General features: G+C 61.0%; 59 protein-coding genes, 1 tRNA gene and 1 other RNA gene (2 of these 61 only partly in view). 33 read left to right on the forward strand and 28 right to left on the reverse strand.

The window, feature by feature from the left end:
• From B4F27_RS14310 to B4F27_RS14340, 7 genes are all read right to left on the reverse strand, one after another.
• Positions 1–704, reverse strand: partial view of an AAA family ATPase gene (locus B4F27_RS14310; protein ID WP_286759956.1) — the 5' portion only. The gene continues 475 nt to the left of window position 1, outside the view; only the first 704 of its 1,179 coding nucleotides appear in the window; its start codon is at positions 702–704; its stop codon lies off the left edge, out of view.
• Entirely contained in the window at positions 704–1,144 is a 441-nt protein-coding gene (locus tag B4F27_RS14315) for a hypothetical protein (protein ID WP_286759957.1), read from the reverse strand. Before B4F27_RS14315 ends, B4F27_RS14310 begins: the two co-directional genes overlap by 1 nt.
• Before the next feature lie 100 nt (positions 1,145–1,244).
• Positions 1,245–1,583 carry a hypothetical protein gene (locus B4F27_RS14320; RefSeq protein ID WP_286759958.1) on the reverse strand — a complete coding sequence of 113 codons (339 nt, stop codon included), beginning with the start codon at positions 1,581–1,583 and terminating at the stop codon, positions 1,245–1,247.
• 107 nt (positions 1,584–1,690) lie between these two features.
• Entirely contained in the window at positions 1,691–1,870 is a 180-nt protein-coding gene (locus B4F27_RS14325) for a helix-turn-helix transcriptional regulator (RefSeq protein WP_260011024.1), read from the reverse strand.
• A 494-nt stretch (positions 1,871–2,364) separates the two neighbouring features.
• Positions 2,365–2,568 (reverse strand): helix-turn-helix transcriptional regulator, encoded by a 204-nt coding sequence (locus B4F27_RS14330; RefSeq protein WP_286759959.1) that lies wholly within the window; start codon positions 2,566–2,568, stop codon positions 2,365–2,367.
• A gap of 73 nt (positions 2,569–2,641) precedes the next feature.
• A complete protein-coding gene (locus B4F27_RS14335; protein WP_286759960.1) occupies positions 2,642–3,829 on the reverse strand; it encodes a tyrosine-type recombinase/integrase in 1,188 nt (395 codons plus the stop codon).
• Between the two features lie 242 nt (positions 3,830–4,071).
• A complete protein-coding gene (locus B4F27_RS14340) occupies positions 4,072–4,419 on the reverse strand; it encodes a hypothetical protein (RefSeq protein ID WP_051577584.1) in 348 nt (115 codons plus the stop codon).
• Between the two features lie 173 nt (positions 4,420–4,592).
• Between B4F27_RS14340 and B4F27_RS14345 the strand changes: the two genes are divergently transcribed.
• Positions 4,593–5,828 carry a GAF domain-containing sensor histidine kinase gene (locus B4F27_RS14345; RefSeq protein ID WP_286759961.1) on the forward strand — a complete coding sequence of 412 codons (1,236 nt, stop codon included), beginning with the start codon at positions 4,593–4,595 and terminating at the stop codon, positions 5,826–5,828.
• Between the two features lie 100 nt (positions 5,829–5,928).
• On the opposite strand, the gene metG is transcribed toward B4F27_RS14345, so the two are convergent.
• Entirely contained in the window at positions 5,929–7,641 is a 1,713-nt protein-coding gene (gene metG, locus B4F27_RS14350) for a methionine--tRNA ligase (protein ID WP_286759962.1), read from the reverse strand.
• A 55-nt stretch (positions 7,642–7,696) separates the two neighbouring features.
• Entirely contained in the window at positions 7,697–8,926 is a 1,230-nt protein-coding gene (locus B4F27_RS14355; RefSeq protein ID WP_005849273.1) for an MFS transporter, read from the reverse strand.
• Between the two features lie 166 nt (positions 8,927–9,092).
• On the opposite strand from B4F27_RS14355, the gene B4F27_RS14360 reads away from it, so the two are divergent.
• From B4F27_RS14360 to B4F27_RS14380, 5 genes are read left to right on the forward strand one after another with little or no spacing between them, the layout of a single operon-like run.
• Positions 9,093–10,133 carry an aldo/keto reductase gene (locus B4F27_RS14360; RefSeq protein ID WP_074634588.1) on the forward strand — a complete coding sequence of 347 codons (1,041 nt, stop codon included), beginning with the start codon at positions 9,093–9,095 and terminating at the stop codon, positions 10,131–10,133.
• A 42-nt stretch (positions 10,134–10,175) separates the two neighbouring features.
• Positions 10,176–11,084: a 3-keto-5-aminohexanoate cleavage protein gene (locus B4F27_RS14365; RefSeq protein WP_074634587.1), complete on the forward strand. Its 909-nt coding sequence runs from the start codon at positions 10,176–10,178 to the stop codon at positions 11,082–11,084.
• Positions 11,081–11,584, forward strand: coding sequence for a lipocalin family protein (locus B4F27_RS14370; RefSeq protein WP_286759963.1), 504 nt, complete (start codon positions 11,081–11,083; stop codon positions 11,582–11,584). Before B4F27_RS14365 ends, B4F27_RS14370 begins: the two co-directional genes overlap by 4 nt.
• Entirely contained in the window at positions 11,581–13,056 is a 1,476-nt protein-coding gene (locus B4F27_RS14375) for a carnitine 3-dehydrogenase (protein ID WP_286759964.1), read from the forward strand. The genes B4F27_RS14370 and B4F27_RS14375 overlap by 4 nt, the downstream gene beginning before the upstream one ends.
• A 15-nt stretch (positions 13,057–13,071) precedes the next feature.
• The gene (locus B4F27_RS14380) at positions 13,072–13,989 is read left to right on the forward strand and encodes a DMT family transporter (protein WP_286759965.1); all 918 of its coding nucleotides are present in this window, start codon (positions 13,072–13,074) and stop codon (positions 13,987–13,989) included.
• On the opposite strand, the gene B4F27_RS14385 is transcribed toward B4F27_RS14380, so the two are convergent.
• Complete coding sequence (locus B4F27_RS14385; RefSeq protein ID WP_009825059.1) at positions 13,986–14,681, reverse strand: NUDIX hydrolase; 696 nt, start codon at positions 14,679–14,681, stop codon at positions 13,986–13,988. The genes B4F27_RS14380 and B4F27_RS14385 overlap by 4 nt on opposite strands.
• Positions 14,682–14,729: 48 nt before the next feature.
• The gene (locus tag B4F27_RS14390; RefSeq protein WP_286759968.1) at positions 14,730–15,134 is read right to left on the reverse strand and encodes a DUF983 domain-containing protein; all 405 of its coding nucleotides are present in this window, start codon (positions 15,132–15,134) and stop codon (positions 14,730–14,732) included.
• 213 nt (positions 15,135–15,347) lie between these two features.
• Here B4F27_RS14390 and B4F27_RS14395 point away from each other — a divergent pair, with 213 nt between their 5' ends.
• The 5 genes from B4F27_RS14395 to B4F27_RS14415 all read left to right on the forward strand — a co-directional run bounded on the left by B4F27_RS14395 (position 15,348) and on the right by B4F27_RS14415 (position 18,123).
• The gene (locus B4F27_RS14395) at positions 15,348–15,995 is read left to right on the forward strand and encodes an EF-hand domain-containing protein (RefSeq protein ID WP_286759969.1); all 648 of its coding nucleotides are present in this window, start codon (positions 15,348–15,350) and stop codon (positions 15,993–15,995) included.
• A 55-nt stretch (positions 15,996–16,050) separates the two neighbouring features.
• On the forward strand, positions 16,051–16,653 hold the full coding sequence (locus B4F27_RS14400) for an RNA polymerase sigma factor (protein WP_414717705.1): 603 nt from the start codon (positions 16,051–16,053) through the stop codon (positions 16,651–16,653).
• The gene (locus B4F27_RS14405; protein ID WP_235183798.1) at positions 16,640–17,002 is read left to right on the forward strand and encodes a hypothetical protein; all 363 of its coding nucleotides are present in this window, start codon (positions 16,640–16,642) and stop codon (positions 17,000–17,002) included. Before B4F27_RS14400 ends, B4F27_RS14405 begins: the two co-directional genes overlap by 14 nt.
• Before the next feature lie 3 nt (positions 17,003–17,005).
• Positions 17,006–17,515 carry a periplasmic heavy metal sensor gene (locus B4F27_RS14410; protein ID WP_286759970.1) on the forward strand — a complete coding sequence of 170 codons (510 nt, stop codon included), beginning with the start codon at positions 17,006–17,008 and terminating at the stop codon, positions 17,513–17,515.
• A 113-nt stretch (positions 17,516–17,628) separates the two neighbouring features.
• Entirely contained in the window at positions 17,629–18,123 is a 495-nt protein-coding gene (locus B4F27_RS14415; RefSeq protein ID WP_005849249.1) for a hypothetical protein, read from the forward strand.
• A gap of 59 nt (positions 18,124–18,182) precedes the next feature.
• Here the strand turns inward: B4F27_RS14415 and B4F27_RS14420 are convergent, their stop codons facing one another.
• From B4F27_RS14420 to B4F27_RS14430, 3 genes are read right to left on the reverse strand one after another with little or no spacing between them, the layout of a single operon-like run.
• Entirely contained in the window at positions 18,183–18,743 is a 561-nt protein-coding gene (locus tag B4F27_RS14420; RefSeq protein WP_286759971.1) for a TadE/TadG family type IV pilus assembly protein, read from the reverse strand.
• On the reverse strand, positions 18,743–19,282 hold the full coding sequence (locus B4F27_RS14425; RefSeq protein ID WP_005849245.1) for a TadE/TadG family type IV pilus assembly protein: 540 nt from the start codon (positions 19,280–19,282) through the stop codon (positions 18,743–18,745). The genes B4F27_RS14420 and B4F27_RS14425 overlap by 1 nt, the downstream gene beginning before the upstream one ends.
• A complete protein-coding gene (locus tag B4F27_RS14430) occupies positions 19,279–20,721 on the reverse strand; it encodes a TadE/TadG family type IV pilus assembly protein (RefSeq protein WP_286759972.1) in 1,443 nt (480 codons plus the stop codon). Before B4F27_RS14430 ends, B4F27_RS14425 begins: the two co-directional genes overlap by 4 nt.
• 344 nt (positions 20,722–21,065) lie before the next feature.
• Here B4F27_RS14430 and B4F27_RS14435 point away from each other — a divergent pair, with 344 nt between their 5' ends.
• From B4F27_RS14435 to B4F27_RS14465, 7 genes are all read left to right on the forward strand, one after another.
• Positions 21,066–22,496, forward strand: a complete 1,431-nt coding sequence (locus tag B4F27_RS14435; protein ID WP_286759973.1) for a Glu/Leu/Phe/Val family dehydrogenase — start codon at positions 21,066–21,068, stop codon at positions 22,494–22,496.
• Positions 22,497–22,751: 255 nt separating this feature from the next.
• The gene (locus B4F27_RS14440; protein WP_005849241.1) at positions 22,752–23,060 is read left to right on the forward strand and encodes a hypothetical protein; all 309 of its coding nucleotides are present in this window, start codon (positions 22,752–22,754) and stop codon (positions 23,058–23,060) included.
• A gap of 171 nt (positions 23,061–23,231) precedes the next feature.
• The gene (gene dnaG, locus B4F27_RS14445; protein WP_286759974.1) at positions 23,232–25,205 is read left to right on the forward strand and encodes a DNA primase; all 1,974 of its coding nucleotides are present in this window, start codon (positions 23,232–23,234) and stop codon (positions 25,203–25,205) included.
• A 134-nt stretch (positions 25,206–25,339) separates the two neighbouring features.
• On the forward strand, positions 25,340–27,322 hold the full coding sequence (rpoD, locus tag B4F27_RS14450) for an RNA polymerase sigma factor RpoD (RefSeq protein ID WP_005849238.1): 1,983 nt from the start codon (positions 25,340–25,342) through the stop codon (positions 27,320–27,322).
• 141 nt (positions 27,323–27,463) lie between these two features.
• A complete protein-coding gene (locus tag B4F27_RS14455; RefSeq protein ID WP_243250485.1) occupies positions 27,464–27,874 on the forward strand; it encodes a hypothetical protein in 411 nt (136 codons plus the stop codon).
• A gap of 17 nt (positions 27,875–27,891) precedes the next feature.
• Complete coding sequence (locus B4F27_RS14460; RefSeq protein WP_074634574.1) at positions 27,892–28,290, forward strand: hypothetical protein; 399 nt, start codon at positions 27,892–27,894, stop codon at positions 28,288–28,290.
• A gap of 34 nt (positions 28,291–28,324) precedes the next feature.
• Positions 28,325–28,738, forward strand: coding sequence for a secondary thiamine-phosphate synthase enzyme YjbQ (locus B4F27_RS14465; RefSeq protein WP_074634573.1), 414 nt, complete (start codon positions 28,325–28,327; stop codon positions 28,736–28,738).
• Positions 28,739–28,740: 2 nt separating this feature from the next.
• Here B4F27_RS14465 and B4F27_RS14470 read toward each other — a convergent pair whose 3' ends face one another.
• On the reverse strand, positions 28,741–29,412 hold the full coding sequence (locus B4F27_RS14470) for an SDR family oxidoreductase (RefSeq protein ID WP_286759975.1): 672 nt from the start codon (positions 29,410–29,412) through the stop codon (positions 28,741–28,743).
• 193 nt (positions 29,413–29,605) lie between these two features.
• Between B4F27_RS14470 and nrdR the strand changes: the two genes are divergently transcribed.
• Both nrdR and ribD read left to right on the forward strand, forming a co-directional pair.
• Entirely contained in the window at positions 29,606–30,073 is a 468-nt protein-coding gene (nrdR, locus tag B4F27_RS14475; protein ID WP_005849229.1) for a transcriptional regulator NrdR, read from the forward strand.
• A 2-nt stretch (positions 30,074–30,075) separates the two neighbouring features.
• The gene (ribD, locus tag B4F27_RS14480) at positions 30,076–31,179 is read left to right on the forward strand and encodes a bifunctional diaminohydroxyphosphoribosylaminopyrimidine deaminase/5-amino-6-(5-phosphoribosylamino)uracil reductase RibD (protein WP_286759976.1); all 1,104 of its coding nucleotides are present in this window, start codon (positions 30,076–30,078) and stop codon (positions 31,177–31,179) included.
• Positions 31,180–31,260: 81 nt separating this feature from the next.
• On the opposite strand, the gene B4F27_RS14485 is transcribed toward ribD, so the two are convergent.
• The 3 genes from B4F27_RS14485 to B4F27_RS14495 all read right to left on the reverse strand — a co-directional run bounded on the left by B4F27_RS14485 (position 31,261) and on the right by B4F27_RS14495 (position 35,852).
• Complete coding sequence (locus tag B4F27_RS14485; protein WP_286759977.1) at positions 31,261–33,297, reverse strand: capsular polysaccharide biosynthesis protein; 2,037 nt, start codon at positions 33,295–33,297, stop codon at positions 31,261–31,263.
• A 9-nt stretch (positions 33,298–33,306) separates the two neighbouring features.
• Positions 33,307–34,392: a polysaccharide biosynthesis/export family protein gene (locus B4F27_RS14490; RefSeq protein ID WP_005849224.1), complete on the reverse strand. Its 1,086-nt coding sequence runs from the start codon at positions 34,390–34,392 to the stop codon at positions 33,307–33,309.
• Positions 34,393–34,559: 167 nt separating this feature from the next.
• Entirely contained in the window at positions 34,560–35,852 is a 1,293-nt protein-coding gene (locus B4F27_RS14495) for a capsule biosynthesis protein (protein ID WP_037953819.1), read from the reverse strand.
• Between the two features lie 135 nt (positions 35,853–35,987).
• Between B4F27_RS14495 and B4F27_RS14500 the strand changes: the two genes are divergently transcribed.
• The 5 genes from B4F27_RS14500 to nusB all read left to right on the forward strand — a co-directional run bounded on the left by B4F27_RS14500 (position 35,988) and on the right by nusB (position 39,432).
• Positions 35,988–36,575, forward strand: a complete 588-nt coding sequence (locus tag B4F27_RS14500) for a riboflavin synthase (RefSeq protein WP_286759978.1) — start codon at positions 35,988–35,990, stop codon at positions 36,573–36,575.
• Positions 36,572–37,141, forward strand: coding sequence for a hypothetical protein (locus tag B4F27_RS14505; protein ID WP_286759979.1), 570 nt, complete (start codon positions 36,572–36,574; stop codon positions 37,139–37,141). Before B4F27_RS14500 ends, B4F27_RS14505 begins: the two co-directional genes overlap by 4 nt.
• Before the next feature lie 136 nt (positions 37,142–37,277).
• Entirely contained in the window at positions 37,278–38,402 is a 1,125-nt protein-coding gene (gene ribB, locus B4F27_RS14510) for a 3,4-dihydroxy-2-butanone-4-phosphate synthase (protein WP_005849217.1), read from the forward strand.
• 5 nt (positions 38,403–38,407) lie between these two features.
• Positions 38,408–38,956, forward strand: a complete 549-nt coding sequence (locus tag B4F27_RS14515) for a 6,7-dimethyl-8-ribityllumazine synthase (RefSeq protein ID WP_009825038.1) — start codon at positions 38,408–38,410, stop codon at positions 38,954–38,956.
• Complete coding sequence (nusB, locus tag B4F27_RS14520) at positions 38,953–39,432, forward strand: transcription antitermination factor NusB (protein ID WP_005849213.1); 480 nt, start codon at positions 38,953–38,955, stop codon at positions 39,430–39,432. The genes B4F27_RS14515 and nusB overlap by 4 nt, the downstream gene beginning before the upstream one ends.
• A 90-nt stretch (positions 39,433–39,522) precedes the next feature.
• On the opposite strand, the gene ssrS is transcribed toward nusB, so the two are convergent.
• The 3 genes from ssrS to B4F27_RS14530 form a co-directional block, all read right to left on the reverse strand.
• Positions 39,523–39,676: non-coding RNA, 6S RNA (ssrS, locus tag B4F27_RS17665), on the reverse strand.
• A 47-nt stretch (positions 39,677–39,723) separates the two neighbouring features.
• A complete protein-coding gene (locus tag B4F27_RS14525; RefSeq protein WP_074634566.1) occupies positions 39,724–40,491 on the reverse strand; it encodes a hypothetical protein in 768 nt (255 codons plus the stop codon).
• Entirely contained in the window at positions 40,488–41,816 is a 1,329-nt protein-coding gene (locus tag B4F27_RS14530) for a hypothetical protein (protein WP_286759980.1), read from the reverse strand. The genes B4F27_RS14525 and B4F27_RS14530 overlap by 4 nt, the downstream gene beginning before the upstream one ends.
• 93 nt (positions 41,817–41,909) lie before the next feature.
• Here B4F27_RS14530 and B4F27_RS14535 point away from each other — a divergent pair, with 93 nt between their 5' ends.
• Positions 41,910–42,377, forward strand: a complete 468-nt coding sequence (locus B4F27_RS14535) for an MmcB family DNA repair protein (protein ID WP_286759981.1) — start codon at positions 41,910–41,912, stop codon at positions 42,375–42,377.
• Positions 42,378–42,468: 91 nt separating this feature from the next.
• Here B4F27_RS14535 and B4F27_RS14540 read toward each other — a convergent pair whose 3' ends face one another.
• The gene (locus tag B4F27_RS14540; RefSeq protein WP_005849205.1) at positions 42,469–42,669 is read right to left on the reverse strand and encodes a DUF6324 family protein; all 201 of its coding nucleotides are present in this window, start codon (positions 42,667–42,669) and stop codon (positions 42,469–42,471) included.
• A 148-nt stretch (positions 42,670–42,817) separates the two neighbouring features.
• On the opposite strand from B4F27_RS14540, the gene B4F27_RS14545 reads away from it, so the two are divergent.
• Positions 42,818–42,894, forward strand: a tRNA-His gene (locus B4F27_RS14545).
• Positions 42,895–42,987: 93 nt separating this feature from the next.
• Here B4F27_RS14545 and B4F27_RS14550 read toward each other — a convergent pair.
• On the reverse strand, positions 42,988–43,272 hold the full coding sequence (locus B4F27_RS14550; RefSeq protein WP_132997378.1) for a DUF6476 family protein: 285 nt from the start codon (positions 43,270–43,272) through the stop codon (positions 42,988–42,990).
• Between B4F27_RS14550 and B4F27_RS14555 the strand changes: the two genes are divergently transcribed.
• The 4 genes from B4F27_RS14555 to B4F27_RS14570 all read left to right on the forward strand — a co-directional run bounded on the left by B4F27_RS14555 (position 43,271) and on the right by B4F27_RS14570 (position 46,785).
• On the forward strand, positions 43,271–44,305 hold the full coding sequence (locus tag B4F27_RS14555) for an RluA family pseudouridine synthase (RefSeq protein ID WP_286759982.1): 1,035 nt from the start codon (positions 43,271–43,273) through the stop codon (positions 44,303–44,305). The genes B4F27_RS14550 and B4F27_RS14555 overlap by 2 nt on opposite strands.
• Positions 44,306–44,471: 166 nt before the next feature.
• The gene (gene rpoH / locus B4F27_RS14560; RefSeq protein WP_005849199.1) at positions 44,472–45,368 is read left to right on the forward strand and encodes an RNA polymerase sigma factor RpoH; all 897 of its coding nucleotides are present in this window, start codon (positions 44,472–44,474) and stop codon (positions 45,366–45,368) included.
• Between the two features lie 129 nt (positions 45,369–45,497).
• Positions 45,498–46,463, forward strand: a complete 966-nt coding sequence (locus B4F27_RS14565) for a Gfo/Idh/MocA family protein (protein ID WP_286759983.1) — start codon at positions 45,498–45,500, stop codon at positions 46,461–46,463.
• A gap of 52 nt (positions 46,464–46,515) precedes the next feature.
• Complete coding sequence (locus tag B4F27_RS14570) at positions 46,516–46,785, forward strand: DksA/TraR family C4-type zinc finger protein (protein ID WP_005849195.1); 270 nt, start codon at positions 46,516–46,518, stop codon at positions 46,783–46,785.
• Positions 46,786–46,887: 102 nt separating this feature from the next.
• Here the strand turns inward: B4F27_RS14570 and B4F27_RS14575 are convergent, their stop codons facing one another.
• The 5 genes from B4F27_RS14575 to B4F27_RS14595 all read right to left on the reverse strand — a co-directional run bounded on the left by B4F27_RS14575 (position 46,888) and on the right by B4F27_RS14595 (position 52,746).
• The gene (locus tag B4F27_RS14575) at positions 46,888–48,708 is read right to left on the reverse strand and encodes a M3 family oligoendopeptidase (RefSeq protein WP_005849193.1); all 1,821 of its coding nucleotides are present in this window, start codon (positions 48,706–48,708) and stop codon (positions 46,888–46,890) included.
• Between the two features lie 72 nt (positions 48,709–48,780).
• Positions 48,781–50,379: an ATP-dependent DNA ligase gene (locus tag B4F27_RS14580; RefSeq protein ID WP_286759984.1), complete on the reverse strand. Its 1,599-nt coding sequence runs from the start codon at positions 50,377–50,379 to the stop codon at positions 48,781–48,783.
• The gene (locus tag B4F27_RS14585; protein ID WP_286759985.1) at positions 50,376–51,395 is read right to left on the reverse strand and encodes a ligase-associated DNA damage response exonuclease; all 1,020 of its coding nucleotides are present in this window, start codon (positions 51,393–51,395) and stop codon (positions 50,376–50,378) included. Before B4F27_RS14585 ends, B4F27_RS14580 begins: the two co-directional genes overlap by 4 nt.
• A 114-nt stretch (positions 51,396–51,509) precedes the next feature.
• Positions 51,510–52,454: an alpha/beta fold hydrolase gene (locus B4F27_RS14590; RefSeq protein ID WP_286759986.1), complete on the reverse strand. Its 945-nt coding sequence runs from the start codon at positions 52,452–52,454 to the stop codon at positions 51,510–51,512.
• Position 52,455: 1 nt separating this feature from the next.
• Entirely contained in the window at positions 52,456–52,746 is a 291-nt protein-coding gene (locus tag B4F27_RS14595; RefSeq protein WP_037944601.1) for an SCP2 sterol-binding domain-containing protein, read from the reverse strand.
• A gap of 75 nt (positions 52,747–52,821) precedes the next feature.
• On the opposite strand from B4F27_RS14595, the gene B4F27_RS14600 reads away from it, so the two are divergent.
• On the forward strand, positions 52,822–53,388 hold the full coding sequence (locus B4F27_RS14600; protein ID WP_278425674.1) for a tetratricopeptide repeat protein: 567 nt from the start codon (positions 52,822–52,824) through the stop codon (positions 53,386–53,388).
• 18 nt (positions 53,389–53,406) lie between these two features.
• Positions 53,407–54,849, forward strand: the 5' end (the start) of a protein-coding gene (locus B4F27_RS14605; protein WP_074634560.1) for a helicase-related protein. 1,485 nt of this gene lie beyond the right edge of the window; 1,443 of the gene's 2,928 nt are visible here — the first part of the coding sequence; the start codon lies at positions 53,407–53,409; its stop codon lies beyond the right edge, outside the window.

A 54,849-nucleotide genomic window follows, 5' to 3' on the forward strand; every position in this document is an offset into this window, starting at 1 on the left:
CGCGCAGCAGCTAAGAGTGCCGAACCGCCCCTGCTGTCCTCAGTGGTAGCCTCTATACCGTTGGTCTTGCGGGTATGGTGAACCAGTTCAATGGCGCAGTTGCACCGATCCGCAAGCCGCGCCCATTCCTTGGCAATGAGGTCGATGGCGACGTTGTCATTCTCGCCCGCCTGATGGGATGAGACGAAAGGGTCAATAATCATTACGTCAATCTGGCGTTCAGCAATCTCCCGCGCCAGTTCGTCAATCTCAGGCTTCACGATCACAACGCCGTCACGGGTCTGCACAGCGGTGCAAAGTTCACGTTCTCGCCCAGTATCAACGAACAGACGACCCTCCACTTCGCCCGGTTGGACGTTGTGATGCTGCATGGCCGCTGTGATGCGCAGGTTCATCTCGTCGCGAGGATCTTCGAGGTTGTAGAGCCACACGTTTAATCCCGTGGCGGTCCACTCACCAAGTAGGTCGCGCTCAGAAACCATTGCCAGCCCTTCCACAATGGTCAGAGATGACTTTCCCACACCACCGGGGGCAACAGTCACTGCAACCTGTTTGCGTAAAAGGTTCTTCCCATAGACCCACGGGCGGCGCGGCAGACAGTTCGGGTCCTGCCATTTAAAAGCAGTTGGCAAGCGGTGGGTGCCGGTCGGATGCTCCGCTCGGTGCTGATCCAAATGCACTGCCATACTGGAGAAATCGCGCATCAAGCCGCTTGCCTCCCCTGTACGAAGTCGAGGAAGGCAGATTGGCGCTCGAATGTCATCGCCTTGAAGCTGGCGAGGCAATACGCCTCCCGCTCGTCCGCGTCCGCCATATCAGCCCAGAATGCGGCTTCGTCCATCTGGTTGAACAGGGGTGCGATGGGTTGACCTGCTGCCGTGGGTATCGGACCTCCAAGCACAGCCTCAGCGACAAGCTGTGACTGCTGTGGCGGCAATGCCTTCAACGCGACGTAAGCCAAAGCTGAGCGCTCAGTCGTGCTGAGTCGGGCGCGCAGGATGGTGGCGAGTCCTAGCCACGCGTCGAGATCATCCAGCAGCAAGCAGTATCCCAGAGACCGGGATACGCTATCGATACGGTGGGCGGTGCGGTTGACCGAGGCACTATGGCCCCGGTCGTTCGCGGGCATCTGCAACCCGTTCATTACACGCCCTCCCCGTAGTGCAAGCCAGCCACGAGGCGAGCTTGGGCTGCGGTCAAGCCATAGAGGCGCTGTAGGCGGGCAACTTGGATTTTAAGGGCCATCAGCATACACCCTCCTTGCTGACTGAACCCAAAAATTGGACCTTGCCTTGAAGGGTGTAGTACTTGCGACCGTTCGACAGTGTTTTCGTCTCTGCGTGGAGGCAATTGTCCTCTTTCAGCCGAAAGACGATATCGCCAATGCGCACGGTCGAGGCGCAATACAATTCGCCAGCAATTAGCGCGTCCACAACCTGGCGCTTTCGCTTATCCAGCACGACCTCAGCGGCTCTCCCGTCGGTATCAGTCACCCTATATCGGGCGCGCCCACGGGCTTCGGGCAGATCAGCTGCCGAGAGAATCCAGCGTGGTTTTGGCTCGGAGTTAAATTGGTTGGTCATTGCCGTTTTCCTTTCTTGTTGAAAGGACGGGCCAAACGCGCTATCTCTTGTTCACCGCTGAAAAGAAATTTCGCCCCGGCTCGTCCTCGTACGGCTGGGGTCTTCTCTTAGGCGGCTTGCTGTTGTGCTGTGGCGATAGCGTCATCGACAGCGCTCTCGACCCAATAGAGACGACTACCGAGCTTAAGCGGCTTGGGAAGGCGCTCGTTTTCGACATCGCGATAGATGGTAGTGCGTCCGCGACCACCAAGCTTTTCTTGCAGCTGCGACATGGTGAGATATTTCATCGTGTGACCTCGCTCGTTAAGTTGCGAGATCATTGAAACACAGCGGTGCACCTCAGGTCGTTTGCGTAAAAACCTATTGGAATTTTTCGCAAAGAACGCTTGAAAGCCAGTCATCACTGATCTCAAGCTTAGTTTTCCCGCGAGATACGGATTGCTCTAGGGTATTACCGGAGTGCGCGGGGAATACGTGTCGCTCCACAATTCCCAACTCAGCAAGCTGTACCATGACGTCAATCCATTCACGGTTAGACAGCGCCTTCGCAAAATCCAAAATTTTTGCGAAACGCCAGATTGTAAAGGCCCGAAAGCAATCTATTCCACCGTAATTTCCCTTGCTCGGTCTACCCACGCTAGGCGGGGCAAGACGTCGCTTCGCTAGAATATTTTGCTCATGAGCATACCCGAGAAGGATTAGGAACTTAGCCCTATCGCACGTTCCTGCTCCTATCGTTACCGACCTGAACGCAGCGCGGGCAAGTTCCTCAAAATTATTCTCACTCAACTGCATTATCGGCTCCTAATCCACCGCACCGCCCCTCGATCCAGCAATCCACGGCGCTCTGTCGCCAGCCAATGGCGCGAACGCCCAGCTTAGTGGCCTGCGGGAAATCATCCCGGCTCATCATGCGGTAAATCGTGGACCTGCTAAGACCAGTCACCTCCTGTACGTCCCGGCAGCGTAGAATTTTATCAGTCATCGTTATCTCTTTGTTAAATGAATGATGCCATTCGTAGCAGTAAATAGTTTCAACAAGATTTAAGGTACGGGAATCAGGCAATTTTAATCACCTCGCTGGCGTTTCTGCCTGTGACGTGATCCGCCCAGCGCGTCATTAAAGGACGGCGACGTTCTAATAGGTCTGTTCGACGGTAGGAGCGCTCGACCTTGTTGCCGACCACGTGAGCCAGTGACGTTTCGACAACAACTTCCGGCATGTCGGTCGTCTCCACGCACCACGTTTTGAAGCTGGACCGGAAACCATGAGGGCGGGCCAGCAACTCTCTCCGCTCCATGTGACGGCTCATCGTTGCGTCCGAGATTACACCCTTACGAACGCTTGGAAATAGGAAGCCTTCCCGCGATAGGGGCTTAGCCAACTCAATGACCTGTAAGGCTTCGTCAGAAAGAGGCACCCGGAAATCGGTAACCAGCCCGTGCTGTCCTTTCATGTTAGCCGCAGGGATAGTCCATACGTTCGCCTCAATTTGATCTAGGTGGCAAAAGCGTACTGGATACGAACGCACGGCAGTTAGGATCAGCAACCGCAGGGCAAGGTGTGTGGGCGTCTGCTCGGGCAGGCTCGCGTAGAAGGCTGGCACCTCAGGCCAAGGCATGTAGGGGATGTTCTTCGCTTTGTGGCGGGTCTTGCCTAACAGCGCGCTCGCTTTCATGGTTGCTTGCAAATCCACGTTGAGACCCATCGCCGCCGCATGTTTCAGAGTGATGTTCAGTCGGTTCATTGCTTTTTGAGCAGTGTCGGCTTTCTCATGCCAGATAGGGGCGAGAGCATTTTTAATATCCTGCTGGTCAATTTCCTCGACGGGAACCTTGCCAATTTTGGGCAGCACATGCAGTTCGAGTGGCGAGAACCAACGACCGGCTTTCCCATCAGCCTTAAGCTGTGACTTGCGGGCCTCGAACGCTTCAAGCGCGACAGCCTCTAGCGTGTGATCCTTTTTGGCGGCAAGCCGACGCTGCTTGTCGCGAACCTTGATCGGGTCTTTGCCGTCACGGACCACTGCGCGCCACTTCTCTGTTGTTTCTCGCGCCTCTTTCAGGCTGACAGTTTGAAGATTCCCAATTCCCATCTCACGCCGCCGCCCGTGGATGGTGACGCGTAGCACCCATTGAGCGCCCCCGTCCTCACGTTTGACGAGCCACAGCCCGCCCCCGTCCGAATACTTGCCCGGAGGGGCTGTTCTGACCTTGACCGACGAAAGCTTATGAAGTGCTGGCAATTTCTATCCCCCTCGCAATCCACCCCTATATCTAGCATGACATGGGGTCGAATGAAACAGGATGATACAATCAAGGTTAATAAAAACAGAAGGTTGGCAAAAAAATGGTACAGGATGACGCTAGATGATACGTCAGTTCAATGCCCACCGCCCGCACCACATATTGATGCTTTATCAGCTACGCAGTGTAATCAGGTTGGTTTCCGTCCCTTTCACGGCGGGGCGATGGTCTCATGAATGCACTAGTTGATAATCAAGCTTTGCTGACTGTTGCCGACAACAGGACGTCTCAGTTGGGGGTCACCGGCGTTTAAGCAGCGAAATGTGAAGTCGTGATGCCCAATAGCATCACCCGCCCAGTCATCTTTGACGGAGGAGTGGCTTTGCATAGCAACCATTTGTTGACCTCGGCTTGTACAAAATGCGCTAGCCTCCGAAACAGCAGTTCTTTTCGCTGCAATCACTCCACCAAGTTCACTGCTGGTCGCAATGCTGTAGGTGTCCGGCCCCATAGGCAGTACGCCAGTCGATTGCTCGCAAGCCCCGAGCGCGATCATAGCACAAATCATGCCGCCAATTTTGATTCTCATTCTATTTCCTTTAGTAGTTATCCCTTCACGGTAGTGTGTCTACGATTAAGTTCCAGGGGAAAGTCGCGGCTTGTGACGTGCCCGAAAAGCCTAGCGCGGCCGGTTATCATGGCATTGTCGTTGCTCTTGGCTGTGCATATGGTAGCGGATGCGAAACAAATGGGGGATATCGGGTGGACGACGAAACAAATATGCGCGCGATCATTCAGGATCATGAGGCCTATCTGGCCGGTGCGCATGATTTCCAGTCAGATATCGAAATGCTCGCGGCAAGCGAAACTGTGGGGACGTTGCTGGAAACGGTAATGCTGGCGACGGATATGCGCTTTGCTGCTGTGGCGCGGGTGACGACCGATCGCTGGGTTGCCTGTCGCACGGTGGACGAGGTGAACTTTGGCTTGTCCGAAGGCGACGAGATCGGGATCGACCAGACCTTCTGCCAGTCGGTGCGCGAGACCTCCGAGAAGGTGATGTTCAACGATGTCGCCACGGATGACGTCTATCGCAACCATCCGATTGCCGCGCAATTCGGCATCGTCAGCTATGCCTCCATCCCGATCTTCCGGAGCAACGGGTCGTTCTTTGGCACCCTCTGCGCCATCGATACCGAACCGCGCGACGTCAAACATCCCCGCGTTGTGGCCATGCTCGAGATGTTTGCCGATATCATCGGGCGCAGTCTGGAGACCGAAGAGCGGCTTGAGGCGCAGGAGCGATTGGTAGAGCACGAACGCCAGATGGCCGCCGTGCAAGAGGAGTTCGTCGCCGTCTTGGGCCATGACCTCCGCAATTCGGTCGCGGCGCTGAACGCAGGTGTGCGCCAGCTCGACAAGGAGCCGCTGTCAGACAAGGCGCGGAAAATTCTGCCGCTGATGGGGAGTTCTATCCACCGGATGAGCGAGCTTATCGACAATATCATGCTGCACGCAAAATCGCGGTTGGGCGGCGGTATCCGCATCTCGGCCACGCCGGACGCGGGGCTGGAGGATGCGTTGAACCACGTGGTCGAAGAGGTGCGCGCCTCAGCACCCGATCACAAGATCACCGTCGATCTGGACTTTGACCGCCCCGTCAGCTGCGATGCCGCGCGCGTGGCGCAGGCGGTGTCGAATCTGTTATCGAACGCCGTGCGCTATGCCGATAACGGCAGCGAGGTCACGGTGCGCGGGCGCGTCAGCGAGGCGGAGGCCGTGATTTCCGTTGCCAACCGCGGCACGCCGATCCCCGAAAGCCTGAAGCAGAAACTGTTCCAACCCTACCAACGTGGCGACCAGACCAAGGGCGAGGGGCTGGGGCTTGGCTTGCATATCGCATCCTCCATCGCGGTGGCGCATAGCGGTCAGATCGATGTGACCTGCGATGACGGTCTTACCACATTTGAGTTCCGTTTGCCGTTGCTGGCGGCCTGAACGCCGTTCAGGGTTCTCTGGTGGGACTAAATCAAAGGCCAGCGCGGTGCGCTGGCCTTTGATCGTTTTCGGTGTGGTCAGACGGCGGAGCCTTGGCAGATCAGCTGCGCCCGCCTGCGAATTTTTCGGCCCATTCGTCGCGCTGGTCGTCGGTGATTTTCGCGAACAGCACCTCTGGCACCTCGAAGGTGTGACCGGGGGCCAGTTGGGCCAAGGCGGCAGGCACATCATCCGGCCATGCGGCGTTTTCAACCTTCATACTGTCAAGCATGCTGGCGGCGGCCGTCGGGATGAATGGCGCAGACAAGACCGCGTAAAGCGGGATCAGGTTCAGCGCCAAACGCACCTGCGCCGCGGCTTTGTCGGGGTCTGTCTTGAAGGTGGTCCAAGGGGCCTGTGCTTGCAGGTATTCGTTCCCCGCAGCCCAGATCGCCCGCAGCTCGGCGGCGGATTTGCGGACCTCCATCGCCTCCATCGCGGTTTGATAGCGGGCAACCCGTTCGGTTAGTTCGGCGATCAGCGCGTGTTCTTCAGGCCCGTACTCGCCAGCCGCTGGCACGTCTTCGCTGAACTTCGAGCGGCAGAATTTGGTGATGCGGCTGATAAAGTTGCCCAAGACATCCGCCAGATCCTTGTTCACGGAGGACTGGAAATTCTCCCACGTGAACTCCGCATCCGAGGTTTCGGGCGCATGGGACAGCAGCCACCAACGCCAGTAGTCCGCCGGCAGGATTTCGAGCGCCTGATCCATGAACACCCCACGCCCGCGCGAGGTCGAGAATTGGCCGCCGTCATAGTTGAGGTAGTTGAACGACTTGATGTAATCCACCAGCTTCCACGGCTCTTGCGAGCCCATGATCGTCGCAGGGAAGCTGAGCGTGTGGAAGGGGACGTTGTCCTTGCCCATGAACTGGGTATAGCGCACGTCGTCGGCCCCTTTGTCGGTACGCCACCAGCTTTCCCAATCCGATCCTTTGCCCGCATCGACCCATTCCTGCGCGCAGGCGATGTATTCGATAGGCGCGTCGAACCAGACATAGAAGACCTTGCCCTCCATCCCCGGCCAAGCTTCGTCGCCGCGTTTGACGGGGACACCCCAATCAAGATCGCGCGTGATACCACGGTCCTGCAGCCCGTCACCGTCATGCAGCCATTTCTTTGCAATAGAGGTGGTCAGCACGGGCCAGTCGGCCTTGCTGTTGATCCATTCGTCCAGCTTGTCCTTCATCTGCGATTGACGCAGGAACAGATGCTTGGTCGCGCGCATCTCGAGGTCGGTGGCACCGGAAACGGTTGATCGCGGGTTGATCAGGTCTTCGGGGTCTAGCTGTTTGGTACAGTTGTCACATTGGTCGCCGCGGGCATCCTCGAACCCGCAGTTGGGGCAGGTGCCTTCGACATAGCGGTCGGGCAGGAACCGCCCGTCGGTCTCGGAGTAGATCTGGCGCTGTTCCACTTCCTCAATCAGGCCCTGATCATAAAGCGCTGCGGCAAAATGTTGGGTCAGCGCCTTGTTCTGCGCACTGGAGGACCGGCCAAAGTGATCGAAGGACAGGCCAAACCCTTCCGCGATGCGGGCCTGAACCTCGTGCATCTCGGCGCAGTATTCCGCCACCGGTTTACCTGCTTTGGCAGCAGCCAGTTCAGCGGGCGTGCCATGTTCATCCGTCGCGCAGAGAAACAACACCTCGTGGCCGCGCCCGCGCTGATAGCGGGCGTATAGATCGGCGGGCAGCTGGCTGCCCACAAGGTTGCCCAGATGTTTGATCCCGTTGATGTACGGAATGGCGGAGGTGATAAGGTGGCGCGTCATGACTTGGACCCCGAAACTGCTTTTGCACGTCTCTAGCGCAGCGGCGGGGCAAGGGCTAGGGGGCGTCGCGTTCGCGGCTGCGACGCATCAGGCGGCCGATGGTAAAGGATGTGCGCGGCGCATAGACATAGGGGGTGCGTTTTGTAGCCGTAGGGCGGGCGCGCATCCGCGTCAGCCCAAAAAGCACCAGCACCCCGTGCCCGACCGAGATCATGGTAAACAGCGCCGCGGGGCCAAAGCCTTCGATCAGCACCGAGGCGATGTAGGGGGCAAAGATCGCCCCGACCGCGAACCAGAACATCAGCGCCGCCGAAAGCTCTACCCGTTCCGAGCTGCTGGCAAAGTCATGGGCGTGGGACGCCGCGACGGAATAGATCGGAAAGGTCGTGAGGCCAAAGAAGGTCGCGGCAAGGAAGATCGCCTGCGTGCCCATGCCCGCCGACATCACGGTGACCGCGCAGCTAAGCATTGATGCAGCCGACAGCCAGATCAGCACCCAGCGGCGGTCGAATTTATCGGCCAGCCAGCCGACGGGGAACTGCGCCAAAGCGCCCCCCAGCACGAAAGCCGACAGGAACCACGCGATCTGACCGGCGGTCAGCCCGACTTCTTGCCCATAGATCGGCCCGACCATCCGGAAAGACGCGCTGGACAGGGCCGCGACAACCACGGCGGCGACGGCCAGCGGGGATCGATCAATCGCGAGCTTGGGGCGCAGCCGCCCTTTTTCGGGGGTTTCGGGTTGGGGCAGGCGGGTCAGCACCAGCGGGATCAGCGCGGCACAGCACAGGATCGCCAACAGGTTGTAGGACACATAGGACGCGGGCGCGAGCACGCCGATGATCATCTGCGCTGCCAGTGACCCGCTGGTATCAACCACACGGTAGGCCCCCATGGTGCGGCCCCGCGTCTCGTTCGTGACCTTCGCCTGCAACCATGCTTCGACCACCGTATAGCATCCGGCGACGCAGAACCCCGACGCGACCCGCATGAGCGCCCAGGCATAGGGGTCCAGCACCATCATATGCGACAGCAGCCCGATCGCGCCCGCAGCGGTAAAGGCGGCGAAGGCGCGGCTGTGCCCGACAGTGCCCAAAAGGCGCGGCGCGCCCCAGCAGCCCAGAAAAAAGCCGACGAAATGCGCCGAGCCCAAAAGGCCGATCTGCTGGTTTGTGAACCCCAGTTGCGTGCCCGACAACACGTCCAACGGCCCCACACCGCCTGACGACAGTTGCAGCAGAATGACGGAAAGAAACAGGGCGGCGAAGGAAATGAGAAGGCGCATATCGTGGTACTCTGTGCCCATTTTCAGGCAAGACCAATGGCCAAAGCGACAGTCACGCGAAAATTTTTACCCTTCGGCTTTTGCACGGCGTGGCTGCCCGGAAAATGCGCTTGCGGTGACGTGGCGGAACAGAAAGGGTAGGCGCAAATCTAAACGAGGAATTCCAATGCAAAAGAACACGCTGGGTCACACAGGTATCGAAGTGACTGATTTCTGTCTGGGCTCAATGACTTGGGGCACGCAAAACACCCCCGAGGAAGGCCATGCGCAGATTGAACGCGCCCTTGATGCGGGGATCAACTTTATCGACACCGCCGAGATGTATCCGGTTAACCCGATCAAGGCGGAAACCATTGGCCGCACAGAAGAGATCATCGGCCAGTGGATCGCCAAGACCGGACGGCGCGACGACTTTGTGCTGGCGACGAAGCACTCAGGCGCGGGGGCTCCGGTGCGTGACGGCGCGGGGATTTCGCCCGATACGATCCGCAGCACGCTTGAAGGATCGCTGAAGCGGCTCAACACCGATTATGTGGACCTCTACCAGTTCCACTGGCCCAATCGCGGCAGCTACATGTTCCGCAAGAACTGGGAGTATGACCCCTCGTCGCAGAACCGTGCCGAGACGATGGCGCATATGGAAGACTGCCTTGGCGCGCTGCAAGACGAGGTGACCCGCGGCACCATCCGCGCTTTCGGGTTGAGCAACGAAAGCGCTTGGGGGCTGACCCAATGGGTGAATGCCGCCGAACGCACGGGCGGCCCTCGTGCCGTTTCGGTCCAGAACGAATATTCGCTGCTGGCGCGCATCGCCGATACCGACGTGGCCGAAACATGCCACAACGAAGATATCGGGATGCTGTCGTATTCTCCGCTGGCGGCGGGGTTACTGACCGGCAAATACCAGAACGGCGCGCTGCCCGAAGGATCTCGCATGGCGATCAACGGGGATCTGGGCGGGCGCAAGACGGACCGCGTGTTCGATGCGGTAGATGCCTATTTGCAGATCGCGCAGAAACACGGGCTGGATCCGGTGCAGATGTCCTTGGCCTTCACGCGCCAGCGGCCCTTCATGACCTCGGTGATCTTTGGCGCGACCTCGCTTGACCAGCTCGAGGTGATCCTCGGCGGGATCGACCTGCATCTGGATGACGAGGTGATGGCAGATCTGGATGCCGCGCATAAAGCGCATCCGATGCCGTTCTGACCCTTCAAACGCCACGCCGGCCCTGAACCCAAGGAGTTTTTGATGCCTCTCACCATGAACAAGGACGTATTCATCACCTGCGCGGTCACGGGGTCGGGGGGCAGTCAGGACCGCAGCCCCCATGTGCCACGGTCGCCCGCACAGATCGCCGACAGCGCGATTGCGGCGGCCAAGGCGGGGGCTGCGGTGGTCCATTGCCACGTACGCGACCCCGAGACAGGCGCGCCGAGCCGTCGGCTTGATCTGTACCGCGAGGTGACGCAGCGCATCCGCGAGGCAGAGGTGGACGTGATCCTGAACCTCACAGCGGGGATGGGCGGCGACATCGTCTTTGGCTCGACCGAGCAGCCGCTGCCCCCTGTGGCCGGGACCGATATGATCGGCGCGGCGGAACGGGTGCAGCATATCAAGGAATGCCTGCCCGAGATTTGCACCCTTGATTGCGGCACAATGAACTTTGCCGAAGCCGATTACGTGATGACCAACACGCCTGGTATGCTGTCCGCCATGGGCCGGATGATGACCGAGCTTGGCGTGAAGCCCGAGATCGAGGCCTTTGATACGGGCCATCTGTGGTACGCCAAACAGCTGGTCAAGGACGGGGTGCTGGATAGCCCTGCTTTGGTGCAGCTGTGCATGGGCGTGCCCTGGGGCGCCCCCGATGATCTGAACACCTTTATGGCGATGGTGAACAACGTGCCGGACGATTGGACCTTCAGCGCCTTCGGGCTGGGGCGTCACCAGATGGCCTATGTCGCCGCCAGCGTTTTGGCGGGGGGCAATGTGCGCGTGGGGCTCGAGGATAACCTCTGGCTCGACAAGGGCGTTCTGGCGGAAAACTGGCAGCTGGTCGAACGCGCCGGAACGATCATCGAGAATATGGGCGCACGGGTCATCGGCCCGGCGCAGGTGCGCGAACAGCTTGGCCTGACCAAACGGGCCGCCGCATGAAGCGCGCGCTGCTGGCTCTGGCGCTGGCGCTTCTGGCCGGATGCGCGGCTCGGGCCCCTGATACCGTGCAGGGCCTGCGGGATAGCAAAGCGCTGATTGGCGCGACCAGCCGCTATGACGCGGCGCGATTCAAAGGGGCGTGGCTGGTCCGCGACAGCTTTGGCGACGGCGTGGCGCAGGTGGCCTTGGTCGAGACGACGCAGGGCCCCGCGTTCCAGCTGTGCTCACAGGTCGGCTGCGGCGGCGGCGGGACGCTGTGGTTGGCGCAGCAGCAGGGGCAGGGGCGCTATGCGCTGTCGCGCCCCGATGGCAGCACGCGCACGCTTTGGGTGCTTTGGGTCGACGAAGGGTTCCGCACCGCGGTGGTCGGCAATCCCGCTGGCGACTTTGGCTGGATCCTTGACCGCAGCGCCAGCGGCGGCGCGGACCGGATCGCGGCGGCGCGCGAGATATTGGACTTTAACGGCTATGACACGGACCAGCTGAGGATACGACAATGACCAAAATCGCAGCAATCATCGGCGGTGGTGTAATCGGCGGCGGATGGGCCGCGCGTTTTGCGCTGAATGGCTGGCAGGTACAGGTGTTCGACCCCGACCCGCAGGCCGAACGCAAGATCGCCGAGGTGCTGGCAAACGCCCGCCGCTCCATGCCCGGTCTGACCGATGTCGCCCTGCCCGCCGAAGGGGGGCTCCGGTTTTGCTCCAGCATCGCCGAGGCGGTGGAGGGGGCCGTGTGGATACAGGAAAGCGTGCCCGAGCGGCTTGAGGTCAAACACAGCACGCTCGCCGAGATTCAGGCCGCCTGTGATGCACAGGCGGTGATCGGATCGTCGACATCGGGTTTCAAACCGTCAGAACTGCGCGCGCGCAGCACGCGCCCCGATCAGATCATGGTCGCCCATCCCTTCAACCCCGTCTACCTTTTGCCGCTGGTTGAACTGGTCCCGGCCGAGGGGCAGGACGGCCCGCTGGTAGACCGCGCCAAGGCACTGCTGACGGGGCTTGGGATGTTCCCGCTGCATCTGCGCAAAGAGATCGACGCCCATGTGGCCGACCGTCTGCTCGAAGCTGTCTGGCGCGAGTCGCTCTGGCTGGTCAAGGACGGCATCGCCACCACGGAAGAGATCGACGACGCCATCCGCTATGGCTTTGGCATCCGGTGGGCGCAGATGGGCCTGTTCGAGACGTATCGCGTTGCCGGTGGCGAAGCGGGGATGAAGCATTTCATGTCGCAGTTCGGTCCGGCATTGAAATGGCCCTGGACCAAGCTGATGGATGTGCCCGATTTTGACGAGACCCTTGTTGATCTGATCGCGGGGCAATCGGACGCGCAGTCGGGGGCCTATGGCATCCGCGACCTTGAACGCATCCGCGACAATAATCTGGTCGCGATGATGCGGGCGCTGAAGCAGCAGGATTGGGGCGCAGGACGGTTGATGAAACAGCACGAGGCGGCCTTGCGCGCAGGCACCGTGCTTGAGGCGCGAGCGGCGGATATCGACGATCCGTCCCGGCCGGTGCCCACCGTCCATCGTGCCGTGCCGCTGGATTGGACCGATTACAATGGCCACATGACCGAGGCGAAATACCTTCAGGCCTTTGCCGATGCGACCGACCGTTTCATGGAGCTGATCGGCTGCGACGCGGCGTATATTGCCTCGGGCGGGAGCTTTTTCACTGCTGAGACCCATATCCGCCACGTGGACGAAGTGCATGCAGGCGCGGTGATCGACATACGCACCCGCGTGCTGCTGGGAGCGGGTAAGAAAATGCATCTGTGGCACGAGATGTACGAAGGCGACCGGCTGCTCGCCACGGGGGAACACTTCTTGCTGCATGTCAGCCTTGAAACCCGCAAACCCTCTGATCCGTCTGCGGAGATCGCGGCGGCGTTGACGCGCTTTGCCCAAGCCCATGCGGCCTTGCCGATGCCCGAGGGCGTGGGCCGCTTTGTGGGCGCGCCACGGTGATCGGGGTCCGCGCCCATGGCTGACACGCTGCCGGACCTGTGGATCCTCGTGACGCTGGCCGCGGCGGTCTTTCAGACCGGGCGGTTCATGCTGCAAAAATACCTCGCCACGGCGACCCTGTCGGCGGCGGGGGCGACGTTCTCGCGGTTTCTGTATTCCGCGCCCTTTATTCTACTGGGGCTCGCGGCCTATCTGGCGTTCAGCGCGACACCGCTGCCGCCGCTTGGGCCGGGGTTCTGGGCGCATGGGTTGGTTGGAGGTATGGCGCAGATCCTTGCGACGGTCTGTGTGGTGCTACTGTTCAAACAGCGCAACTTTGCCGTGGGCATCACCTTCAAGAAGACCGAAGTCATCCTGACGGTGCTGGTGGGTTGGATCATTCTGGGCGAGGGCGTCAGCGTCACGGGTTTCGCCGCGATTGCCCTTGGCGTGGTCGGGTTGTTGCTGCTGTCCGGCGGGGCAGAGGCCAAGGGCTTTCACTTGCGCGACCTGCGCAATCGCGCGGCGGGGCTGGGGATCGCGTCAGGCGCTCTTTTCGCGGTGTCAGCCGTGTCCTACCGCGGGGCGTCGCTGGCGGTGCAGACCGATCTGCCGGTGCTGCGCGCAGGCGTGACCCTTGCGGCGGTGGTGACGATGCAATCGCTGATCATGGCGGTGTATCTGCGGTTGCGCGAACCGGGGCAGATCCGCGATGTCTGGCGCGCGCGCCGGGTCGCGCTCTGGATCGGGCTAACCTCGATGGGCGGATCGCTGTGCTGGTTCATCGCCTTCACCTTGCAGAACGCGGCCTATGTCAAAGCCCTTGGTCAGGTAGAGCTGATCCTGAGCGTCGCGGCGTCCACCTTGTTCTTCCGCGAGAAAATCAGCCCCCGTGAGGCGGCAGGCATGGCGGTGCTGATCGCGTCGATCCTGATGCTGGTGATGGTCGCCTAGCTTGGCATCGGGCGCCCGCGCAAACGCAGGAACAGGCTTTCTTCGTCGTTATTCTTGAAGAACGGAACCGAGGCGGGCGGGTCAAGCTGCCGCGCGCGGGCCTCGACTTCGGCCAGCACCACCTCGGTGATGAAGGGCATGTCGAATTTGCGCGCGTCCGACAGGGCCACCCATTGCAGATGCGAAAGCTCGTCACAGGCGTCGTCGAAATTGTCGAGATCGGTGGCGATATCCTCGGCATCGACCAGAAAGAAACGCGCGTCAAAGCGGCGCGGACGGCCGGGAGGCGTCAGCGCGCGGAAAACGAATTGCAGCGGGGCCGCGTGGGGCAGATAGCCGCGCTGTGCAAAGGTCAGCCAGTCGGCAGGGGGCGTGCCCTCCCATGCGCCTTTCTGGCCAAGGATCAGGCCGGTCTCTTCCCAAAGCTCGCGGATCGCGGCCACCACCAAGGCATGTGCAAGGCTGCCATCGGCGTCTTCGGCCAGACGGTTCTGGCAGGTTTCATCGACCATGCTGGCCAGCGGCACCTGCGCATCGCCCAGATCGACCGCGCCGCCCGGAAAGACGAATTTATTGGGCATGAAGGCTGCCGTCGCACCACGCTGCCCCATCAGGATCCGCGGCGCGGTATGCCGGTCGCGGATCACGATCACCGTGGCTGCGTTGCGGATTTTACTTTTGTCGATGGTCATCGCCTTGCCCCATATCCTGTTTTTCTAGCGGGGCTTTTGGGGTGCCGGTCAGCTGGTGCTGCCGAACCCGCCCATGCGCTTTGCCCATTGGAAGCCGATCATGGCTCCTTTCAGTCTGGGCAGAAGGTAGAGGGACAATCCGACGCAGCCAACCGAAAAGATTGTAAACAACGTTAGTGGCTCGGGTCGCCAGACCACAAAGGCGATGTGCAGCCCCGGGGCCAGCAGGTGCCCGACAAGCAGGATCGTCAGATAGGCCGGCCCATCATCGGCGCGGTGGTGGAACAGTTCTTGGCCGCAGACGGTGCAGGTATCATTGACCTTCAGATAGCTTTTCAGCATCGGACCGGCCCCGCAGTTGGGGCATTTACGCCGCCAGCCGCGCAGCAGGGACTTCTTCATGCTGCGTTCATCTGTGTCTGCTTGAGGCATATCTACGGTCTGGTCAGTCATCTGGGCTTCCTTGTTCCCATCCTACATGCGGCCAAAACGCCGCGAAATAAAGGGATCTCGGGGCAGTTGCGTCGCCATGTCGCAAAGCCCGCGCAGGGGTGCCCAAAACTTTTTCACATTTTTTGCGACGGAATGACGGGCGGCTGTCGTTTGAACCGGTATCGCCACGCTGAAAACGGCGGGCGTTAGATAGATCACCAAAGGAAGAAACAGATGACAAAACGAGCAAATCTTCAGATCGCACTCTTGAGCGGCTTGATCGCATTGGGCGGCACGACACTGGTCGCGCAGAATGCGGATAAGGCAGAGGGCGGCAAGCAAAGCCACTTTGTCCAGTTGGACACCGATATGAACGGTGAAGTCACTGCCGAAGAAATGAAAGCCCACGCCGCGGCACGTTTTGCTGCTGCTGACGCGGATGGCGACGGCTTCCTGACACAGGATGAACTTGCCGCCGCAGCCAAGGCACGTCACGCCGAGCGCAGCCAGCGCCTGCTGGAGAAGCTGGACACCGACGGCAACGGGTCGCTTTCCGCGACCGAGCTTGAAGCCATGGGCAAGGGCAAAGGCGACCGGATGGCCAAGCGCCACGGCAAGATGATCAAGCGCATGGACGCCAATGAAGACGGCAAGCTGTCGATGGAAGAAATGGCCGGGCGTCACAGCCCCGAGCAGATGATCGAGAAGCTGGACACCGACAAGAACGGATCGCTGAGCGCGGAAGAGTTCGCCAAAGCCCGTATGGGTGGCAAGCATCACGGCAAACGCGGTGGTCATGACGGCAAGGACGGGCACGGTAAACCCGGCAAACACATGAAGCACGACAAGTCCGATGACGGCGACGCGGCTGCAACGGAATAAGGCAAGCATGCGGGCGCGCTTGAACGGCGCGCCCGCAAAGGCTACCTCCGGTTTGATGGATATGCACGATACGACGGATGCCGACGGGGTGGATGATCCCGAACGCGCCTTGCTGCACCGATATGTGCAGGGGGATGCGGCGGCGGCACGGCTGTTGACGCTCCAGTTGACACCGCGCATCTTTGGTCACGCCTTCCGCATTCTGGGCAACGCGGCCGAGGCTGAAGACGTGACGCAAGACGCGCTGATGCGCCTGTGGAAGATCGCTCCGGACTGGCGCGATGGCGAAGCGAAGGTGACCACCTGGCTGTACCGTGTGACTGCCAACCTGTGCACCGACCGGCTGCGCAAACGCGGCCGTGGTGTCCCGCTTGAGGACATCGCGGAACCCGCCGATCCGAGCGAAAGCGCCGAGGCACGGCTGCAGCGCACGGCGCGCGAGGATGCCTTGCAAGCGGCGCTGGACAGATTGCCCGAAAGGCAGCGGCAGGCGGTGGTGCTGCGCCACATAGACGGGTTGGCGAACCCCGAGATCGCGACCATTCTGGATGTCGGGGTCGAAGCGGTTGAAAGCCTGACCGCACGGGGCAAACGGGCTTTGGCGAAACTTTTGGGCGCACGACGTGACGCCTTGGGATACGATGATGACAAAACGTGAAACAGATACGCTAGAGGCGCATTTCGAACAGGCGCGGGCGACCCCGCCGCAGATGCCTGCCGGTATGATGGACCGGCTGATCGCCGATGCGCTGGCGGCACAGCCCGCCCCTGCGATAGGGGGCTGGCGTGGGTTCTGGCGCGCCATCGGCGGCGCACCTGCCTTGGGCGGGCTGATCACGGCAACGGCTGTCGGGTTCTGGATCGGGGTCGCCCCGCCAAGCGGCTTGCCGGATGTCGCGACGCAGATCATCACCGGCGGCGACGATTACATCGTCGCCGATGCGACATCGCTGGACACCTATACGTCAGATCTGACGGCGTTCGGCTGGGACTTGGACGAGGGATAGAAAATGGCAGGCTTTGCATTCAAAAGCACGAAGACACTGCGATGGGCCTTGGGGCTGTCGCTGGGGGTGAACCTGCTTGTGCTGGGGCTGGTTGCGGGGGCGGTCTATCGCTTTGACGGGCCGCATGGTGGCGCGATGCGGCACATGCGCGACTATGGCACGCCCTACGTCATGGCGCTGCCTGAAGAACGCCGCCGCGCCGTCTTTGCCGATGCGCGCAAGGGGCGCGAGGATAAATCCGTCAGCCGTGCCGCACGCCGCGCATTGTACCAAGAGGCGCTGACAGCCATCCGCGCAGAGCCCTTTGACCCCGCAGAAGCACGCCGTGTGCTGGGCCTGCAACGCGACGCCACGCTGACCGTTCAGCAGACCGTTCAAAACGCGTGGCTGGCCGAGTTGGCGCAGATGTCGGCGACCGAGCGTGCAGCTTATGCGGACCGAGTCGAGGAAATGCTCAAGCGCGGCAAAAAGGGCAAACGCGACGGCGCAAAGCCTCCGAAGGCCGGTCAATAGGCTGGCAACTGGCCCAAGCGGTCAGGGGCTGCGATGCGGGATTGCGCGGCGCGGGCTTGCCAAATGCGCGCCCGGCGCGGTAGGCAAAGCGACCTTAACGAAAGTCGCGCCCCATGCTCCCTGAATTCAACGATCCAAACGAAGTTCTTGCCACCACGCGTGCCTCCTCTGGGCGGCGGGCCATTGGCCTGACGGCGCTTGGGATATTGGGGCTGTTCCTGATCTACGTCGCGTTCACCTCGTCGCCCGGTCTGGGCTGGCAGGTGTTCTTGCTGGCAATGGGGGGGCTGGCGCTTTGGATGGCTGACAAGATGCGCCGCGCAACCGCGGGCGCGATCGAGCTGACGGCCACCGAATTGCGCGACAGCGACGGTACGGTGATTGCACGGGTCGAAGACATCATCGGGCTGGATCGCGGCGTGTTTGCGTTCAAGCCGTCTAACGGTTTTCTATTGCGCACCAAGCCGGGTACAGGCGGTGACCGCATCTGGCGCCCGGGCCTGTGGTGGCGGATTGGCCGACGCATCGGTGTCGGCGGCATGACCCCCGGCAGTCAGACCAAGTTCATGTCCGAGATCATCTCTGCCATGATGGCAGAACGATCCTAAGCAAAAGGCCCGCAGGCAGATCGCCGCGGGCCTTTTCTTTCTGTCGTGATCGTCGGCGTTTACGCCCCGTCCGAGTAAAGCACCCAAGGGGCGTAGCGCGGACGGGTAAAGACGAAGTTCTTCACCTCTTGCACCGGCAGCCCGATGTTGAAGGGCGGGGCAAATGACGTCCATGTCTCGGTGACGGTGATATATTCACCATCCTCCAGTTCCGGGATTTTATCCGTCCAGCCGGTCACATCCGCTTGGGTCGCGTCGCTCAGGCTGCCGCGGGCGCGGGACCAATGCAGCAGGAACCGCTTGTTCTTCTGATCGTATTTCGCCGAGGTGATGCGCACTGTCGTTTCACCCGAGGAACGGGTCATATAATCCAGTAGATCCTGAATGCCGTCCATATAGGCAGTGTCCATCGGCAGCGTCTCGCGCGAGATCATATCGCCGATGGTATAGGCCGCTTTCTGGTTGGTGTAATATTCCTGATAGGTCTGGAAGAAGGTAAACATCGCCAGATAGACCCAGAAAACCATGGGCATCATGATCACGGCTTCGATCGAGGCGCTGCCGTCCTGATCACGCAGAAAGCGCGCCAGTACACGGCGTTTGAGAAAAGAGATAACCATTAGCTTGGCTCCTGCACAAAGGAGGATACAGCGTACATGCTGCCCTGACCCGCGCCATCGGTTTCGAACTTGAAGCCCATAGCGCTGCCCGGCAGCATCGGATCGAACTTGACGCAGGCCCGCAGCAGCATCAGCTGGTGCTGCGCCCCAAGGGTAAAGCCGCGTTCCTGTTTGACGGGCAGGGATTTGTCCACGCAGTCGGGCGAGGCGTTCATCGCGGCGAAGTTGCGCGGGTTCACCAGCACCATCTCAAGGCGCAGGGTATCCTTACAGTCGCCGATATAGCCCACGTTGTCACAGATCATCGTCTTGATCATGTCGTGGGTGATCGTCGTGCGTGTGTTCAGCCGGATATACCGTACTGCCGTTTCCAGCCCGCGGTTCAGGTGGAACTGTCGCAGGGAATAAAGGCTGACCTCGACCGACGCGAGGAACATGCCGAAGATGACCGGAAAGAGGATCACGAACTCGATCAGGACAACTGCGCCATCCTCACCCCGGCGGAACCGGCGCAGCGCTTGTGAAATGCGGGCGATCATTGGGTCAATCTCAACTGGTTGATCTGGCGGGCGATGGCGCGGAAGGCTTCGGAAAGCTCGACGCCTTCGACGCGGAAGAAGTGGCTGGGCGAGGAGGCGCAATCCTGCATCGCGGGCACGTCTTCGTCATCGACCTCGAACCCGATGGACCAGATCACGATCCGCTTGGCTTTGGCGGCGTCGCAGATATTCGACAGCAAGGTGTTCCCCAGCGTTTTGTTGTACTTGTGATAGTAGAAGTAGCCCCAATAGCGTGAGTCCACCTCTCGGCGAAGATACCACCAAAGGTTGTATTTGTTCCAGTGCACGTATTCGCTGTCGCTGTCATAGTAGTTACTGCGGATACGGTACGAGTTATCATTCGCGCCGTCCGTCATAAGGATAACAGTCTTAAGCGTTTCTGAATCGGTATAGCTCGCGGGGCGGTTGTAGAATTCACGGTCGACATAGCCAGCATTCACCAGCGAGTTGTTGATGTCCCGGAACGCCGGATCAAGCATCGCCGCGGCCCATTTCATGCCAAGGAAGATCGACGTACCAGCGCGCGGTACAAGATCATCAATCTGGTTCTTCAACGTGCGTTTGTTTTGTGAAAACGGGGTAATACGCTCGTAATCGTAGCGTGGGCAAACCGTATCGTCACGGTAGTTGTTGCGGCCATCGTAGTTCCACTGGAAGTGCTGCATCTGGTTATACCGGGTGCTGCTATTCATCGCGATTGAATCAAAGTCGCCATTGTCGAAATCAATGCAGTGGGAATAGTCGTGCTTTCTGTTCACGTTCATACGGTCCATGATCAAAGGGCCCGCGTTCACTTGTTCCGAGTAGGGGACCAGGGAGACTGAAATCAGGTCTTGGTTCTCGTCCTTCAGCACGGTGTCCAGAAAGATATCGGCGGCATTCTGTACTTCGCCCAGACGGTTATTGGTGGCCATCGAACCCGAGATATCGAGCACGAGCGAAATCTCGACTTTCGCAACGCGTTCTTCCGCCTGACTATGGGCGGGCACTTCGAGCGTGGGGAAACCAAAGCGGCCAATGAACTGGGTGTCCATGTCCTTGCTTGCGTCGACCGTCACGGTGCGAAAGTTCAGACCGTCATCCACCACGACATTCGACAGAAACTCGGTCATGCCCGATTTGGCAAAGTAGTCTTCCACCACCGTTTTGGGGTCACGCATCTGATCCAGATCGGCAGCGGCCAGAACGGCACGGTCCGACACAGCTTGCAGACGCGAGCGTTCCATCTCGTGGCGCATGAAGTCTAGCTGGATGCCACCCACGGCGATCATCATCATGATCATGAAAAGCGCGAGGATCGTCACCAACCCGTCGTCTTCACGGGCGAACCGCGTCAGCCGCTTGCGCAGGGGGAGGGTTACCCATTTACTCACTGTATTGTTCACCGGCATTTCCATGTCCTTATTCGTGCGACCCATGCGACAGACGCATTTCGGGCGGATCGGCGTTGCCAGCAGATATGCGGGGCGAAGTTGGCCGAAATAGGGCGAAATACGTTTAAAAAAGTGTATACTCAGACCGTTTTTGGGGCAGATCCCGCCGGAGCAGCCGGACTGTCCCCTGTCAGGAAACTTCGCGCAGGACTTGTCTTCTGTGCCGTGACTACTCGCTTTGGGCGATAAGTTTTCAAACTGATTAAAATTTGTGCGAAAACTTCGAAATATGGTGATTTACAGCTTTGCTTGACGCAGGTGCCATGTTCAAAAGGCGAGGCGATGAACCGGCCCGCATCAGGGTCGCAGAGCCAATTTAGGAGCGTAGAATGAACCCCGGAACCGAACCGAGCTTTCGCGATAGCGTCGACATCATGTTTAACCGGGCGGTGGCCCTGATGGACCTGTCGCCGGGTCTGGAAGAGAAGATTCGCGTGTGCAACGCGACCTACACGGTGCGTTTCGGCGTGCGCCTGCGCGGCGGTATCCAGACCTTTACCGGCTATCGCTCGGTCCATTCCGAACACATGGAGCCGGTCAAGGGCGGCATCCGGTACAGCCCCGGCGTGAACCAGAACGAGGTAGAGGCGCTGGCGGCGTTGATGACCTATAAATGCGCGCTGGTCGAAGCGCCGTTCGGGGGCTCCAAAGGCGGGCTGTGCATTGATCCGCGCGACTATGACGAACACGAGCTGGAATTGATCACCCGCCGTTTCGCATACGAGCTGATCAAGCGCGATATGATCAACCCCGCGCAAAACGTTCCCGCCCCCGACATGGGCACGGGCGAGCGCGAGATGGCCTGGATCGCGGATCAGTACAAGCGCATGAACACCACGGACATCAACGGGGTTGCCTGTGTGACGGGCAAGCCGATCAACGCGGGCGGCATCCATGGCCGCACCGAAGCGACAGGCCGCGGTGTGCAATATGCGCTGCACGCTTTCTTCCGCGACACCGAGGGGATGGAAAAGGCCGGTCTGGGCGGTGAGCTGGACGGTAAACGCGTCGTGGTGCAGGGCTTGGGCAATGTGGGCTACCACGCCGCCAAGTTCCTGAGCGAAGAGGATGGCTGCAAGATCACCGCGATCATTGAACGCGACGGCGCTTTGTTCGATGACCGTGGTCTTGATGTAGAAGAGGTGCACCGCTGGATTTCCATGCATGGTACGATCAAGGGCTATCCCGATGCGCCCCTTGAAGAAGACGGTGCCAAGCTGCTGGAAGCGGAATGTGACATCCTGATCCCTGCGGCGCTGGAAGGGGTGATTAACCTGACCAACGCGCATAACATCAAGGCCCCGCTGATCGTCGAAGCCGCCAACGGCCCCGTAACCGCCGGTGCCGATGATATCCTGCGTGCAAAGGGTGTCGTGATCATCCCTGACATGTATGCCAACGCCGGCGGTGTGACGGTGTCCTATTTCGAATGGGTCAAGAACCTGAGCCACATCCGTTTTGGCCGTATGCAGCGCCGCAACGAGGAAAGCCGCCACCAGCTGTTGGTGGACGAGCTGGAACGTCTGAGCGCCGATAGCGGCGTCGGCTGGCAGCTAAGCCCGAACTTCAAGGATAAATACCTGCGGGGCGCCGGGGAGCTTGAGCTGGTTCGCTCGGGTCTTTACGACACGATGAGCGACGCCTACCGGTCGATGGCGGAAGTCTGGCACAGCCGCGACGATGTCGAAGACCTGCGCACCGCCGCCTATTTGGTCAGCATCGGCAAGGTCGCCGCCAGCTACCGCGCAAAGGGGCTGTAACCTCGCGCGGGCCCTATGCTGCGCCCCTGAAAAGTTCCCCGAAAGCCGCTGTGATAGTGGCTTTCGGCAAAGACGCGCCAAACCGCGCAAGCGTGTACTGCGGAAAACCGCTCTGTCACTTGTATTCCAACGGGGGCTGGCTAGGTTCCTGCGCCAGGAGCACCCGCTCTCGTGTCCGCTGCAGCCTTCAACCTTAAACGGCGTAAGCAGTGGAAGGGCGGCGGGCTTGCAAAGAAACATTTAGGAGATGTGACGATGAAATTTGGTAAACTCATGATTGCCGCAGCATTGGCGACGTCCAGCGCGCCTGTCTTCGCCGCCACCAGCGCTGAAACCGATTGCCAGTATCAGGCAGATGTCGTGCAGGCCGTCCGGCAAGCGCGGATCGACCGCGTGAAAGAGCGTGACGTGCCGGATCACATCGCCTCCAAGAACCCCGAATGGCCCGATCGCTATGACGCGGTTGTCCCGCTGGTCGCCCCTTGGGTCTATGAAATGAAAATGCGCGACGTGAAGGGCAACGACCTTTCTGCCGCCTGGAACGAAATGTGTTTGGGCCAATGACGCCCGCGCGCGTCGTTTGATCGTGTCGTAGTCCCTGTCGGGGCGGTAAGACGGGGGCCAGCCCCCATCGCCCTGACGGACGATCCCCCCGGAGTTTATCCGGCAAAATGAAGCCCGTCGCGCAGGCTTTGGGTGCTGGACTTTGGCCCTGCCGACCCAATATAAAACAGTATGAGCCTGCCCCCTGGATTTTTGGATGAACTGCGCAGCCGTGCCAGCCTGTCACAGGTGGTGGGGCGCAAAGTGATGTGGGATCCGCGCAAGTCCAATCAGGGCAAGGGCGATATGTGGGCTCCGTGCCCGTTCCACCAGGAAAAATCCGCCAGCTTCCACGTCGATGACCGCAAGGGATTCTACTATTGTTTCGGGTGCCACGCCAAGGGGGACGCGATCTCTTTCGTGCGCGAGACCGAGAATGTCAGCTTTATGGAAGCGGTAGAGATTCTGGCGCGTGAGGCTGGGATGCCCATGCCCAAACAAGACCCGCGCGCGCAGGAGAAGGCGGATAAGCGCACTCAACTGGCCGAGGTGATGGAACTGGCGGTGCAGTATTTCCGGCTGCAGCTGCGCACCGCTGCGGCAGGGGCCGCGCGCGACTATCTTGCCGGGCGCGGGCTGACGCCGCAGGCCTTGGAGCAATGGGAAATCGGCTTCGCGCCGGACCAGTGGCAAGGGCTTTGGGATCACCTCAAGGCCAAGAACGTCGAGGATGCGTTGATCCTTGGGGCGGGGCTGGCCAAGCCTTCGTCCAAGGGCGGGCGGCCTTATGATACTTTCCGGGGCCGGATCATGTATCCGATACGGGATGCGCGGGGGCGGGCGATTGCCTTTGGCGGGCGGGCAATGGACCCGAATGACAACGCCAAATATCTGAACTCCCCCGAGACGGAGCTTTTTGACAAAGGCCGCAGCCTCTACAATGTGCGCGACGCGCGGACCGCGGCAGGGCAGGGCAAGCCGTTGATCGTGGCCGAAGGCTATATGGATGTGATTGCATTGGTGCAGGCCGGTTTCGGTGCGGCGGTGGCCCCCTTGGGCACGGCGATCACCGAGAGCCAGCTGCAGATGTTGTGGCGTATCTCGCCCGAGCCGATCATCACGCTGGACGGGGATGCGGCGGGTCAACGTGCGGCCATGCGCTTGATCGATCTGGCGCTGCCGCTGCTTGAGGCGGGGCAATCCTTGCGTTTTGCCGTGATGCCTGACGGGCAGGATCCGGATGATCTGCTCCGCGCGCACGGGGCACCAGCGTTGCAAAAGTTACTGGATAACGCGATGCCAATGGTGCGTCTGCTCTGGCAGCGCGAAACCGACGGTCGCGTTTTCGACAGCCCCGAGCGTAAGGCAGGGTTGGACAAGGCGCTGCGCGAAAAGATCATGATGATCAAAGACCTGTCGATCCGCAGCCATTATGGCCAGGAAATCAAGGATCTGCGCTGGCAGCTCTTCCGTCCGCAAAAGGCCAAGAGAGATTTTAGCCCCGTCGCGCGCGCCTCCGGTGGTGGCAAATGGGCCCCCGCGCCGCAGGGGCCGTCCCCGAGTGCGAAATCCTCTATTCTGGTGACCGCAGCCGGGCTGGGAGCGACGGAGCATCTGCGCGAGGCGGTGATCCTGATGGCCCTGCTGGGCTGTCCGCAGCTGGTGGAAGAGTTCGAGAACGGGCTGGCCGCGATGCGGTGTCAGGACCCTGATCACGGGCGTATCCGCGATTTGATGTTGCGCCATGTACATCACGATCCGGCGGTGTTGCGCGAAAAGATTTATGACGCAGTGGGGGAGTACACCCTTGAAAACATGCTGTCGCAGCGCCACGTAGCCATCACGCCCTGCATCCGAAGCCCTGGCAACCTGGAAAAGACGCGCATGACTGTCGCCGAAGAACTGGGCAAGCTGGAAGCCGTGCGCGGGCTGGACGAAGAGATTGCCGATGCGGTCGAAGATCTGACCGGCACCGCTGATGAAGGGCTGACATGGCGGTTGGGCGAAGCGGCACGCAACGCTGATCGCGCACAGCGCAGCGGGCAGGAAGATACCGCAGAATACGACATTGCCGAGAACGGTGCCCACATCAGCCGGGACGAACGCAGCGCTTTTGACGCATTGCTGGGGTCGATCCTGAAGGGTGATGCGAAAGACAAAAAATGAACCCGGCGTGGCTTTTTCGCCGGGATGTTTAACAAAATACAGGGTAACGGGTTTAAGAATCACCCAGAACCCCGCATGATTCGAACAACCGAATCACGTCACGTGATTCGCACCCATTCGCTGGAGGAAATTTCATGGCCGCCAAAGACACCAACGAAGACGCGAAGTCTGACGACCAGGATGCCGGCCATTCGCTTGATATGAGCCAAGCCGCCGTCAAAAAGATGATCGGCGAAGCCCGTGAAAAGGGCTATATCACCTACGATCAGCTGAACACCGTTCTGCCCCCTGACCAAGTCAGCTCGGAGCAGATCGAGGATGTGATGTCGATGTTGTCCGAAATGGGCATCAACGTGATCGAGGACGAAGAAGCCGAAGAAGAAGACGCCAAGGGCGGGACCGAAATTGCGACCACGGAAAGCAACCGTGATGTGGCGCTGTCCTCTGGCACGTCCGAAAAGCTGGACCGCACGGATGACCCCGTTCGCATGTATCTGCGCGAGATGGGATCGGTTGAACTGCTGAGCCGTGAGGGCGAGATCGCCATTGCCAAGCGGATCGAGGCAGGGCGCAACACGATGATCGCGGGGCTGTGTGAAAGCCCGCTGACCTTCCAGGCGATCACGATCTGGCGCGACGAACTTTTGTCCGAAGACATTTTGCTGCGCGATGTCATCGACCTCGAGGCGACATTCGGCACCCAGATGGGCGACGAAGAGGAAACGACTCCGGTCGTGCCAACCGCGGGCACCGAGACAAAGCCCGCCGAAAGCACTAGCGAAGTTGACGCCGACGGCAATCCGATCTCGAACGATGACGACGACGAGGATGATGACGAACAGGCCAACATGTCGCTGGCCGCGATGGAAGCCGCGCTGAAGCCGCAAGTGCTGGAAGCGCTCGACATCATTGCCGATGACTACGTCAAGTTGAGCCAAATTCAGGACAGCCGGATTTCGGCCACCCTGAACGAGGACGGCACCTTTTCGAAGACCGATGAGGAAGAATACCAGCGCGTCCGGTCCGAGATCGTGGCTTTGGTCAACGACCTGCACCTGCACAACAACCGTATCGAAGCGCTGATCGACCAGCTTTACGGCATCAACCGCCGCATCATGCAGATCGACTCTGCGATGGTGAAGCTTGCCGACCAGGCGCGCATCAACCGCAAGGAATTCGTCGACGCCTATCGCGGCTACGAGCTGGACCCCAACTGGATGGAGCGGATGGCCGAGAAGTCCGGTCGCGGCTGGCAGATGTTCATCGAACGGTCCTCTGACAAGGTGGATGAGCTGCGGGCTGATATGGCGCAGGTGGGTCAATACGTCGGTCTTGATATCTCTGAATTCCGCCGCATCGTGCAGCAGGTTCAGAAGGGCGAGAAAGAGGCCCGTCAGGCCAAGAAAGAAATGGTCGAGGCGAACTTGCGTCTCGTGATCTCGATCGCCAAGAAATACACCAACCGTGGCCTGCAGTTCCTTGATCTCATTCAGGAAGGGAACATCGGCCTGATGAAGGCCGTCGACAAGTTCGAGTACCGTCGCGGCTATAAATTCTCGACCTATGCGACATGGTGGATCCGTCAGGCGATCACCCGTTCCATCGCGGATCAGGCGCGCACCATCCGTATTCCGGTGCATATGATCGAAACGATCAACAAGCTGGTTCGGACCGGCCGCCAGATGCTGCACGAGATTGGCCGCGAGCCGACGCCGGAAGAGCTGGCCGAGAAACTGCAGATGCCGCTTGAGAAAGTGCGCAAGGTGATGAAGATCGCCAAGGAGCCGATCTCTCTTGAAACGCCTATTGGTGACGAGGAAGACAGCCAGCTTGGTGATTTCATCGAGGATAAGAATGCCGTGCTGCCGCTCGACAGCGCCATTCAGGAAAACCTCAAGGAGACCACGACACGGGTTCTGGCCAGCCTCACCCCGCGCGAGGAACGTGTGCTGCGGATGCGCTTCGGCATCGGCATGAACACCGACCACACGCTGGAAGAAGTCGGCCAGCAGTTCAGCGTGACCCGCGAACGTATCCGTCAGATCGAGGCGAAGGCGCTGCGCAAGCTCAAGCACCCAAGCCGGTCGCGCAAGCTGCGGTCGTTCCTCGATCAGTAAGCACGTGATCGCGAGAGTTTTGAAAGGCGGGTGTTCAGGCACCCGCCTTTTTTCATGCGCTGAAGCGACGATCTCGAAGCTGTGAATTTAAAATCCCGCCGCGCAGCCTATCTGTGAACCACGCACCAAACAGGAGCCGCCATGAAACGCCTTGCCCTTGCCGCCATTCTCTCTGCCGCCCCGCTCGCCGCGTTTGCGCAATCCTTTACCGCGGTGAACGAGCTGCAGGTCATCCCGCTGTCGGGCGCATCCTTCGAGGTGATCGAGGATCATGGCGAAGGGGCCAGGGGCATGTGGTGTGCCGCCGCCGAATTTGCCGAGGAAAGGCTGGGCACGCCAAGCGCTGCTGAGATCTACGTCAAGTCGCCGCGCGGGCCATCTATCAGCGGGGTAGGGCGCACGGGCGTCGTCTTTACCCTGAATGATGCAGAGCTGTCGGAGCCTGCGTTCAAATCCTATTCGGTATCGGTGCGCAACGCGGGTCAGGCCCTGCCCGTAGGCCACGCCATACAGTTCTGCAAGGACTACATCCTTGAACTTAAAGACTTTTGAAAATTTGGAATACCACAATGAAAACCCTGACCACCGCTTGCGTACTGGCCGCATTGGCAATGACCCCAGCCTTCGCACAGGCCTATGTGCCGAATGACCGTCTGACTTTCACACCGACCGAGGGCGGCGTGCATATCAGCGGCAGCACCGGCTTTGGTGCGCGCGGGCATTGGTGTGCCGCGGCGGATTATGCGCTGCGCGAAATGGGCGCGCAGGACAGTCAGAAGCTGTATGTAAGCGAGCCGCGCGCGCGTGGTTTTGGCGGAGATGGTGGTGTCACCTTCACGCTGGATCCCGCGGGGCTGACCCCGTCGCCCGTCGTGATCTTGGGCGGATCCTTGACCAAGGCCGGGTCGGCCATGACCATCAGCCACGGGATCACGCTCTGCGGTGGTTTGCAATCGCCCGGGCGTTGAGGCTAGCCTGACCCATCAGCACAAGGCGGGCGGAATGAACAGCGAGTTTACGGTCAAGACCGGCGGGCAGGGGCTCTACGAGGTGACGGATCAGGTGCATCAGGCGCTGTCAGGGCAACGCTCTGACGGGTTGGTGACACTGTTTCTGCGCCATACCTCCGCCTCGCTGCTTATTCAGGAAAACGCGGACCCGGATGTGCAGCGCGATCTGCTGGCATATTTCTCGCGTCTGGTGCCACCTGCGGACGACCCGTCAATGTCCTACCTCCGGCATACGCTGGAAGGACCAGATGACATGCCCGCGCATATCAAGGCGGCAGTGCTGCCCGTTACGCTCAGCATCCCCGTGGTTGCAGGCCGCATGGTGTTGGGCACATGGCAAGGCATCTATCTGTTCGAACACCGCGACGCGCCCCATAGCAGACGCATCGCGGTGCATTTCGCCTGAACTCAATCCACCGGCATCAAGTGGATCTCGCGCACGGCTGCGTGGGCCGGTGCCTCTAGCGCGTGCATCACGGCCGATGCCACGTCTTCTGGTTTCAGCTTGTCGGGCTTGGCTTCGTCAAAGAACGCCGTGTCCACCATCCCGGGAGAGACAACCATACAGCGCCCGCCCCATTCCGCCATTTCGTCGGCAAGGTTGCCCGCAAAGCCGTGGATAAAAAACTTGGTCGCGCCGTAGATCGACCCTTTGATGTGGCGGCGTCCCGCGGCGGAACCGGTCACAACATACTGCCCCGTGGTCTTGCGCAGATATGGCATCGCGGCATGGGCCGTATAGAGCGCGCCCATCACGTTCAGATCGATCATCGATTTCCAGTCGTCCGGGTCTCCCTTTTCGGTGCCGCCCGGCGATGTCCCCCGTCCTGCATTGGCAAAGACAGCATCGATTTGCCCGAACTTTTGCGCAAGGCGGCTCATGGCCTGTTCCTGATCGTCGTATTGCGTGGCGTCGCCGGCCAGCACCAGCGCCTGATCCCCGATCTCGCGCGCGAGATCTTTCAGCTTGTCTTCGCTGCGGGCGAAAAGCCCGACGTTCCAGCCGGCCTTGGCTGCAGCGCGGGCGGTGGCTGCACCGATCCCGCTTGAGGCTCCGGTGATGAAAAGCGTCTTGGTCATAGTGAATTCCTTTCAGATCAGTCGTCTTGCAGGGACAACGCATGGTATCAGGCAAAGTTCAGGGCAGTTTTCCCCGCTACAACATATAGATGGGCATTTCGCCCCTACCCAAAACCTCGCGTTGGTCCTATAGTTTTGGGGAATGGGGGTGTTTCACCCCCTATTGAGCAGGTTTAAGATAAGGGGACCGGCTATGCGCTGCCCGTTTTGCGGAAATATCGACACCCAAGTTAAAGACAGCCGCCCGGCCGAGGATCACGTTTCGATCCGCCGCCGCCGTTTCTGTCCCGCCTGCGGGGGCCGGTTTACCACCTATGAACGGGTACAGCTGCGTGATCTGGTTGTCGTCAAAACCTCGGGCAAGCGCGAGGATTTCGACCGTGACAAGCTGGAACGCTCCATCCGGATCTCGATGCAGAAACGCCCGATTGATCCCGAACGGATCGATCAGATGATCAGCGGCATCGTGCGCCGTTTGGAAAGCATGGGCGAAACCGATGTCGGATCGAAACAGATCGGCGAGATCGTGATGGAGGCACTGGCCCGCATCGACACCGTCGCCTACGTCCGCTTTGCCAGCGTCTACAAGAACTTTCAGGCGGCAGATGATTTCGATAAATTCGTGCAGGAACTGCGGCCCGATACCCCTGCGGACGAATAAGCATGTCTAACGACGCGCGCTTTATGGCGCTGGCCTTGTCGCTGGGCCGGCGCGGGCAGGGGGCTGTCTGGCCCAATCCCGCCGTGGGCTGCGTCATCGTGCAGCAAGGCCGCATTGTCGGGCGTGGCTGGACCCAGCCGGGCGGCAGGCCCCATGCGGAACCCCAAGCGCTGCGTCAGGCCGGACCTGCGGCACAGGGGGCGACGGTCTATGTCACCCTCGAACCCTGCGCCCATACCGGCAAGACGCCGCCCTGCGCCGATGCGCTTGTCGCCGCCAAGCCTGCGCGCGTGGTGATCGCCTGCACCGACAGCGATCCACGCGTCAGCGGCAAGGGCATTGCGATCCTCCGCGCTGCGGGCATTATCGTTGACGTAGGCGTGCTCGAAGATGAAGCCCGCGCGGATCATCTGGGCTTTTTCCTGCGTGTCGACGAAGGCCGCCCGATGGTGACGCTCAAGCTCGCCAGCAGCTTTGACGGTCGCATTGCCACCGCGTCGGGCGAAAGCCAGTGGATCACAGCCCCGCCCGCCCGCCGCGTGGTCCATGCCATGCGCAATCGTCATGACGCGGTCATGGTGGGCGGTGGCACGGCGCGGCAGGATGACCCCAGCTTGACCGTGCGCGACCTTGGCACCACGCGCCAGCCGACGAGGATTGTTGTGTCGAACGGGCTGGACATCCCGCTGAATGGCGCGCTCGCCAGAACCGCCAATGACATCCCCCTGATCCTTTGCCACGGCCCCAAGGCCCCGGCAGAGCTGATCGAGACCTGGGAAAGCCTTGGCGCGACGCTGATCTCTTGCGCACCAAAGATGGGCCAGATCGACGCCGATGACATGCTCCAGCAGCTTGGCCGCCACGGTCTGACACGCATCTTCTGCGAGGGGGGCGGCGGACTGGCTGCGACGCTGCTAAAGGCGGATCTCGTAGATCAACTCGTCGGGTTTACGGCGGGTCTGGCCCTTGGCGCGGACGGCCTGCCCGCCATCGCGCCGCTGCAGCTTCCACGTCTGGCACAGGCCCCGCGCTTCACCCTGACCGAAACTTCGCGCATCGGCCCGGACCTCCTCCACATCTGGGCTCGCAGCAACACGCCCACCTAACCCCTTCCAAATGGCTCAAAATCCCGGGGGCGCGGGGGCTGGCCCCCGCCTCTGATCTGCACATGGGCTGGCCCCGCTGTGCTATCGCCGCCGCCACAAATGCGCCTGTGTGGCAAACACGCCCTGCAGCTTCGCCAGCGCCCGGTTCGCCACCCCGCGCCGCGGCAGATCACCCGAGGCCAACCGCTCTACCACCACCTCGACCGCGCAGGCGGTACCGCTGCGCGGATCAAAGTAGCGCGGATAATCGATCAGGGCGGCATGCGCCAAACCTTCTATGCTCACCTCTGCCCTTCGCCGCGCCGGGATATCGCCGCGGTCTTCGGTCAGCCCCCAGCCCGCGTAGAAGGGGGCACCTAAGGTCACCACCTTGACGCCGCGCAGCAGGGCCTCGAACCCCAGCAGCGATGTCATGGTCCAAACCTCATCCACATGCGCCAGCAGGGCGATGGGGTCGGCATCGGTGAGCACACGGTCCGCCAGCCCGCCTGCGTCAATCGCGCCGCGGCGCAGCCCGGCCTCTACGTCGGGATGGGGCTTGTACAGGATCACGGCGTCGGGATGCGCGGCGCGCGCGGCGTGTAGCAGCGCCAGATTGGTGGATACCGCATCGGTGCCCGCACGGATGGAGGCGTCGTCCTCCACCTGACCTGGTACCAGAATGCGCCGTCCGGCGGGCAGGGCGTCCAGATCGCCACCGCCGCCAAGGTTATACTTGCTCAGCCCCGTGTCGCGCAGCGCCGCGATCAACCGTGCCGCGCGGCGCGACTGGTCGGGGCGCATTTTGGCGCGTGACGTGATCAGCTGTTCCAACCGGCTGGGGCTGCGCGGGTCATAGTAGATACCCAGATCATCGCAGACCAGCGACAGGGGCGGCACCAGATCGGCCCCCAATCCGCGCGAGCGCAGGAAACCGTCCTCGACCCGCAGGGCACCGGCATGGGCCTGCGTCGCTTTCGACGCCCAGACCATCCAGGGCTTGCCTGTGGCGCGGGCAGCCTTTGGATCATTCTGGTAGGTCACCGGCGACCAGCGGCCAAAGAAACGCTGCAAGGGCTGACGTTTCCACAGGCGCATGTCAGAGGCGACCCAGCCCCGGTGGTTTTCGCGCCAGGCCCGGGTCTGCGCGGCCATCGCCTCTATCACCGTTTCCAGATCACACAGGCAGTCACGGTGCGGATCGTACCATTTTGGATAAAGGATCATCGCTCCTGCAAAAAGTTGTGCACGGGTCAGCACACGTTGGCGCCGCTGCACGGGGAATTCGTCTTCGGTCAGGCCCCATCCCGCATAGAAGGGCTGCCCGAACACCCGGGGCTTGTGGCCTGCAAAGATCGCCTCGAACCCCATCTGTGACGACACGGTATAGACACGCACGGCCCCTTCAAACAGGATCCAGGGGCTGATGGGGGCGGTCAGCAGGGTTATGCGGCCGTTGGCGTCCTCAGGCCCGAAATGACCGCTGCGATAGCCCTTTGCGGTTTCCGGATGGGTCTTGATGATGATCCGCGCGCCGGGGTTCTCTTGCTGGGCAAAGACCAGCATCTCAAGGAACCGCGACCGGTCCGCGCCCGAGGCCGCGACCGACGCATCACCCAAGGTCTGGTCGATCACCAGCACATAGCCGGGGTCCGGCGCGGGGGGCGCGGTGTCGAACCCGCTGTATTTGGTCAGATGCGCCTCGGTGATGCGGTGGATGGCACCGCGCGCACGGTCCAGCAAAGCCGTGTCATCCAGCGGGTGGCTGGTCAGGATGTCCTCAAGCTCGGAGGGCTGTGTCGGGTCGAAGTGCAGCCCCTTGTGATCGATCAGCAGACCCAGCGGCGGCTCGCCTGCGCGGCCGGGAAACAGCGACCGCAGCATCGCGTCTTCGACGCGGACAACGGGCAGCCCTTTTTTGGATGCGACGGCCAGCCCACGATGCGCGGTGCCCGCATTGCCCCAGACAGCGATGGCATCGCCGTCGCGCGGCATGCCCAGATGCAGGCTATAGCCCGACAGCTGCAAGATGCGCCGCACCCGTCGGTTGGTGATGAAGCCGCCGTTAAACACAAAAAGCCGCCGGTCCCGTGGGGAACCGGCGGCGGGTGTGTCGTATATTTCAGGCCCTAAAGCCATCGGTCCAGATCAGTTGCTCGACGCGAGCGACGACAGGTTGTTGACCGAGCTGGCCGACCCCGTGATCGAGGAGATGACCTTGCTCCACTGGGTGAAGGGGGCTTCGGTGACGTAGAGCGTATCGCCATCACGGATCACGAAATCGCGGGCCATGAACATGCCGTTGGGCTTGGTCAGGTCAAGCACATAGACCATGCGCTGTGCGCCTTGCAGGTCATTGCGGCCCAGAACCTGTGCCACGACCGCTTCGGGTTCGTTGCGGAAGACGAAAACACCTGTCGGGTCAGCGGTGCCCGCGTTCAGCCCGCCCACCTGTGCGATGCCTTCAAGCGCCGACAGGTTCTTGGTCTCGAACGGGACTTTCTGCTGCGCGCCGGTGGCACCAAGGGCCACAAAGGACCGTGTATCTTCCTCGATCAGGATCCGATCCCCGCCGCGCAGGGCGATGTCGAGCTCTGGGTGGCTGTAAAGATCTTCAAGCCAGATTTTGCCCCGCTGATTGCCACGCAGCACGGTGACCTGCGCGATCTGGGGGGTGATGGTCACACCACCGGCCCGCGCCAGCATGGTGGCAAGCGTGCGCGTCGGGCGTTCAATCGCATAGACACCCTGCGCACCGACAGAGCCGACAAGCGACACGGTCGCCCCGTCACCTGCCAGACGGCGCACCTGAACCTGCGGGTCTGGCGTTTGTTCGGACAGTTTGTTGGTGATGATGCGGCGGATCGCTTCGGGGGAATTGCCAGCGGCCTTGATCCGGCCCGCGTAGGGCACAAAGATGAACCCCGATCCGTCGACCTGCACTTCTTCCAGCACGGTGGCGTTGGCCCCTTGGGCGGCCAGCAAGCCATCATCGACGTTTTCCCAGATCGTCAGCCCCAGCGTATCACCGGGGTTGATCGTATCCGACCCAAGCTGACCGGCGTTGATGAACCCCGGGCTAAAGCCAAGCGCGGGGGCGACGGCGGTGGCGCGGGTCACACGGTCGTTGACGGCGACAACAAATGCGTCGCCTTCCTTCTGGACCGATCCGGCAAAGATCTGACGTTTGTTCGGGCCAACCTGCGGAAGGCCACATGAAGATACCACGGCCATAGCCGCAAGTAATGCGATGGGACGCGCCCACCGGAAGGGTACGGATTTCACTGCCCGGTCTCCTCGACCTGTTCTTGTTCTGCCTCGAATTCGCCGATTTTTTCGGCGTAATTATCATCGGCTTAGCGCAGATTGGATCGAAAAGCTACTGTCTGGGCGAAAAACGCTCAGGTGACGGCCCGCAACTGTTGCCTTGGTGCCGCGGTTCCCAGCTCTAGCGCGTCGTAGGGGTCTTCGGGGGCGAGCATCATATCGACCACTTGCCGCATCAACTGCGTGCGCGCGCGTGCCGCATAAAATCCGCCCGGTACCTGCGAGGTTTCCAGCAAATACCGGCGATAGTCCTTGTAGGCCTTGTTATCGGGGCGCGAGGCGGCGGCAAAGAATTGCGCCAGCGGCTGGTCCGAGACGAATTCGGGTTTCGCATAGACGGCGCTGCCAAACACCTTGAGCGGAATTCCGCGCCACAGCACCTGCTGACCGGCGGTGGAGTTCACGGTAACGGCCGTGCGGGCATCGTTGAGCAGCTGCGCCAGCTTGCCGCCGCGCACGAAATGCACCCGGTCCGCGACACCCAGATCTCGCGCCACCTGTTTGACCACGCGGCGCAGAGGTGCGCGGCCGTCTTCCAGAGGATGTGCCTTCACAACAAGATGATGGTGGCGCGGCGCGCCCTTGGCGAAGCCTTCCAGCACCACGGTCAGGAAATCTGTCATCGTCTCGAAGGGGGAGTGTTCCTGGAACGAGCTGTCATGCTCCAGCTGCAGCAGTGCCAGATGGTAGGGGAAGCCGCCGAGCCGGATACGCAGCGTTGCGATCAGCCGGTCCAGCGCCAGCGCGGGCATCAGCAGCAGCCGCTTGAGGTACAGCTTGAACTCCTTGGTCACCGGCAAGCTGCGATGCGGGCGGAAGTTACGGTAGTCGCCGTTCCGGAACAGCACAAACCAGTGATAGAGCGCGCCATAAAACACATGCTGGCGCATATCACCCCAATGACCGGGGGGGAGGGGGGCCTCCATATCCGAATTGGCCAGTGCGGCCTGCATCTGTTCGATGGACATGTCCATCAGCCGTGAATTGCCGTTGGACCCGCCGCGTTCATAGGTGACCCAATAGGGGCGCATGTAGCCTTCTTCAAAGACATGCACGGTCAGGCCGCGGGCCTTGGCCTCGGCCACGGCTTGGGCGTGGATCGGGCGGGTGTCGCCATAAAGCACGATATCTGTGACACCCTTGTCGGCGAGCAGCGCAACAAAGGTGTCTTTCCACGTGTCAGCTGTTCCGCGAAACGGGATATAGCTGCGCGGGTGGAACCAGAAGGCCCGATCGCCTGCGTTGAACCCCACACGCCAAACCTGCGCCCCCGCCAGACGAAGCATCTTGCCCAGACGGTTGAAGAAGGGACCATGCGGCCCTTGCAGGAAAAGGAAGACCCGTTCACGGGGTGCTGCGGCGTTCATCGGTTGCTTTCGGTTTATCTTGGTCATCGGGCAGACAAACACCGGATACCGGCGAAAATGTGGCGTGTCTGTGGACTTGTCATGCTGCGGGCAGAGGTCTACTTCGGTAGCGACCAGTATAGAAGAGGCAGGCGCATGTTTACAGGCATTATCACGGACATCGGAAAGATCACCAAGCTTGAACAGCAAGGCGACCTGCGCGCGCGGATCGAAACGGGCTATGATACCAGCGGCATCGACATGGGGGCCTCTATCGCCAGTGATGGCGTGTGCCTGACCGTGGTGGATCTGGGGGCCGATTGGTACGAGGTGCAGATCAGCGCCGAGACCGTGGCCAAGACCAACCTTGGCGCATGGGAGGTCGGACGCCGTCTGAACCTTGAACGCGCGCTGAAGGTCGGGGACGAATTGGGCGGGCATATCGTGTCGGGCCATGTCGATGGCGTGGCCGAGGTGGTGGCGCTGCGCGACGAGGGCGACAGCACCCGCGTGACCCTGCGCGCGCCCGAGGGTCTGGCGCGTTTCATTGCCCCCAAAGGCTCTGTCGCGCTGAACGGCACCTCGCTGACCGTGAACGAGGTCGACGGCTGCGACTTCGGCATCAACTTTATCCCCCACACCAAAGAGGTGACCACATGGGGTGATGTCGCCATCGGGGACCGCATCAACCTGGAGATCGACACATTGGCCCGCTATGTTGCGCGGCTGGCGGAAATGTCATGATCGCGGGGATCGGACATAATCAGGGCCCCAGCCTTGAGCGTGGCCAGAAATGGCGCGCTTTCCAGTGGCAAAAGGCCCGCGAGGCGGCGATGCCTTCAGCTATCCCGCTGATGGTGGTCAAGATGCGCGTGGCGCGCGCCCGCGAGCTGGGGTTGGACTACAAGGCCTATGCCGCGATCCGTCAGGCCACGGGGCGCGATATTCTGGCGCTGCTGTTCTCGTCCAATGCGCTGCGGGTGGTCCGAGCGGGGGCACCGCATATCCCTCTGCGCGAGGCCGAGGTGCTGGACAAGGTGCAGCGCGCCCAGAAGCTGGCGCTGGTACATCGCCCGCTGCGGCCCGACAGGGTGGCACAGGCGAATCCCGTGCTGGATCACGTGGCCGAGGCCCCCAAGTTCACCGACAGCTGGAGCGCGATGCGCGATCATCTGGGGCAGGTGGTTCAAGGGCGCAAACTGGTCGGCGATCAGGTGCTGATCATTGGCGATACCGGATTGGAACGGGACTGGGCCACCGCAAGCAAGGCGGCGGGCTATGTGGATGCCGCGCGCTATTTCGGCGCTTAACGCGGACCGCCGCGCGGGGTGACGGTGCGGAATTGAGTTTATTTGGCAAAATGAAGCAGGGACGGGGGTGGCCCTGCTCTGGCAAAGGCGCGTGGGGTGGGGTATGTGCCACTGCAACAACGATTGAGGTGACCCCATGCAATTTGAAACGCCCGGACCGGTCGAGGCTGAATTGGCGGATGCCATCGCGCCCATCGAAGAGATCATCGAAGAGGCCCGTCAGGGTCGCATGTTCGTGCTGGTCGATCACGAAGACCGCGAGAACGAAGGCGATCTGGTAATCCCCGCGCAGTTTGCGGATGCGGATGCGATCAACTTTATGGCCACCCACGGGCGCGGGCTGATCTGTCTGCCGATGACCGAGGAACGGGTCAACACGCTGGGTTTGCCGATGATGGCGGTGAATAATTCTGCCCGCCACGAGACGGCCTTTACCGTATCGATCGAAGCGCGCGAGGGAGTGACCACCGGTATTTCCGCCGCCGACCGTGCGCTGACCGTCAAGGTCGCCATCGACGAGGATAAAGGCGCGGTGGATATCGCCACGCCGGGGCATGTGTTTCCGCTGCGCGCACGCGATGGCGGCGTCTTGGTCCGTGCGGGTCACACCGAGGCTGCCGTCGATATCTCGCGCCTTGCGGGGCTGCATCCGTCCGGTGTGATCTGCGAGATCATGAAGGAAGACGGCACCATGGCCCGCCTGCCGGATCTGGTTGCGTTTTGTCAGCAGCACGACATGAAGATTGGCACAATCAGCGATCTGATCGCCTATCGCCACAAGCATGACAACCTGCTGGTGGAGCGCGACAGCCGCACCGTGACCTCTGCCTATGGGGGCGATTGGAAGATGCAGATTTTTACCGACGAGATCAGCGGCACCGATCATGTCGTCCTGTCCAAGGGCGATATCACGACGGATGCGCCGGTTCTGGTTCGCACCCATGCGATTAACGCGCTTGAGGATATCCTCGGCCTCGGGCCAAGCCCCGCCGACGAATTGCCACGCGCGATGCAGATCATCGCGGACGAAGGCCGTGGCGCGGTGCTGTTGTTCCGCGATCCCGACCCGCGGTTGCGTTTCGAGGACGAAGAGGATGATCGCCCCCGTACCGTCAAACGCACCGGTCTTGGGTCGCAGATCATGGCGAGCCTTGGGTTGCACAAGCTGATCTTGCTGACGGATAACCCCGATACGCGCTATCTGGGGCTGGACGCCTATGACCTTAGCATCGTGGGCACGCGCCCCATCACGCAGGAGTAAATGCAATGGCTGCTGGAAATCATACGACGCTGACCACGCCGCGCTTTGACACGCCGGTTAAGGTTCTGATCGTCATTTCGCCCTATTACTCGGACATCGCCGAGGGCTTGCTGAAAGGCGCCAAGGCAGAGCTCGAGGCCGCCGGGGCTGAATGGGACGTGGTGGAAATGCCCGGCGCGCTGGAAATCCCGACCGCCATCGGTATCTCTGACCGCAAGAGCAATTTTGACGGCTACGTGGCGCTTGGCTGTGTCATCCGCGGCGAGACGACGCATTACGAGACCGTGTGCAACGACAGCAGCCGCGCCTTGCAGCTGATGGGGTTGCAGGGCATCTGTATCGGCAACGGCATCCTGACCGTCGAGAACCACGAACAGGCCGCCGTGCGCGCCGATCCGGCGGGGCAAAACAAGGGTGGCGGTGCGGCAGCTGCGGCCTTGCATCTGATCGCGCTGAGCCGTAAGTGGGGCGACATTCGCAAAGACATCGGTTTCAAGCCGCGCTCGGATGAATATCTGATGGCGGGCGACAATGACGGACCCAAGACAGCATGACATCCTCCGCCGGCCTTTCGGGCAATCAAAAACGCAAGATGAAATCAGCTTCGCGGCTTTATGCCGTGCAGGCCCTGTTCCAGATGGAGCATTCCTCGCAAAGCTTTGACACCGTGCGCAAGGAGTTCCTTGAGCACCGCTTTGGCGCCAGTTACGACGGTCAGGAAATGATCGATGGTGACATCCGGCATTTTGCAGACCTGCTTGAGACGGCGGTGAACTATCAGGCCGCGATTGACCAGATGACCGACCGTGCGCTGGTGGCTAAATGGGCCATCGCGCGGATCGACCCTACTTTGCGTGCCCTGTTCCGCGCCGCCGGTGCCGAGCTGCGCGCGCAGGAAACGCCGCCGCGGGTCGTGATCAACGAATATGTCGACGTGGCCCGTGCCTTCTTTGAGGGGGGCGACGAGCCGAAGTTCGTGAACGCCGTTCTGGATCATATGGCCCGCGAAGCCCGTCCGGAAGAGTTCTGAGCCGGACAGGCTCAGCTCATCATCTTTGGCCGACAGCGACAGACCAGCGAAAAACCTGATATTTTCGGGCTGATATTGTCGGGAAAGTGTGACGGGACCACCGCTGCCGTTCTGTTCTATATTCCCGAGGACCTGTATGTACAGGTGGGCGCCAGATAAACGAACCAGGGCTCGAACAGAGCCAGCTCCCTCGGATTTGCTTAAGGCCACTGGAATGTAACTTTTACAAACAGGGCAGAACCCGTCACCCCCGTTAAGTAGGCGCGACCATAGCCTGCGACAAGGGGTATTCTAGCTTGGCTCGGTGTTTTCGACAAAGCGGTAGCGAGTCAGCTCTTCGGGCAGCAGCAGATAGATTTCATCCGGCGGCGTGACCAGCGCGTGCTGCATGACCAGCGGGTCGATGCCCATCTGATCCAGATAGGTCATGACCTCGCCTTGGCCGCGCTGGATGTCCTCCACCGCGACAAACGCGGGGAGCAGGGTGCTTTCACCGAAGAAATGCTGGTGCACCCCGACAGAGGCATCCTCTGGCACGTCGCGGCTGGTGCCCGCGGCCAATAGATAGGGGCAGGCGGAATAGCAGATATCGCCGCTGCGCAGGGCGGTCGTGAGCTCAGCATCCCGCAGATACCGCCCCAGACGCAGCGCGTCGCTGACCGACCCACCGGGCGAATTCAGGATCACGCCCTCGGGTTGGGGATCAAGTGCGGTGATCTGTTTCTCGATGCGTTCGGCATCACCCGCCATGATGCCCCCTTCCAGCAGCACGCGCGCGCCGCCTTCGACCACGGTCAGGGTCAGCCGTTCGGGCAGGGGTGTGTCCGGCATGGGGCGGCCGCCGGGGCGGGCGCGGTCGGGTTGAAACCGGCGGGTCTGGTCGCCGGGGCGCGTGGGTTCGGTCAGCCCCGGGGCACGCGGACCAAAGCCGGGCAGGCGCAGCCCCTCGTCCAGATCACCCCAAAAGAGCAGCCCCGCCAACCCCAGCTGAAAGATCAGAACGCCGCCCAGAACCCGTGCCACCGGTGGGCGTTTGGAAGGATCACGTCGCAGTTTCATGTGGTTTTCGAAGGCGTGCTAAGGGCAGGATTCTCGGTCACGATATCATGGGGCGCAGCGTCATCGCGGTCTTCCCACGCGTTTTCATCGACAGATGTGCCCTTCATCGCCGCATCCATGTCACGCATCGCCAGCACCGCGGCCCGCAATTCGGCAAGGGTGAGTGTTTCCTCGATCGCGCTGCCCTCGCGGCCTTCGCGGATCGCTCCTTGGGTTATGGCGAGGATGAAGACCAGCACGGCGGGCAACAGATCAATGGCAATCGCGCCGGCCCAGGAGGGCACGAAGTTGCGCGCGTATTTGATCACCGCATCGGCGCTGGAAATCGGGGTGTAGGTCGTCTCTGTTGGCGGGGCCATGGCCAGCACGTCTTGGGCAGCGCGCTCCAGTGTGGCGGCACGTTGGGCCAGAACCTCAAGCACGGCACTGATGGTCGAGGCCTGATTGCCCCGCACCTCGACACTGCTGCCATCCAGTTCGGGCAGCACGACAGAGGCCGACAGATCCTGCGCGGCGCGTTCGACCAGCGGGGCGACTGACAGTTGCCGCAAGCGCGTGATCAACCCGGCAAGCCGTACCGCCTGTTCGGAAAATTCGACTGATCGCGCTTCCACCGGACCGGGTTCGACCGTCAGCGCGCGCATCCGGCTGAGGATCTGGTTGCCCTCGACAAAAGCGTCATTGACCAGCGGGGTCTGGGTGGCGATCTGCGCCTCCAGCCCTGACAGCTCTGCCGATTTCTGTCGCAGCACGCGGAACACGGCGCCACGCCCCGCCAAGCCCGACAGCCCGCCCGTGGCCTCCTGTTCGCTCAGATCCTCGAAACTTTGACGCACACGGGCAACGTCCCGCTCCAACCCTTGCGCGGAAAGGGTGATCTCATGCGCGCGCTCCAACGAGCCTTGGTAATCCTGCACGGTCTCGGCCAGATGCTGTTCCACCGCTGCAGATCCGGCAAGGGCGGCGGCGTTCAGCCAGCTCGACATCGCGATGATCGCGACGCTTCCCAGCGACATGGCCCCCAACAGCCCGACCCGCGCACGGGCGCTGCGGACCGCCGGAAACAGGCGCAGCATATAGGACCAGAACACAAAGATGCCCACGGAAACAGCAGCGGAATAGGCGATCGCGGCAAAGGCCGACATCGCCCCGTTGTCATCCAGCAAGGACGACACCCCAAGATAGGTGTAGATGCCCGACGCCACCGCCAGCACCCCAAGCGCTGTGCCCGAAAACGTATCGAGCCAGCCCAGATGCCCTTCGAGTTCGCGCGCATAGCGGATGCCGCGCTGTTGATGTGTCGAGTTTTCGCCGTCGCGCGCCATATGCCCACCCTGTTTTCTTTTGAACTAGATAGGTTGCGCGCTGCGGATTACCAAGCGCTTGCCTGATGTTCATGAATTGTTCATATTGCTCCCATGACCCAGACCGACCTGATGACCGCCCCGACCTTGCAACCCGGACAGTTGATTGCCCGTGGTGTGACCCGCCAGCTTGCCGCACTCGGTTTCGCGAGCGTGGAAGAGTTGGTGCCCACGCGAGGGCTGCGGGTGGATGTGATGGCGCTTGGTCCCAAGGGGGAGATCTGGATCGTTGAATGCAAATCCAGCCGTGCCGATTTCATGTCCGACAGCAAATGGGACGGGTACCTCGAATGGGCCGACAGTTTCTTTTGGGCGGTGGATGCGGATTTCGACGTCGACCTGCTGCCCGAGGACACCGGCCTGTTTATCGGTGACAGCTACGGGGCAGAGCTCGTGCGCATGGGGCCGGAAACCCGACTGGCTGCCGCGCGCCGCAAAAAGATGACCCATCTCTTTGCCACCCATGCCGCGCGCAGGCTGCATATGCTGCGCGACCCGCATGCCATGCCGCAGTGGGGCTAGGGTACATCAATATTCCAAATGGAAAATATCCCGGGGGTGCCGCGCAAAGGCGCGGCGGGGGCTGGCCCCCATCCCGACCGGGCAACATGCGTTATCGCTTGTTCTTGCCAGCTTTGCCCGCACGATGGGCGGCGGCCATGATCTCTTCCGCGATTTCAACGGCTTCATCCGTGGTGAAATCCATCGGGATCTCGATCCCGCCTTCCGCTTCGATGAACAGCCGGACCATGCCCTTATCGGTTGGCCCGATTTGCAGGTTGGCTTCAATGTCGCGTTCTGTGTCGATGCCCATGAGGTTTCTCCGAAACTGTGTCAGGTCCCGTACCCTGCGGCGCTGGAAATGGCAAGTTTTGCCATTCTCACCTGTGATAGGACAAATCGAAGTTTGCGACGGATATGTGCTTGCATTCCTTTTTCATGAACGCTAGATCGACCGCAGTGCCGCCTTAGCTCAGTTGGTTAGAGCGCCTGATTGTGGATCAGGAGGTCCCTGGTTCGAGACCAGGAGGTGGTACCACTCTCCCCCCCCGAAAAAATTAGAGCATATTTCTGTGCGGCGTGATGTTTTCGTGCGCCGTGCCTCGGCACTGTGGCGCATAGGCTGCGCGCGTTACTCGATCGTGACGCTCTGACGCAGCTCGCCTGTCATCCGGTCAAAGATCAGAATCACATCTTCCTGTGTCACCACAGCATACCAGTCGGGGCCTTGGGTGAAGGTCACCGCTTTTTCGCCGTCGGGCAGGGTGATAGAGGCCGGTAAATCGGGGCTCTTGTTCGAGAAGCGGATGACAAGTAGCCCGATCACGACTAGAAGGCCGAAAATCATTGTGGCGGTCAGCACCGTCACCAGCCGCCGCAGGAATTTGATGTTCGGGGGCTCGGAAGGATCAGTCATGTCGCACCGTCAAATTACGTTTACCATCGCGGACAGCCCGCCATCTCGCCTTGATAAGGCGCTTGCGCGCGATGTGCCAGAGGATGCGAACCTGTCGCGCACACGGTTGGGGCGTTTGCTGGAACAAGGCGCCGTGCGGGTTGACGGAACAGTGGTAACCGATCCCCGCAGCCGTGCCGAAGCGGGGCAGCAGATCACCGTCGATGTGGAAGAGGCCGAAGACAGTCATATCCTCGCCGAGGAAATCCCGTTGGAGGTCGTCTTTGAAGACGCGGATCTGATCGTGATCAACAAGCCCGCAGGCATGGTGGTTCACCCCGCGCCGGGCAGCCCGTCGGGGACGCTGGTCAATGCGCTGCTGGCCCATTGCGGCGATGACTTGTCGGGGGTGGGCGGCATGAAACGGCCAGGGATCGTGCACCGGATCGACAAGGATACCTCGGGTCTGCTGGTTGTCGCCAAGTCTGACGCAGCCCACCACGGGCTGGCCAAACAGTTCGAGAAACACACCGTTGAACGGTATTATCAGGCCTTGGTCTACGGCGTGCCGGATGCCAACGATCCGCGCCTACGGGGGGTGAAGGGGGCCAGCTTCGAGCCGGGCAATATCCTCAAGCTCACCACGCAGCTGGCGCGTCACCGTACCGACCGCCAGCGTCAGGCCGTGTTCTTTCAGGGCGGCCGCCACGCTGTGACCCGTGCGCGCACCGTTGCGCGGCTTGGCAATCCAGAGGTTCTGGCCCTGATGGAATGCTGGCTTGAAACCGGCCGTACCCATCAGATCAGGGTGCATATGGCCCATGCCGGTCACGCATTGGTGGGCGATCCGACCTACGGTGGCAAACGTAAACTAGCAAAAGGCGCGGTCTCGGACGCCGCCGCCGAAGCGGTGCGCAGCTTTCCGCGCCAGGCCCTGCATGCGGCGGTACTGGGGTTCGATCATCCGGTCACGGGCGACTACGTACGCTTCGAAGCGCCGCTGCCCGGTGACATGACCGACCTGCTCGAGGCCGTAGGCTACGACCTGCCCTAGTGCACAGTTGTGTGATCGACCTGTAGTAAAACGGTTTTTTAAGGATTATTGGGCCCAATTCACCGTCCCATGCGTTAGGCTGGGCACTTGAAACGGAGCGGGGCCCTCTCCATATCTATGTTAATCCAAATAACATGGGCCCCGGAAATTGGGGAAAGGGACAAAGATGGCTAATTACGCAAATCTGCCAGCGCCAACACCGGAAGGCGGATTGAACCGCTATATGCAGGAAATCCGCAAGTTTCCCCTGTTGGAGCCGGAAGAAGAATACATGCTCGCCAAACGGTGGGTCGAAGAGCAAGACACCGAAGCCGCGCATCGCATGGTCACCTCGCACCTGCGTTTGGCGGCCAAGATCGCCATGGGCTACCGCGGTTATGGTCTGCCGCAGGCAGAGGTGATTTCAGAAGCCAACGTCGGCCTGATGCAGGCGGTCAAACGCTTCGACCCCGAAAAAGGCTTTCGTCTGGCGACCTACGCCATGTGGTGGATCCGCGCCTCGATCCAGGAATATATCCTGCGGTCCTGGTCGCTGGTGAAACTGGGCACGACCTCGGGCCAGAAGAAGTTGTTCTTCAATCTGCGCAAGGCCAAGAACCGTATCGGCGCGCTGGAAGAAGGCGATCTGCACCCCGACAACGTCAAACGCATCGCGACGGACCTTGGTGTGACTGAAACCGAAGTCATCTCCATGAACCGCCGTATGTCGGGCGGTGATGCGTCCTTGAACGCCACTGTCGGCTCCGAAGGCGAGGGGACGATGCAGTGGCAGGACTGGCTGGAAGACGAAGACGCCGACCAGGCCACCGACTACGAGGAACGGGACGAGTTGGAAACCCGCCGCGAGATGCTGGCGGAGGCGCTGGATGTGCTGAACGACCGCGAGAAGGACATCCTGACTCAACGTCGCTTGTCGGACCAAACGGTCACGCTCGAAGATCTGAGCAGCCAGTATGACGTCAGCCGCGAGCGTATCCGCCAGATCGAGGTGCGCGCCTTTGAAAAACTGCAAAAACGCATGCGCGATCTGGCCCGTGAAAAAGGTCTGATGGGCACCGCCTGATCGCCAGCCACGGTTTTGAATATCGATCCCCGCAAGGCGCGTCGCTTTGCGGGGTTTTTTTATGCACCCCTTGATGATCTGCCGCGGCTCCCCCTACAGTCGCGCGACACCAAACATCAGGGGATCACGATGAAAAAGCTACGCTGGGGCATCCTCGGGGCTGCCCAATTCGCACAAGAACAGATGGCACCGGCCATCCACGCGGCAAAGGGGGCCGAACTGGTTGCCCTCGCCACATCTCACCCTGACAAAGCCGCGCCCTTTCAGGCCTTCGCCCCGCAGCTTGCAGTGCACAGCAGCTACGAGGCGCTGCTCGCCGATCCGGATCTCGACGCGGTCTATATCCCGCTGCCCAACCATTTGCATGTGGAATGGACGCTCAAGGCGCTGAAGGCGGGCAAACATGTCTTATGCGAAAAGCCGATGGCGATGCAGGCGCAAGACTATGACCGGTTGATTTCCGCAAGCGATACCACGGGCCTGCTGGCGGCCGAAGCCTTCATGATCGTCCATCACCCCCAATGGATACGCGCCCGAGAGATCGTGCAATCGGGCAGCTTGGGGCGGCTGCGCCACGTGGCGGTCAACTTCTCGTTCTTCAACGACGATACCGGCAACATCCGCAATGACCCCAAGGCCGGTGGCGGCGTGCTGCCGGACATCGGTACCTATGCCTTCGGCTGCACCCGCTTCGTCACGGGGCAAGAGCCGACCGCGATCTCCCATGCCAAGATCGACTATGAAAACGATGTCGATGTCTTCGCGCAGGTCGCGGCCCGCTTCGACGGGTTTGACCTTTCCGCAACCGTGTCCATGCGTATGTTCCCGTTTCAGCAGGTCGTTATTCACGGCGAAAAGGGCATCCTGCGTCTGAGCTGCCCGTTCAACCCGACGGTCTATTCCCAAGCCGAGCTGTATCTCGAGACCACACAGAACAGCACCACCGTCGAACGCTTTCCCGGCGTGAACCACTATGTGCAGCAGGTCGAAAACTTTGGCGCGTCAGTGACCGAGGGCACGGCCTATCCCTGTCCGCTTGAATTCAGCCGCGGCACGCAACGCATGACGGATATGGCCTTTGCCGCCGGGGGTTGAGCCTTGGCACTTGCGACCTACCTATAAGGGGTAACACTCAAGGGGGATGATCATGGCCGGAGGATGGGCGAAAGACGGCGCTGTCAGTGAACAGATCGAAGCGTCGATTAACGATGAACTGGCCCGCCTCAAGGCGCGCAAGGCCCCTCAGGGCGAAAGCCGCACCCATTGCGCCGAATGCGAAGAACCGATCCCCGAGGCGCGCCGCCAAGCCTTGCCGGGCGTAAAGCTCTGCATTGATTGCGTGCGCGAACGGGACGGTCTGGCGCAGGCCCGCGGTGGCATCAACCGGCGCGGCAGCAAAGACAGCCAGCTGAAATAGCCAAAAGCAAAACGGGGCGCTGCATCTGCACCGCCCCGCTCGATTTCCAAATGGTCCTAAATCCTCGCCGAAGGCATTAAACTCTTATGCCTTCCCGCAGGATCAATCCTCCATCGCTTCCAGCTCATCAATGAAGCCCGAAATCATCGACAGGCCCTTATCCCAGAACGCGGGGTCAGAGGCATCAAGCCCGAAGGGGGCCAGCAGCTCTTTGTGGTGCTTCGATCCGCCCGCTTTCAGCATATCGAAATATTTGTCCTCAAACCCTGGCTCACCTTCCTCGTAGACCGCGTAGAGCGCGTTTACCAAGCCGTCGCCGAAGGCGTAGGCATAGACATAGAAGGGCGAATGGACGAAATGGGGGATATAGGCCCAGAAGGTCTCGTAGCCGTCCATGAACTCGAACGCTGGCCCAAGGCTCTCGCCCTGCACCGACATCCACAGTGCGTTGATGTCGTCTGGTGTAAGCTCTCCACCACGGCGGGCGTCGTGCAGTTTGCATTCGAAATCATAAAAGGCGATCTGGCGCACGACCGTGTTGATCATATCCTCGACCTTGCCGGCCAGCAGCACTTTGCGCTCGGCATTAGTTTTGGCGCCGTCCAGCATCTTGCGGAAGGTCAGCATCTCGCCAAAGACCGAGGCGGTTTCAGCCAAGGTCAGCGGTGTGGAAGATAACATCTCGCCCTGACCTGCGGCCAGCACCTGATGCACGCCGTGGCCCAGCTCATGCGCCAGTGTCATCACATCGCGCGGTTTGCCCAAGTAGTTCAGCATCACATAAGGGTGCACGTCGGTCACGGTGGGGTGGGCAAAGGCACCGGGGGCTTTACCCGGTTTGACGCCTGCATCGATCCAACCTTCGGTAAAGAAGGGGGCCGCGATTTCTCCCATACGGGGATCGAAGGCGTTATAGGCGTCCATGACGGTCTTTTCCGCCTGTTCCCAGCTGACGGTTTTGGGGTCTTCCATCGGTAGGGGGGCGTTGCGGTCCCAGACCTGCATGGTGTCGAGGCCCAGCCATTTGCGTTTCAGCTCGTAGTAGCGGTGGCTGAGCTTGGGGTAGGCGTTGACCACCGCATCGCGCAGCGCTTCGACCACCTCGGGCTCCACGTGGTTTGACAGGTGGCGGCCGGTTTGCGGTGTGGGCATTCCGCGCCACCGGTCGATGACCTCTTTTTCCTTGGCTTGCGTATTATGCACGCGGGCAAAGGTACGGATATTGGCCTGAAACACATCCGCCAATTCGCGCGCCGCGGCTTCGCGCAGATCACGCGACGGGTCGGTCAGCAGGTTCAGCACGCCTTCGATGTTCAGCGGCTCGTCGTTTACCTCGAATTCCAGCCCGGCGATGGTCTCGTCGAACAGACGCTCCCATGCGTCGCCGACGACGCCCAGATCATGCAGGAACTTTTCCATCTCGTCGGAAAGCTGGTAATCTTTCATCGCGCGGATACGGTCGAACACCGGCTTATACCGCGCCAGATCCGCCTTTTGGCTCAGCAGGTTGGCAAGGTGATCATCCTCCAGCCGGTTCAACTCAAGCGTGAAGAACACCAGCGGGGTGGTAAAGTTGGTGATCTTCTCCTGCGCGTCCGACATGAATTTTGCACGGCCGGAATCGGTGGTCAGCTGGTAATAGCGCAGCCCCGCGTAAGACATGATGCGCCCGGCGATCTGGTTGATCTTCTCATTGCGCAGCACACAGTCCAGCAATTCGTTCGCATCCAGTTCGGCCAGTTTGCCTTCGTAATCTTCGGCAAAGCTGCGGCAGGCCTCTTCAAGCCAGTCCAGATCGCGCTTGAGCTCGGGCGCGTCTTCACCGGTGTACAGGTCGTCAAGATTCCATTCAGGCAGCTTGCCGAAGGCAGAGGCCCCGGAACCGGCGTTGGCATCAAGGACGGGGACGGGCAGTTGAAACATGAAAAACCTCTTTTTGACGTTAAATCTACCTAAGCACGGGTCCGCGGCAAAGCAAGGCGATGGCGGCGCGGATTAGCCGTAAATCCGCAGCATTTCTTCAAGATCGGCCAATGTGTTGGCTTCTTGCAGGGGCTTGTCCTGCCGCCAGCGCAGCATCCGCGGAAAGCGCAAGGCGACGCCCGATTTATGCCGCGTGCTGCGCTGGATGCCTTCGAAGGCGATCTCGAACACATGATGCGGGGTGACCTTGCGCACGGGACCAAACCGTTCGAGCGTATTCTTTCGCACCCAAGCCGTGATCTTGCGAAACTCGGCATCCGTCAGACCGCTATAGGCTTTGGTAAAGGGCACCAGATCATTGCCGTTCCAGACCGCAAAGGTGAAGTCTGTGAACAGGTTGGCGCGTCGTCCTGATCCGGATTGGGCATAGATCATCACCGCATCAATGGTCAGCGGGTCCAGCTTCCATTTCCACCAATCGCCCTTCTTACGCCCCGCCAGATAGGGGCTGTCGGCACGTTTCAGCATGACCCCTTCGGCCTGCGCTTCGCGTGCGGTGGCGCGTTGGTCGGCCAGCGCATCCCATGTGGGGAAGGTCAGTTGCGGCGACAGGCGGATCGGCGCATCGTCGGGCAGGGCGGCGCAGGCCTGTTCCAGCAGCGCACGGCGCTCGGCAAAGGGGCGGGAGCGAATATCTTCGCCCTGCCATTCCAGCAGGTCGTAGGCGTGCAGCACCACCGGGGCTTCGGCCAGCAGTTTCTTCGGCACGGTCTTGCGGCCAATCCGGGCTTGCAGCGCATTGAAGGAGGATGGCGCAGGCTGTCCGTCAGGCCAGACCAGCAGCTCGCCGTCGAGAACCGTGCCATCGGGCATGAAGTCCACCGCACGGGCGAGCTCGGGGAAGCGGTCGGTCATTAACTCTTCGCCGCGCGACCAGACGAAATAGGCACCGTCCCGCAGGATCAACTGGCCGCGGATGCCGTCCCATTTCCATTCGGCACGCCAGTCTTGCGGATCCCCCAGTTCTTGCGGCTCGGCTTCCAGCCCATAGGCCAGATAGAAGGGATAGGGGCGCGATGCGTCGGCAGAGGCATCTTCGGCCTCTACCAGCCCATGCCATGTGGTGTCGTCGGGGTGCCAGTTGCCCATGAGGCGATGCGCAAGCTCGGGCTCGGGTTTGCCTGTGGCACGAGACAGGGCGCGGGTCATCAGCTTTTGGCTGACGCCTACCCGAAACCCGCCGGTGATCAGCTTGTTGAAGATAAAGCGTTCGGTCCCGCCAAGCGTCGCCCATGCGTCAAGGACAAAGGCTTTGCGGGCCTCTTCATCCTGGGTGTAAATCTCGCGCAGTGCCGCGATCCACGCGGCAAGCGATTGATCATCCTGCGTCGGGTTGGGGGGCAGAACGAGCGTGATCGTCTCGGCCAGATCGCCAACGATGCTGTAGCTTTCCTCGAACAGCCACAGGGGGATGTTCGCGCGCTCGGCGGCCCATTCGCGCAGCTTGGTGGTCGTGACGGCGCGTTTGGGGCGACGGCCGGAAAACAGGGCGATGGTCCATAGCCGGTCGTCATCCGGTGCCGCGCTGAAATAATCGGCCAGTGCGGCGACTTTCACTGTCGTCTTGGTGCTTTGGTCGATGGCGTTGAACAGCGCGGCAAACCGTTTCATTCGCTTGTGTCCTTATCCAGGGATTCGCCTTCGAACTGGGTCGGTACGACCTGCGCTTGCCAGCCGCTATCGGCCAGAAACCGGCTGAAGACATCGGTATAACCATGTGTCACATATATGTTTTCGGCTTCGGTTGCTTTGATCGCGGACAGCAGCCCATCCCAATCCGCATGGTCCGAGATGATAAAGCCGCGATCGCCTGCACGGCGTCGACGTACACCCCGCACGGCCATCCATCCGCTGGCAAAAGCGGTTTCCTGCGGGCCGAATTTTTTCGACCACGCACTGCCCAAGGCACCGGGTGGGGCCAGCACAATCGCGCCGGGGTGATCCTTGGGCTTCAGATCCGCATCGGCGAGGATCGTGTCGGGCAGGGGGATCCCCTGATCGCGCATGACGCGGTTGGTGTTCTCGGTCGCGGTGTGGGTCAGGATCGGGCCGATGTCGGGGTCGAGCATCGATAGCAAACGTTGTGCCTTGCCCAAGGCATAAGCCCCCAGAAACGCCGTTTTGCCCTGCGCCGCGCAGCCTGCCCACCATGCGTTGATCTCTGCCGCGACGGCGGCTTGATCGGCCCAGCGAAACACCGGCAGGCCAAAGGTGCTTTCGGTGATGAAGTGATGACATCTCACCGGCTCGAACGGGTCGGACAGCCCGTCATCGACCACCTTGTAATCGCCCGAGGCAACCCAGATCTCGCCGTCTACTTCGACGCGGATTTGGGCGGAGCCGGGGACGTGGCCGGCGGGGTGAAACGATACCTGCGCCCCGCCGATCTGCCGCACCTCGCCATATGCGATGCCGTCAGCGGTGATGTCGCCCAAACGGTGGCGCATGACGGGCAGGGCGATGTCGGTGGCAAGGTACCGGTTCATGCCCCAGCGGGCGTGATCGGAATGCCCGTGGGTGATCAGGGCACGGTCCACAGGCCGCCACGGGTCGATATAGAAATCACCCGCGGGGCAATATATGCCGTTTTCGTTGAATGTCAGAACAGGTTGCTTGGCCATGCGCATAAGCTAGCGGGGCGCGCGCGTTTGAACAGGGTGGGCAGGAAAATCCTCGCCGATGCCGAGTTTTCCGTTGGAATAACGTTAGGTTGCAGGCGGAAGTTCATCCTGCGATCCGCGCTACTTTTTGGCGTTTCCAAAGAACAGGGCCGCCATCTCATCCACCGCTTTGTCGCGGGTGGCGGGGATTTCCATCAGCACTTCGTGCTCTGCGCCGTCAATGATATTCAGCTTGCCGCCTTTCCAAGTCTCCATACGGGCGTGGATGCGGCCCTTGTGCACGATACGTTCGTTGGACCCGAGGAATGTGGCGCAGGGCAGGCTGGGGGCGGCGCGCAGGGACAGATGCTTGGTTTCGGACAAAGCCTCGCGCAGCCAGATAAAGCTGGGCCCGCCCAAAGACAGTTCGGGATGGGCCGCCAGTTGCGTGCGCATCATCTCGTACATCTCGGGGTCGGTGGTGAGCATGTTGTTCTCGAACGGCGCGGTCGAGATATAGGATGCCGCCTGCGTGCCCATGGGCAGCTTGTAGCCCTGACCGATGCGCGGCATCAGGTTGGACAGCCCCGCGGCCACCAGACGCATGTGCGGCGCGATATGGATACCCCACATCGGCGCGGTAAAGGCGGCGGCCTGTACCGACAGACCCTCCATACAGGCGCGCAGGCCGATGGCCCCGCCCATGGAGTGCGCCAGCAGGAAATACGGGCGTGGCAGCTGCAAGGCGCGGGCTGTCCGCATCATGGCCGCCACATCTTTTTGATAGTCAGAGAAGACATCGACATGGCCGATGTTGCGGTCGGGGATCAACCGGTCCGACAGACCTTGCCCCCGCCAGTCAATCGCCATGACCGCCAGCCCCTTTTTCGCAAAGGCGCTTGCGGTCATGGCATATTTCTCCACGTATTCGGTGCGGCCGGGGAAAAGCAGCACGGTGCCCTTTGCCCCGTCCAGCGGCCAATGCGCGACGCGCAGCTTTTTACCATCCGATGTCTCGGCCCAATGCGCCTGACCCGTTTCGGGCAGCGGCGCAATGTCGGTGAAAAAGGGCGCGGTTTCCAGCATATTAGGAGAGGACGGACGCCAGCTTCATCGCCATGCCCATGTCGCCGTCAATCTTGAGCTTGCCGCTCATGAAGGCACCGGTCGGGTTGGTGTCGCCGGACAGGATCGCCTGGAAAGTTTCTGCGTCAGCAGAAAGGGTTACATCCGCTTCTTCATCCGCGGCGCGTGCGCCGGTCGAATCCATCATGACAGTGCCTTCGTCTTCGATGTCGAACTTGGCTGTGCCGTCAAAGTCGGCCCCCGCCAGTTTTTCGTTCAGCACTGTTACAGCTTGGTTCACAATATCGCTCATCATAGGCCCTTTTCTTGGCAAATGGTGCCGACACGTCTGGAATTGTGGCGGCAGCCTGTTACATTCACTCTTGTTATGGGCAACCGCATCGTCAACCTCAAACATACCGTCGCGGCACTTGGTCTCTGGGTGTTGCTTGGGGGTATAAGTTTCGCGCAAATGTCGCCCCCCGCGGCGGCGGAATTGCTGCAGGATTTACGCGATGCCCCCGCCGCAGAGGCACCGCGAATCGAACGTGATGTGCAGCGCGCTTGGGCGCGGTCCGGCTCGGCCGCGATGGATTTGCTATATTCCCGTGGTCGCGATGCCATGTCAGAGGGGGACACCACCTTGGCGATCGCCCATCTGACAGCTCTGACGGATCACGCCCCTGATTTTGCCGAAGGCTATCATGCCCGTGCACAGGCCTATTTCGCCGCAGGTCTCTATGGCCCTGCAATCGATGATCTGGAAACCACGCTTGCCTTGAACCCGCAGCAGTATAACGCCATCTTCGGTCTGGGGGCGATCCTGCAGGAGTTTGGCGATCTGCGGGCGGCTGCCGATCTCTATCGCCGAGTGTTAAGCATTAACCCTCACCATGATAACGCGCAAAGGGCGCTCGACGGGCTGCGGCGCGACGGCATCGGGCGCACGCTTTAACGATCTAAGGAATTTCTGGTGGCAGGTGACAGCAGGGTCGTGGCCGTTTTGGGCCCGACCAATACAGGCAAGACGACCTATGCAATCGAACGGATGTTGGCGCATCGCACGGGGGTGATCGGGCTGCCGCTGCGTTTGCTCGCCCGCGAGGTCTATGACCGCATCGTTGCCCTGCGTGGCCCGTCCATCGTGGCACTGGTCACGGGCGAAGAACGGATCGTGCCGCCGCGCACCCAATATTGGGTCTGCACCGTCGAGGCGATGCCCGAAGGCATGGGCGCTGATCTGGTTGCGGTCGATGAAATCCAGCTTTGTGCTGATCCTGAAAGGGGGCATGTCTTTACCGACCGTCTTTTGCGTGCGCGCGGTCAACACGAGACGCTTTTCATGGGGTCCGACACCATGCGCGGCTCAATCGCGGCGCTGGTGCCAGAGGCGCAGTTCATCCGGCGCGAGCGGATGTCCGAATTGATCTATTCTGGTCAGAAAAAGATAAGCAGGATGCGTCCGCGCAGCGCAATCGTCGGGTTTTCGGTTGAGAATGTATATGCGATTGCAGAGCTGATCCGGCGCCAAAAGGGGGGCGCGGCGGTGGTTATGGGCGCGCTCAGCCCGCGCACACGCAACGCGCAGGTCGCCATGTATCAAAATGGCGAGGTCGACTATCTGGTGGCTACGGATGCCATCGGGATGGGGTTGAACCTTGATGTGGACCACGTCGCTTTCTCGGCACTCAGCAAGTTTGACGGGCGTCGGATGCGACCTTTGGCCCCGAACGAACTGGCGCAGATTGCCGGACGGGCAGGGCGCGGGTTCAAGAGCGGTACATTCGGTGTCACGGGCGATGCGTCTCCGCTTGATGATGGTGTCGCGCGGGCCATTATGGATCATCAGTTCACACCGCAGAACAAGCTCAACTGGCGCAACCCCGCGCTGCAGTTCGGATCCATTGACCGGCTGATCCAGACGCTTGAAATGTCGCCGGACAATGAACGCTTGTTCAAAGCGCGCGAGGCCGATGATCTGCGCGCGCTCAAGAATCTCGCCGTTGATGCCGAGATCGCGGCGCGCTGTACCGATGGGCCATCGGTGCGCCTACTGTGGGATGTCTGCCGGATTCCCGACTTTCGTGGTATAAGCCATGCAGAGCACGCCAGCCTGCTGGAGCAGATTTTCAACTTTCTGCACCAGCGCGGTTCCATCCCCGACGACTGGCTGGCGCGGCAAATTAAACGCATAGATCGAACCGATGGCGACATTGATGCGTTATCCAAACGATTGGCGTTTATTCGCACCTGGACCTACGTGACACAGCGCAAAGGCTGGACAGGTGACGAAAGCCATTGGCGACACGAGGCGCGTGTCGTAGAAGACAGACTGTCGGATGCGCTGCACGAGCGTCTGACCCAAAGATTTGTAGATCGGCGCACATCCGTGCTTTTGCGCCGGCTAGGACAGAAG

This window comes from Sulfitobacter sp. UBA1132, from assembly GCF_002311545.1.
Lineage (GTDB): Bacteria > Pseudomonadota > Alphaproteobacteria > Rhodobacterales > Rhodobacteraceae > Sulfitobacter > Sulfitobacter pontiacus.

Bases quoted from the DNA above. Each gene is read 5' to 3' on its own strand.
- B4F27_RS14600 (WP_278425674.1), top strand. From the start codon at position 52,822: ATGGGCAACCGCATCGTCAACCTCAAACATACCGTCGCGGCACTTGGT.
- B4F27_RS14530 (WP_286759980.1), bottom strand. From the start codon at position 41,816: ATGGCGCGCGACGGCGAAAACTCGACACATCAACAGCGCGGCATCCGC.
- ribD (WP_286759976.1), top strand. From the start codon at position 30,076: ATGTCTAACGACGCGCGCTTTATGGCGCTGGCCTTGTCGCTGGGCCGG.
- B4F27_RS14435 (WP_286759973.1), top strand. From the start codon at position 21,066: ATGAACCCCGGAACCGAACCGAGCTTTCGCGATAGCGTCGACATCATG.
- rpoD (WP_005849238.1), top strand. From the start codon at position 25,340: ATGGCCGCCAAAGACACCAACGAAGACGCGAAGTCTGACGACCAGGAT.
- B4F27_RS14515 (WP_009825038.1), top strand. From the start codon at position 38,408: ATGGCTGCTGGAAATCATACGACGCTGACCACGCCGCGCTTTGACACG.
- B4F27_RS14395 (WP_286759969.1), top strand. From the start codon at position 15,348: ATGACAAAACGAGCAAATCTTCAGATCGCACTCTTGAGCGGCTTGATC.
- B4F27_RS14540 (WP_005849205.1), bottom strand. From the start codon at position 42,669: ATGGGCATCGACACAGAACGCGACATTGAAGCCAACCTGCAAATCGGG.
- B4F27_RS14415 (WP_005849249.1), top strand. From the start codon at position 17,629: ATGCTCCCTGAATTCAACGATCCAAACGAAGTTCTTGCCACCACGCGT.
- B4F27_RS14535 (WP_286759981.1), top strand. From the start codon at position 41,910: ATGACCCAGACCGACCTGATGACCGCCCCGACCTTGCAACCCGGACAG.
- B4F27_RS14455 (WP_243250485.1), top strand. From the start codon at position 27,464: ATGAAACGCCTTGCCCTTGCCGCCATTCTCTCTGCCGCCCCGCTCGCC.
- B4F27_RS14465 (WP_074634573.1), top strand. From the start codon at position 28,325: ATGAACAGCGAGTTTACGGTCAAGACCGGCGGGCAGGGGCTCTACGAG.
- B4F27_RS14440 (WP_005849241.1), top strand. From the start codon at position 22,752: ATGAAATTTGGTAAACTCATGATTGCCGCAGCATTGGCGACGTCCAGC.
- B4F27_RS14575 (WP_005849193.1), bottom strand. From the start codon at position 48,708: ATGTTTCAACTGCCCGTCCCCGTCCTTGATGCCAACGCCGGTTCCGGG.
- B4F27_RS14495 (WP_037953819.1), bottom strand. From the start codon at position 35,852: ATGAACGCCGCAGCACCCCGTGAACGGGTCTTCCTTTTCCTGCAAGGG.
- B4F27_RS14410 (WP_286759970.1), top strand. From the start codon at position 17,006: ATGGCAGGCTTTGCATTCAAAAGCACGAAGACACTGCGATGGGCCTTG.
- B4F27_RS14360 (WP_074634588.1), top strand. From the start codon at position 9,093: ATGCAAAAGAACACGCTGGGTCACACAGGTATCGAAGTGACTGATTTC.
- B4F27_RS14585 (WP_286759985.1), bottom strand. From the start codon at position 51,395: ATGCGCATGGCCAAGCAACCTGTTCTGACATTCAACGAAAACGGCATA.
- metG (WP_286759962.1), bottom strand. From the start codon at position 7,641: ATGACGCGCCACCTTATCACCTCCGCCATTCCGTACATCAACGGGATC.
- rpoH (WP_005849199.1), top strand. From the start codon at position 44,472: ATGGCTAATTACGCAAATCTGCCAGCGCCAACACCGGAAGGCGGATTG.
- dnaG (WP_286759974.1), top strand. From the start codon at position 23,232: ATGAGCCTGCCCCCTGGATTTTTGGATGAACTGCGCAGCCGTGCCAGC.
- B4F27_RS14430 (WP_286759972.1), bottom strand. From the start codon at position 20,721: ATGGGTCGCACGAATAAGGACATGGAAATGCCGGTGAACAATACAGTG.
- B4F27_RS14590 (WP_286759986.1), bottom strand. From the start codon at position 52,454: ATGCTGGAAACCGCGCCCTTTTTCACCGACATTGCGCCGCTGCCCGAA.
- B4F27_RS14490 (WP_005849224.1), bottom strand. From the start codon at position 34,392: ATGGCCGTGGTATCTTCATGTGGCCTTCCGCAGGTTGGCCCGAACAAA.
- B4F27_RS14505 (WP_286759979.1), top strand. From the start codon at position 36,572: ATGATCGCGGGGATCGGACATAATCAGGGCCCCAGCCTTGAGCGTGGC.
- B4F27_RS14320 (WP_286759958.1), bottom strand. From the start codon at position 1,583: ATGACCAACCAATTTAACTCCGAGCCAAAACCACGCTGGATTCTCTCG.
- B4F27_RS14380 (WP_286759965.1), top strand. From the start codon at position 13,072: ATGGCTGACACGCTGCCGGACCTGTGGATCCTCGTGACGCTGGCCGCG.
- ribB (WP_005849217.1), top strand. From the start codon at position 37,278: ATGCAATTTGAAACGCCCGGACCGGTCGAGGCTGAATTGGCGGATGCC.
- B4F27_RS14425 (WP_005849245.1), bottom strand. From the start codon at position 19,282: ATGATCGCCCGCATTTCACAAGCGCTGCGCCGGTTCCGCCGGGGTGAG.
- B4F27_RS14580 (WP_286759984.1), bottom strand. From the start codon at position 50,379: ATGAAACGGTTTGCCGCGCTGTTCAACGCCATCGACCAAAGCACCAAG.
- B4F27_RS14570 (WP_005849195.1), top strand. From the start codon at position 46,516: ATGGCCGGAGGATGGGCGAAAGACGGCGCTGTCAGTGAACAGATCGAA.
- B4F27_RS14525 (WP_074634566.1), bottom strand. From the start codon at position 40,491: ATGAAACTGCGACGTGATCCTTCCAAACGCCCACCGGTGGCACGGGTT.
- B4F27_RS14420 (WP_286759971.1), bottom strand. From the start codon at position 18,743: ATGGTTATCTCTTTTCTCAAACGCCGTGTACTGGCGCGCTTTCTGCGT.
- B4F27_RS14595 (WP_037944601.1), bottom strand. From the start codon at position 52,746: ATGAGCGATATTGTGAACCAAGCTGTAACAGTGCTGAACGAAAAACTG.
- nrdR (WP_005849229.1), top strand. From the start codon at position 29,606: ATGCGCTGCCCGTTTTGCGGAAATATCGACACCCAAGTTAAAGACAGC.
- B4F27_RS14385 (WP_009825059.1), bottom strand. From the start codon at position 14,681: ATGACCATCGACAAAAGTAAAATCCGCAACGCAGCCACGGTGATCGTG.
- B4F27_RS14315 (WP_286759957.1), bottom strand. From the start codon at position 1,144: ATGAACGGGTTGCAGATGCCCGCGAACGACCGGGGCCATAGTGCCTCG.
- B4F27_RS14365 (WP_074634587.1), top strand. From the start codon at position 10,176: ATGCCTCTCACCATGAACAAGGACGTATTCATCACCTGCGCGGTCACG.
- B4F27_RS14400 (WP_414717705.1), top strand. From the start codon at position 16,051: ATGGATATGCACGATACGACGGATGCCGACGGGGTGGATGATCCCGAA.
- nusB (WP_005849213.1), top strand. From the start codon at position 38,953: ATGACATCCTCCGCCGGCCTTTCGGGCAATCAAAAACGCAAGATGAAA.
- B4F27_RS14460 (WP_074634574.1), top strand. From the start codon at position 27,892: ATGAAAACCCTGACCACCGCTTGCGTACTGGCCGCATTGGCAATGACC.
- B4F27_RS14565 (WP_286759983.1), top strand. From the start codon at position 45,498: ATGAAAAAGCTACGCTGGGGCATCCTCGGGGCTGCCCAATTCGCACAA.
- B4F27_RS14500 (WP_286759978.1), top strand. From the start codon at position 35,988: ATGTTTACAGGCATTATCACGGACATCGGAAAGATCACCAAGCTTGAA.
- B4F27_RS14485 (WP_286759977.1), bottom strand. From the start codon at position 33,297: ATGGCTTTAGGGCCTGAAATATACGACACACCCGCCGCCGGTTCCCCA.
- B4F27_RS14370 (WP_286759963.1), top strand. From the start codon at position 11,081: ATGAAGCGCGCGCTGCTGGCTCTGGCGCTGGCGCTTCTGGCCGGATGC.
- B4F27_RS14390 (WP_286759968.1), bottom strand. From the start codon at position 15,134: ATGACTGACCAGACCGTAGATATGCCTCAAGCAGACACAGATGAACGC.
- B4F27_RS14340 (WP_051577584.1), bottom strand. From the start codon at position 4,419: ATGAGAATCAAAATTGGCGGCATGATTTGTGCTATGATCGCGCTCGGG.
- B4F27_RS14325 (WP_260011024.1), bottom strand. From the start codon at position 1,870: ATGAAATATCTCACCATGTCGCAGCTGCAAGAAAAGCTTGGTGGTCGC.
- B4F27_RS14550 (WP_132997378.1), bottom strand. From the start codon at position 43,272: ATGACTGATCCTTCCGAGCCCCCGAACATCAAATTCCTGCGGCGGCTG.
- B4F27_RS14355 (WP_005849273.1), bottom strand. From the start codon at position 8,926: ATGCGCCTTCTCATTTCCTTCGCCGCCCTGTTTCTTTCCGTCATTCTG.
- B4F27_RS14470 (WP_286759975.1), bottom strand. From the start codon at position 29,412: ATGACCAAGACGCTTTTCATCACCGGAGCCTCAAGCGGGATCGGTGCA.
- B4F27_RS14555 (WP_286759982.1), top strand. From the start codon at position 43,271: ATGTCGCACCGTCAAATTACGTTTACCATCGCGGACAGCCCGCCATCT.
- B4F27_RS14405 (WP_235183798.1), top strand. From the start codon at position 16,640: ATGACAAAACGTGAAACAGATACGCTAGAGGCGCATTTCGAACAGGCG.
- B4F27_RS14330 (WP_286759959.1), bottom strand. From the start codon at position 2,568: ATGACTGATAAAATTCTACGCTGCCGGGACGTACAGGAGGTGACTGGT.
- B4F27_RS14375 (WP_286759964.1), top strand. From the start codon at position 11,581: ATGACCAAAATCGCAGCAATCATCGGCGGTGGTGTAATCGGCGGCGGA.